Below are 56,741 nucleotides of genomic sequence, written 5' to 3'. Positions count from 1 at the left end.
GCGCACGGCGGAGGTTCCGAAACGGGCGTCCGCCTGGTGGGACCGCGCCGCGGCCCCCTCGCTCAGTTGAGCGAGGGGGCCGCGAAATGGGTGCTCGGGTGAGCGGAAAGACCGTCAGGCGGGCTGCGTCGCGGCCGTGATCCGCTCCGCGCGCAGCGCCTCGTACCACCGGTCGTCGGTCGGCGGCAGCGCGTTCACGTCGAGGGCCAGCTTCAGCAGCAGATCGGCGATCTGCGGGTTGCGGGCCATGACGGGGCCGTGCATGTACGTGCCGAAGACGGTCTCGTTGTACGCGCCCTCCGTGCCGTCGCCCGTGCCGTTGCCCCGGCCGAGGATGGTGCGGGCGAACGGGCGGGCCGACGGGCCGAGATGGGTGATCCCCTGGTGGTTCTCGAAGCCCGTCAGCTGCGGCAGGCCCAAGTGCGGGTCGATGTCCGCCAGTACGTCGCCGACGCAGCGCTCGCCCTCGCCGCGGGTGGAGACCACGTCGATCAGCCCGAGACCGGGCTCGCGCTCACCGAGGTCGTTGATGAACTCGTGGCCGAGGATCTGGTAGCCCGCGCACACCGAGAAGATGATGGCGCCGTTCGACGCCGCCCGGCTCAGACCGCCGTCGCGGCGCAGCCGCTCCGCTGCGAGGCGCTGCGGACGGTCCTCGCCGCCGCCGATCAGATAGATGTCACCGGACGTCGGCACCGGCTGGTCGCTACGCACGTCGATCCGCATCACATCGAGGCCGCGCTGCCGGGCACGGCGCTCGACGACGAGGGCGTTGCCCTGGTCGCCGTAGGTGCTGAGCAGATCCGGGTAGACCCACACCAGACGCAGGCTGCTGTCACTCATTCTCATCAGTCCTCTTCGTCCGTCCGCCGTCAGTTGCCGACGCGGCGGCGCACGTCCTGGAAGGCGGTGTAGTTGGCGATCAGCTCGATCCGGCCGGGCGGGGCGCTCTGCACCGCCTCGTCGACCGACTCGCACACCCGGAAGTCCAGCCCCGCGACCTCGAGCCGGACCGCGAGGTCCAGCCTGCGGTCGCCGATCACCATGATCGGGTGCCCGGCGAGCCGGGTGTAGTCGACGTCCCACAGCCAGGAGGTGTCCGTGCCGTCCGCGCCGCGGGCGTTCACGGAAAGGATCACCGGCGTCGGCGGGGGGTCGATCAGCGAGAACGTCTCCAGCCAGCCGGCCGGGTTCTTCGCCAGCAGCAGCCGCACGTCGCGGCCGAGGAACGAGACCACGTCGTACCGGCCGGCCACGGCCTGCACCTGGTACATGCGCTCCAGGGCGACCTGCGGCGGCACGCCGAAGCTGGCGGCCACGGCGGCGGAGGTCGCGGCGTTGGCCTTGTTGGCGCGGCCCGGCAGCTGGAGGTGGATCGGCCAGGCCGAACCGTGCGGGTCGATGACGTGGTCACCGCTGAGCACCCAGCTCGGGGCGGGGCGGCGGAAGCCGCACTCGGCGCAGAACCAGTCGTCGCCGGGGCGCTGCATCACACCGCCGCAGGACGGGCAGGACCAGGCGTCGTCCTTCCACTCCTGGCCGGCCGCCACCCACACCACGTTGGGCGAGGACGACGCGGCCCACACCACGAGCGGGTCGTCCGCGTTGGCGATGATCATCGCCTTCGAACCGGACAGGCCCTCACGCCACTTCTCGGCCAGCATCCGGGTCTCCGCCGCGCGGTCCAGCTGGTCGCGCGAGAGGTTCAGCAGCGCGATCGCCTTCGGCGTCACATCCCTCGCCACACCGGCGAGGTACTTCTCGTCGACCTCGATCACACCGAACCGGGCGTCAGAGCCGCCGGCCAGCGCCGAGGTGATGCCCGCGGGCATGTTCGCACCGAGCGCGTTCGACACGACCGGGCCGCTGGCGCGCAGCGCCTCCGCGATGAGCCGGGTCGTCGTGGTCTTGCCGTTGGTCGCAGAGACGAGGACCACGTCCAGGTGCTGCGCCAGCCTCTTCAGCAGATCGGGGTCGAGCTTGAGCGCCACCCGGCCGCCGATCACCGATCCGCTGCCTCGCCCGGCGGCGCGGGACACCGCTGCTGCGGCCTTGCCCGCCGTCACGGCCAGCTTGGCTCGCGGCGTCAGGGGCTCCGAGTTGCCTGACATCGTCCTTGATCCTCCTTGCGTCGGTCCGGACTCAGCCTATCCAGCTCCGGCGGGCCGCCCGTACCGCGGCACCGTCGGGAAACGTGGAGGTCACGGGCGAAGCCGAGCGCGGGGTACGGGGACCATACGGGGAACGTACGCTGGACGCCATGCGAAACCGGTTGATCCCAGGCAGTACTGGACGCGTCAGGCCCATGAGCCTGCTCGCGGACCCGGTCCTGCACGCGCCCTGCGAACCCGTCACAGACTTCGGTCCCGCTCTCGCGGAACTCGTCGAGGACCTGTTCGCGACGATGTACGCGGCGCAGGGTGTCGGTCTCGCCGCGAATCAGGTCGGTGTCGGGCTCCAGGTCTTCGTCTACGACTGCCCCGACGACGAGGACGTCCGCCACCTCGGACACCTCGTCAACCCCCGGCTGGTCGCCGCGGACGGGGTCACCGTCCGCGGACCCGAGGGCTGCCTGTCCCTGCCGGGCCTGGAGGCGGGCACGGAGCGCCACGACCGGGCGGTGGTCGAGGGCGTGACCCTCACCGGCGAGCCGGTCCGGGTGGAGGGCACGGGCTTCTTCGCGCGCTGCCTGCAGCACGAGTACGACCATCTGCAGGGCCTGGTCTACGCCGACCGGCTGCCCCGGTGGCGCCGCGCGAGGCTCGGGCGGGCGGCGCGGAAGGCGCCGTGGGGGACGGGGGAGCGGGTGGCGCGGCTGCTGTGACGTTGCCTTGGGGGGCGGGTGGGTGGCGCCTGCGGCGGGCTTGTTCCCCTACCCTCCCCCTGCGGCCTGGCGGCCGCGGGGGGACCCCCACCTTCACGCAACCGGGGCAAGCCCCGGACCCCGTACCGCGCTTCGCGCGGTGGCCTCAAACGCCGGCCGGGCTGGAAATGCCGCTGCGCGGCAACCCAGCCAGCCGGGCAAACCTGACCTCGCTGCGCGAAACAGGGACGCCGACGGAGGCAACTCAAGCCTCGCCGGCGTTTGAGGCGCGGGGTTCGGGGCGGAGCCCCGACATGACGGGCCGGCTCCCGGGCCCACCAGTGCTCAAGCCGCCAGACCCGGCACGGGACCGGTACGTTCCAGCCCGGCCCGGGCTAGAAGCCCGGGCCCCCCACGCGGTCCTTGACCGCGAAGAGGCGGCCGCACAGAAGGTCCGTCAAGGCTTCGACCAACTCCGCGCGTGAGCACGGGCGTTCGCCGAGCCACCAGTCGCCCGCCGCGTGCATCATGCCGACGATGCCGTGGCCCCAGACGCGGGCCACGAGGTCGCCGGAGGGGCCCAGATCGACGCGTTCGGCGATCACGTTGCCGAGTTCCTCGCCGAGGCGGCGCAGGAGCGGGGCCGAGTGGCGGCCCACGTCGAAGCCCGCCTCTGAGGAGTGGCTGTCCTCCGCCGGGTGCATCAGGAAGCGGTACACCTGAGGGCGTGCCTCGATCGCGGCGAGGTACGTGTCGAGCGTGCCCGCGACCCGCTCGCGGCGGTCGACGTCCGCGTCGACGGCCCCCTGAAGGGCCCTCAGCAGCGCGTCGGTGTGGCGCTTGGCCAGCGCACGGTAGAGCCCGCTCTTGTCGCCGAAGTGCCGGTAGAGGATGGGCTTGGTGATGCCGGCCTCGGCGGCGATGGCGTTCATGGAGGCGTGGGGGCCGTCCCGGAGCACTACCCGGTCGGCGGCTTCCAGGAGTTCCCGGCGCCGCTGGTGTGCCGACCGCTGCTGTTGTGTGGTCTCCATGTGCTTCTCCCCGCCCGGATGATTGCGTGACGCCTGCGCAACGTAACACTCTGCCCGTACGCACACTTGATCGGGCCATGGCCGGTTGACAGGTGCTACCAGTCGGTAACACACTTCCGTTACCGCAGGTAACATGCACGTCATCACCGCAGCGCTGGAGGGGACATGACCGAGTTCACGCTCGATCTCAACGACGACCAGAAGCAGGTCCGTGACTGGCTGAACGGATTCGCCAGGGACGTCATGCGCCCCGCCGCCGCCGAGTGGGACGAGCGTGAGGAGACCCCGTGGCCGGTGATCCAGGAAGCGGCCAAGCTCGGCATCTACTCCCTCGACTTCTACGCCCAGCAGTTCTTCGACCCCACCGGCCTCGGCATCCCGATGGCGATGGAGGAGCTGTTCTGGGGCGACGCCGGCATCGCGCTGTCGATCGTCGGCACCGGCCTCGCCGCCGTCGGCGTCCTCGCCAACGGCACCGAGGAGCAGATCGGCACCTGGATCCCGCAGATGTACGGCGATGCCAACGATGTCAAGGTCGCCGCCTTCTGCTCCTCCGAGCCGGACGCCGGCTCCGACGTCGCCTCCATGCGCACCCGCGCCGTCTACGACGAGGCCAAGGACGAATGGGTGCTGAACGGCACCAAGACCTGGGCGACCAACGGTGGCATCGCCAACGTCCATGTCGTCGTGGCGGTCGTCGACCCCGAGCTGGGCTCCAAGGGCCACGCCTCGTTCATCGTCCCCCCGGGCACCCCCGGCCTGTCCCAGGGCCAGAAGTTCAAGAAGCACGGCATCCGCGCCTCCCACACCGCCGAGGTCGTCCTCGAGGACGTCCGCGTCCCCGGCGGCTGTCTCCTCGGCGGAAAGGAGAAGCTGGACGAGCGCCTCGCCAGGGCCCGTGAAAAGGCCAGGGCCGGCGGCGGCATGGGGGTCCCCCCGGCCGAAGGCCGCGGGAGCGTGAAGAACGCCGCGATGGCCACGTTCGAGGCCTCCCGCCCGGCCGTCGGCGCCATGGCCGTCGGCACCGCCCGCGCCGCGTACGAGGTCGCGCTCGACTACGCCAAGACCCGCGAGCAGTTCGGCCGCCCGATCATCGACAACCAGGCCATCGCCTTCCAACTCGCCGACATGCGCACGCAGATCGACGCCGCGCGGCTCCTGGTGTGGCGCGCCTCCTGGATGGCGACCACCGGCAAGCAGTTCACCTCCGCCGAGGGCTCCATGTCCAAGCTGTTCGCCAGCGAGACCGCCAAGAACGTCACCGCCCAGGCCATCCAGATCCTCGGCGGCAACGGCTACACCCGCGAGTACCCGGTCGAGCGGATGCACCGCGACGCCGCCATCTACACCATCTTCGAGGGCACCAGCGAGATCCAGCGCCTGGTGATCGCCCGCACCCTGTCGGGCATGCCCATCCGCTGACCCCGCCCGACCACGACGAAGGCTCCGGCCCGCCACCGAGGCGGGCCGGAGCCTTCGTACGGCCCGCCTCAGCGGCGGGTCAGTTTCTCGATCAGCAGGGCCGGCAGCAGCAGGACGACGAACCCGACCTTGAACAGCACCGGAGTCACCACCACCGCCAGCACGATGCCGAGGACGAACGACTCGTACGGCATCTCGTAGCCGATCAGCGGCAGCGTGCCACCGGTGAATGCCTCGTACGCCGACCAGACCCCGAGCGCCAGCCCGAGCAGCCCGCCCACGACGCCCGCGCCGACGGGCCACGCGCCCTCGTTCTTGCGGAACCCTCCCACAACGCCCCCCGGAAAGTGGCGCCCGCATCGCTCCCCGCGACGCAGGCGGAAATGTCAGGCAGACAAGAGCGTCTCGATCGCCGACACGATCTCCGGGGAACCGGGCTCCGTGCCGGGGCGGAAGCGGGTGACCTCGCCCCGCGGGGAGATCAGGAACTTCTCGAAGTTCCACTGGATGTCGCCCGCTTCGCCCTCGGCGTCCGCGACCTTCGTCAGCTCCGCGTACAGCGGGTGCCGGGTCTCGCCGTTCACGTCCGACTTCTCCAGTAGCGGGAAGGACACCCCGTACGTCGCCGAACAGAACGTGGCGATCTCCTCCGCGCTGCCCGGCTCCTGGCCCCCGAACTGGTTGCAGGGCACGCCCAGCACCGTGAAGCCCCGGTCGCCGTACTCCTTCTGCAGCTGCTCCAGGCCCGCGTACTGCGGCGTCAGCCCGCACTTGGAGGCCACGTTGACCAACAGGACCGTACGGTCCCGGTAGTCGGCGAGGGACGTCGGCTCGCCGGACAGGGTGCGCAGCGGGATGTCGTACAGGGTCATCGGAGCTCCTCAGAAGGGACGCAGGGGGTCTTGTGGCACAACATCGCCGGGCACGTCGCCGACCGGTTACACCGGCCGGAACAGGCCCTCCTGCACCACGGACACCAGCAGCCGGCCCTCACGGTCGTAGATCCGGCCCCGGGCGAGGCCGCGGCCGCCGGTCGAGATGGGCGACTCCTGATCGTAGAGGAACCACTCGTCGGCCCGGAACGGACGGTGGAACCACATCGCGTGGTCCAGCGACGCCATGTCGAAGCCCCGCGGGCCCCACAGCGGCTCGACCGGGATGCGCACCGCATCGAGCAGGGTCATGTCGCTCGCGTAGGTCAGCGCACAGGTGTGCACCAGCGGGTCGTCGCCCAGCGGGCCCACCGCGCGCATCCAGACCGCGCTGCGCGGGTCCGCGTCCTTGATCTCGTCCGCCGTCCAGCGCAGCCGGTCGACGTAACGGATGTCGAACGGCTGCCGGCGGGCCATCCGCTCCAGCGCCTCCGGCAGCGCGCCGAGATGCTCGCGGATCTCCGTCGCCACGGTGGGCAGCGACTCGGGGTCCGGGAAGTCGAGCCGCGGCGGCAGCTGGTGCTCGATGCTGCCGGGCTCGGGACGGTGGAAGGACGCCGTCAGGTTGAAGATGGTCCGCCCCTCCTGCACGGCCGTGACCCGGCGGGTCGTGAACGAGCGGCCGTCGCGCACCCGTTCGACCTGGTACACGATCGGCACCCCGGGGCGGCCGGGCCGCAGGAAGTACGCGTGCAGGGAGTGCACGGGACGCTCGCCGTCGGTGGTCCGCCCCGCGGCGACCAGCGCCTGGCCGGCCACCTGGCCGCCGAAGACCCGCTGCAGCGACTCGTTCGGGCTGAGCCCCCGGAAGATGTTGACCTCGATCTGCTCCAGGTCGAGCAGATCGACCAGACGCTCCGCCGGATTCGTCATTCTCGGTCCTCTCGCTGTCAGAGTGTCAGAGCTGTCACAGCCGTCGGGGCTGTCAGAGCTGGCCCACGGACGTGACCCGGACGACCGCCCGGCCCTCCTCGTCGGAGGCCGCCAGATCGACCTCCGCGCTGATACCCCAGTCATGGTCGTCGTTCGGGTCGGCGAAGGTCTGGCGCACCCGCCACAGGCCGTGCGCCGGGTCCTCCTCGATGGACAGCAGCTTCGGCCCGCGGGCGTCGGGGCCGGTGCCCAGGTCGTCGTACTCGTCCCAGTACGCGTCCATCGCCTCGCCCCACGCGTCCTCGTCCCAGCCCGACTCGGCGTCCATCGCGCCCAGTTCGCCGACCTGGTCGAGCGCGGCCAGCTCCACCCGGCGGAACATCGCGTTGCGGACCAGCACCCGGAACGCGCGGGAGTTCGCCGTGACCGGCTTGACCTGGTCGGCCTTCTCCTGCGCCTCCTCCGCGGTCTCCACCTCCGGGTTGGCCAGCTGCTCCCACTCGTCCAGCAGACTGGAGTCGACCTGGCGCACCATCTCGCCCAGCCAGGCGATCAGGTCCTCAAGGTCCTCCGTCTTCACATCGTCCGGGATGGTGTGGTCGAGCGCCTTGTACGCGCTCGCCAGATAGCGCAGCACGATGCCCTCGGTGCGGGCCAGCTCGTACCACGACGTGAACTCCGTGAACGTCATGGCCCGTTCGTACATGTCACGGATCACGGACTTCGGCGAGACCGGGTGGTCACCGACCCACGGGTGCGACTTCTTGTACACGTTGTACGCGTGCCACAGCAGCTCCTCCAGCGGCTTCGGGTACGAGATGTCCTGGAGCCGCTCCATGCGCTCCTCGTACTCGACACCGTCCGCCTTCATCCGGCCGACCGCCTCGCCGCGCGCCTTGTTCTGCATGGCGGCGAGGATCTGGCGCGGATCGTCCAGCGTCGACTCGACGACCGAGACCATGTCCAGCGCGTACGACGGGGACTCAGGGTCCAGCAGGTCGAAGGCGGCGAGGGCGAACGTCGACAGCGGCTGGTTCAGCGCGAAGTCCTGCTGGAGGTCGACGGTGAGCCGGACCGTACGGCCCTCCGCGTCCGGCTCGTCCAGCTGCTCCACCACCCCGCCGTCCAGCAGCGAACGGTAGATCGCGATCGCCCGGCGGATGTGACGCAGCTGCGCCTTCCGCGGCTCGTGGTTGTCCTCGAGCAGATGGCGCATGGCCTTGAAGGCGTCGCCCGGCCGGGCGATCACCGACAGCAGCATGATGTTGGTGACCCGGAAGCGGGAGGTCAGCGGCTCCGGCTCGGACCCGATCAGCTTCTCGAAGGTGGTGTCCGACCAGCCGACGAAACCCTCCGGGGCCTTCTTCCTGACCACCTTGCGGCGCTTCTTCGGGTCGTCGCCGGCCTTCGCGAGCGCCTTCTCGTTCTCGATGACGTGCTCGGGCGCCTGCGCCACGACCAGGCCCGCCGTGTCGAAGCCGGCGCGGCCCGCGCGGCCGGCGATCTGGTGGAACTCGCGCGCCCGCAGGGTCCGCACCCGGGTGCCGTCGTACTTGGTGAGCGCCGTGAACAGCACCGTACGGATGGGGACGTTGACGCCGACGCCGAGGGTGTCCGTGCCGCAGATGACCTTCAGCAGACCCGCCTGCGCGAGCTTCTCCACCAGCCGGCGGTACTTGGGCAGCATGCCCGCGTGGTGCACGCCGATGCCGTGCCGCACATACCGGGACAGGTTCTTGCCGAACTTCGTGGTGAAGCGGAAGTTGCCGATCAGCTCGGCGATCCGGTCCTTCTCCTCGCGCGAGCACATGTTGATGCTCATCAGCGACTGCGCCCGCTCCACCGCCTGCGCCTGCGTGAAGTGCACGATATACACCGGAGCCTGCTTGGTCTCCAGCAGTTCGGTGATCGTCTCGGTGATCGGTGTCAGCCGGTACTCGTACGACAGCGGCACGGGACGGGTCGCCGAGCGGACCACGGACGTCGGGCGGCCGGTGCGGCGCGTCAGGTCCTTCTCGAACATCGACACGTCGCCGAGCGTCGCCGACATGAGGACGAACTGCGCCTGCGGCAGTTCCAGGATCGGGATCTGCCAAGCCCAGCCCCGGTCCGGCTCCGCGTAGAAGTGGAACTCGTCCATCACGACCTGGCCGACGTCGGCGTGCTTGCCGTCCCGCAGGGCGATCGAGGCCAGCACCTCGGCGGTGCAGCAGATCACGGGGGCGTCCGCGTTCACGGACGCGTCGCCCGTCAGCATGCCGACGTTCTCCGTGCCGAACAGCTTGCACAGGTCGAAGAACTTCTCCGAGACCAGCGCCTTGATCGGCGCGGTGTAGAAGGTGACCTGGTCATTGGCGAGAGCCGCGAAGTGCGCGGCGGCCGCGACCAGGCTCTTTCCGGAACCGGTCGGGGTGGACAGGATCACGTTCGCCCCCGAGACCACCTCGATCAGCGCCTCCTCCTGAGCCGGATAGAGCGTGATGCCCTGTCCCTGCGCCCATGAGGAGAAGGCGTCGAAGAGAGCATCGGGGTCGGCGGTCGGCGGGAGCTGATCGATAAGGGTCACACCCCCATCTTGCCTGTCCGTACCCCCGATCCGGGAACCGGGCGAGAGCCGCAAGATCACGACCGATACGCTGCCCTGTCAACTCGGGTTCGGAACAAGAGCAATGGGGCGGAACGCACATGATGGGACCGGCGCACTCGCTGTCCGGGGCGGCAGCCTGGCTGGGGGTGGGTGCGGCGACGGCTGCCGCCGGTCACCCGATGCCGTGGCCCGTCCTCGTCGTCGGAGCACTGATCTGCGCGGGCGCGGCGCTGGCGCCCGACCTCGACCACAAGGCGGCGACGATCTCGCGGGCCTTCGGGCCCGTGTCGCGGACGCTGTGCGAGATCGTGGACAAGCTGTCCTACGCGGTCTACAAGGCGACGAAGAAACAGGGCGACCCCCGCCGCACCGGCGGCCACCGCACCCTGACGCACACCTGGCTCTGGGCCGTCCTCATCGGGGCGGGCGCCTCCGCCCTGGCGCTCTTCGGCGGGCGGTGGGCGGTCCTCGCGATCCTCTTCGTCCACATGGTGCTCGCCGTCGAGGGCCTGCTGTGGCGGGCCGCTCGGGTCTCCAGCGACATCCTGGTCTGGCTGCTCGGCGCCACCAGCGCGTGGATCCTGGCGGGTGTCCTGGACAAGCCGGGCAACGGCGCGGACTGGCTCTTCGCCGCGCCCGGCCAGGAGTATCTGTGGCTCGGCCTGCCGATCGTCCTCGGCGCACTCGTCCACGACATCGGCGACGCCCTGACCGTCTCGGGCTGCCCGATCCTGTGGCCGATCCCGCTCGGCAAGAAGCGCTGGTACCCGATCGGCCCGCCGAAGCCGATGCGCTTCCGGGCCGGCAGCTGGGTGGAGCTGAAGGTCCTCATGCCGGCGTTCATGGTCCTGGGCGGGGTGGGGGGAGCGGCGGCGCTGAACTTCATCTGACGGTCGTGGGCGGGTCCGGGGGCGCTGCGCCCCGGACCCGCCCACGACAGCGTGACCGGGACCCGGCCCCGCCCGGGAGCCCCCGGCCACGTCCTAGCCGTGCCAGGAGCGCCAGAGCGCCGCGTACGCTCCCTCCGCCGTGACCAGCTCATCGTGGCTGCCGAGTTCGCTGATCCGGCCGTTCTCCACCACCGCGATCACGTCCGCGTCGTGCGCCGTGTGCAGGCGGTGGGCGATCGCCACGACCGTACGGCCGTCCAGCACCCGCGACAGCGAGCGCTCCAGATGGCGCGCCGCCCGCGGGTCCAGGAGCGAGGTCGCCTCGTCCAGGACGAGTGTGTGCGGGTCGGCGAGGACCAGGCGGGCCAGCGCGATCTGCTGGGCCTGGGCCGGGGAGAGCGCGGTGCCGCCGGAGCCGACCTCCGTGTCCAGGCCGTCGTCGAGCGCCCGCGCCCAGCCGTCCGCGTCGACCGCCCCGAGCGCCGCCCACAGCTCCGCGTCCCCGGCGGAGGCGCGCGCCAGCAGCAGGTTGTCGCGGAGCGAGCCGACGAACACGTGGTGCTCCTGGTTGACGAGCGCGACATGCTCCCGCACCCGTTCCGCCGGCATCCGGGACAGCTCCGCGGCGCCGAGCGTGACCCGGCCCGTGCGCGGGGCGTAGATGCCCGCGAGCAGCCTGCCGAGGGTGGACTTGCCGGCACCGGACGGGCCGACCAGGGCCAGCCGGGTGCCGGGCGGCACGTCCATCGAGACGCGGTGGAGCACGTCGACGCCCTCGCGGTACCCGAAGTGCACCTCGTCGGCGCGGACGTCGCGCCCGTCGGGCCGTACCCGCTCGTCGCCCGCCTCCGGTTCGATCTCGCGCACGCCCACCAGGCGCGCCAGGGACACCTGGGCCACCTGCAGCTCGTCGTACCAGCGCAGGATCAGGTTCACGGGGTCGACCATCATCTGGGAGATGAGCGCGCCGGTGGTGAGCTGGCCGATGCCGATCCAGCCCTGGAGCACGAACACGCCGCCGATCATCAGCACGGACGCCAGCACGGTCGCGTGGGTGAGGTTGATGACGGGGAAGAGGACCGAGCGCAGATAGAGCGTGTAGCGCTCCCACGACGTCCACTCCTTGATCCGCCGGTCGGAGAGCGCCACCCGGCGCGCCCCGAGCCGGTGGGACTCGACGGTGCGGCCCGCGTCGACCGTCTCCGCGAGCACCGCCGCCACGGCCGCGTAACCGGCGGCCTCCGAGCGGTACGCCGACGGAGCCCGCTTGAAGTACCAGCGGCAGCCGACGACCAGCAGCGGCACGGCGACCAGCACGGCGGGGGCGAGCGGCGGCGCGGTCACGGTGAGCCCGCCGAGGAGGAGCACGATCCAGAAGACGCCGATCGTCAGCTGGGGCACGGCCTCGCGCATCGCGTTGGCGAGGCGGTCGATGTCCGTGGTGATACGGGAGAGCAGATCGCCCGTGCCGGCCCGCTCCAGCACGCCCGGAGGCAGCCCCACGGAGCGGACCAGGAAGTCCTCGCGCAGATCCGCGAGCATCCGCTCGCCCAGCATCGCCCCGCGCAGCCGCACCAGCCGTACGAACAGCGCCTGGACGACGAGCGCCCCCGCGAACAGCGCGACGGTGCGCTCCAGATGGAGATCGCGGGCGCCGTCGGCCGCCTGCTCAACGAGGGAGCCGAGCAGCCACGGGCCGGCCATCGAGGCGACGACGGCGACCGTGTTCACCGCGACCAGGACCGTGAAGGCCCTGCGGTGCCGGCGCAGCAGCTCGCGCACATACGCCCGGACGGTCGCCGGCGAGCCCACGGGCAGGGTCGTCGCCGTGCGCAGGGCGGCCGGATCGTACTCCGGCGGCGCCAGGCCGATCATGCTGTCTCCTCGATGTCATCGGTGTCGGCCTTGGTGAAAGGGGCTTCCGGGGCTCCGCGTTGGGCCCCCACGAGCTGCTGTTCCGCCTCGGTCTCGCGGGTCACGACCGCGCGGTACCGGGGCTCGGTGTGCAGCAGCTCACGGTGCGTACCGACGGCCGCGGCCCTGCCCTCGTGGACCAGGACGACCCGCTCGGCGCGGTCGAGCAGCAGCGGCGACGACGTGAACACGACCGTCGTCCGGCCGGAGCGCAGCTTCCGTACGCCGTCGGCGATCTTCGCCTCGGTGTGCGAGTCGACGGCCGAGGTCGGCTCGTCGAGGACGAGTACCTCCGGGTCCGTGACCAGCGAGCGTACGAGCGCCAGCCGCTGGCGCTGGCCGCCGGAGAGCGAGCGGCCGCGCTCGGTGATCGGCGCGCTCATGGGGTCGTGGTCGAGCGACGCCTGCGCCAGGGCGTCGAGCACGTCGCCGCACTCCGCCGCCGCCAGCGCCCGGTCCGCCGCCACCTGGCCGGACGCCGGTACGTCGAGCAGTTCCGCCAGGGTGCCCGAGAGCAGCACCGGGTCCTTGTCCTGGATCAGCACCGCCGCACGGGCCTGTGCGAGCGGCACGCCGTCCAGCGCGACGCCGCCGAGGAGCACGGACGGGAGGCCGTCCGGGTCCGTCGGACGGCCGCCGAGCCGTTCCGCGAGCTGTCCCGCCGCGTCGGGGTCGCCGCAGACGACGGCGGTGAGCGATCCGGCGGGGGCGAGTAGACCGGTGGCCGGGTCGTACAGGTCGCCCGTCAGCGCCGAGTCCGCCACGGCGACGGCGTTCGCCTCCTGGGCGCTGCCCGAGCTGCGTTCGAGCGAGAGCACACGGGCCGCGCGGCGGGCCGACGGGCGGGAGAAGGAGTACGCCATCGCGATCTCCTCGAAGTGCCGCAGCGGATAGCTCAGCAGCATCACCGCGCTGTAGACGGTGACCAGTTCGCCGACCGCGATCCGGCCGTCCCGGACGAGTCCGAGGCCGTGCCAGACGACCGCGATCAGCAGCAGGCCCGGCAGCAGCACCTGCACCGCCGAGATGGCCGCCCACATCCGGGCGCTGCGCACGGCGGCCGTGCGCACCTCCTGGGAGGCGCGGCGGTAGCGCTTCAGGAAGAGCTCCTCGCCGCCGATGCCGCGCAGGACCCGCAGGCCGGCCACGGTGTCGGACGCCAGCTCGGTGGCGCGGCCCGCCTTCTCCCGCTGGACGTCGGCGAGTTCGGTCGCCCGGGGAAGCAGCGGCAGCACTCCGAGGGCCAGCATTGGTACGCCGACGGCGACGATGACGCCGAGGGCCGGCTGGTAGACCGCGAGACCGACGCAGACGACCACGACGGTCAGCGCGGCGGCGAGGAAACGGGAGACCGCCTCCACGAACCAGCCGATCTTCTCCACGTCACCGGTGGAAACCGCCACGACTTCACCGGCGGCGACCCGCCGCGTGAGCGCGGAGCCGAGTTCCGAGGTCTTGCGGATGAGCAGCTGCTGCACTCGCGCGGCGGCGGTGATCCAGTTGGTGACGGCCGTGCGGTGCAGCATGGTGTCGCCGAGAGCGATGCAGACCGCGGCGGCGGCGAGGATCCCGCCCGCCACGGCGAGCGAGCCGCCGGACCCGTCCACGACGGCCTGGACCGCAGTGCCGACCCCGTAGGGCAGTGCCATGACGGAGACGAAGTGGAGCATCCCCCAGGACAGCGAGCGGAGTTGGCCGTTCAGCTGACGGCGTCCGAGCCACAGCAGGAACTTCGGTCCGGACCGGACGTCCGGAAGACCGGGATCGGCATACGGAAGGTCGCGAATCTGCATGATGTCCCAGATCGTCGGAGAGTGGCACAGATCTGCCAGCCTCCCGCTCCGGCACCGGCAGCAGCAAACGATTTACGGGCCGCGCGGGGCCTCCTGCGGGCCTCCTGGCCGGATCCGGCGGCCGCCGAGTCCGCCTCCCGGCCCGGTACGTGGCCGCCGGACCCGCCTCCTGGCCGGCGACGCCGTCAGCAGTGCGGCCCCGGGCTGTCGACCAGCGTGGAGAGCAGTCCGGCGAACACCTCGCGCTGCTCGGGAGTGAGCGGGGCCAGCACGTCCTCCGCCGCCGCCCGGCGGGCGTCCCGCAGGGTGCGCAGCGTGGCGCGGCCGGTGTCGGTCAGCTCGATACGGGTCACCCTGCGGTTGGCCGGGTCCGCGACCCGGCGGACCCGGCCCCCCGCCTCCAGTCCGTCGACCAGACTCGTCACGGCCCGGGGGACCACCTCGAGACGCTCCGCCAGATCCGCCATCCGGGGCGGCCGGTCGTAGTGCGCGACCGTGCGCAGCAGTCGTGACTGGGCGGGCGTGATCGCTATGTCGGCCGATTCGAGCTGGCGCTTCTGGCTGCGGTGGAGCCGGCGGGTCAGCCGGAGCAACTGCTCGGCCAGCAGGCCGTCGGCGTCGGGGGTGCTCATGCGGGAACAATATCAGGACCTTGTTCATTGTGAATGCAGGTAACAATGGGCTAGGCTCCCGATGCTCGTACCGCCCTGCCCGAGGAGACCGTTGCGGCCCGAACACACCACCTGGACACCACCGGCCAAGGACCCCGACCAGCCGCCCGCCGAGGTGCGGCGGATCCTGCGGCTGTTCCGGCCCTACCGGGGCCGGCTCGCCGTCGTGGGCCTTCTCGTCGGCGCATCTTCGCTGGTCTCCGTCGCCTCGCCGTTCCTGCTGCGCGAGATCCTCGACACCGCGATCCCGCAGGGGCGGACCGGGCTGCTCAGCCTGCTCGCCCTCGGGATGATCGCCACGGCCGTGATGACCAGCGTCTTCGGTGTGCTCCAGACGTTCATCTCCACGACCGTGGGCCAGCGCGTCATGCACGACCTGCGCACCGGGGTCTACGCCCAGCTGCAGCGGATGTCGCTCGCCTTCTTCACCAGGACCCGCACCGGCGAGGTCCAGTCCCGCATCGCCAACGACATCGGAGGCATGCAGGCGACCGTGACCTCCACGGCCACCTCGCTGGTCTCCAACCTCACGGCGGTCGTCGCCACCGTCGTCGCGATGCTCGCGCTGGACTGGCGGCTCACCGTCGTCTCGCTCGCCCTGCTGCCGCTGTTCGTCTGGATCAGCCGCCGGGTCGGCCGCGAGCGGAAGAAGATCACCACACAGCGGCAGAAGCAGATGGCCGCCATGGCGGCCACCGTCACCGAGTCCCTGTCCGTCAGCGGCATCCTCCTCGGGCGCACGATGGGCCGGGCCGACTCCCTCACCGGGTCCTTCGCCGAGGAGTCGGAGCGCCTCGTCGACCTCGAGGTGCGCTCCAGCATGGCCGGCCGCTGGCGGATGTCGACGATAGGGATCGTCATGGCCGCCATGCCCGCCCTGATCTACTGGGCCGCGGGCTTCGCGATCCAGTCCGGCGGCCCCGCGATCTCCATCGGCACGCTCGTCGCCTTCGTCTCCCTCCAACAGGGCCTGTTCAGGCCCGCGGTGAGCCTGCTCTCCACCGGCGTGCAGATGCAGACCTCGCTCGCCCTCTTCCAGCGGATCTTCGAGTACCTCGATCTACCGGTCGACATCACCGAGCCGGCGCAGCCCGTGCCGCTCGACAAGATCCGGGGCGAAGTCCGTTTCGAGAAGGTCGAGTTCGCCTACGACCCGGCGCAGGAGCGGCCGACCCTCGACGGCATCGACCTCACCGTCCCCGCCGGCGGCTCGCTCGCGGTGGTCGGCCCCACCGGCTCCGGCAAGTCCACGCTCAGCTGCCTCGTCCCCCGGCTGTACGACGTGACCGGCGGCCGGGTCACCATCGACGGTGTCGACGTGCGGGAGCTGGACTTCGCGACTCTCGCGCGGGCCGTGGGGGTCGTCGCCCAGGAGACGTATCTCTTCCATGCCTCCGTCGCCGACAATCTGCGCTTCGCCAAGCCGGACGCCACGGCCGAGGAGATCGAGGCCGCCGCCCGTGCCGCGCAGATCCACGACCACATCGCCGCCCTGCCGGACGGGTACGACACCCTGGTCGGCGAGCGGGGCCACCGCTTCTCCGGTGGCGAGAAGCAGCGGCTCGCCATCGCCCGCACCATCCTGCGCGACCCGCCGGTCCTCATCCTCGACGAGGCGACCAGTGCCCTCGACACCCGTACGGAACACGCGGTGCAGCAGGCCATCGAGTCGCTCTCCCGCGGCCGCACCACCATCACCATCGCCCACCGGCTCTCCACGGTCAGGGACGCGGACCAGATCGTCGTGCTCGACGGCGGGCGCATGGTCGAGCGCGGCACCCACCAGCAGCTCCTCGACCAGGGCGGCCGCTATGCCGCCCTGGTGCACCGCGACGCCCAGCTCGCCCCCGCAGCCTCCTGAGCGGGGCGCGCCCGTGTCCGCAGGGACCGCCGCCGCACACGACGGCGCCGCCGCTCCCGTGGGACGGGGAACGGCGGCGCGCGGTGGAGACGAACGTCAGACGAGCCAGCCGACGAAGTGGACGATGCCGGCGAGCAGGTCGGTGAGGAAGTTCATGGTGGTGCGTTCTCCTTGATACGTGGTGCTCTGTGCTGGGACAGCGCAGTCGCGGTCCGCAGCCCGTCGCTTGCGCATCGTAAGCATCCTGGTTCCAGAGCGAGTTGGGGGACCGGAAGCGGTACGACCACACATTCGGGCGAACAGCCGCGCGAGCGTTCGTTTGTTCGCGTGGGCATTCGTCCGAGAGCGGACGGGTGCGAATGCCGTGTCGCCGCCGGTCGGCTCCCGGATCGGCGCACATGTCCCGGTTAGCGTGCCCGTATGACGAACGAGGCCCCGCCGCCCGGACGGTCCGGACGCGGCCCCCGCCTGACGCGCCGCGGGCGGCTCGTGCTGCTGACGAGCGCCCTGGCCCTGGCGGCGGCAGCCGCCGTCCTGGTCCCGCTGCTGACCCCCGAGCCGCGGAAGCAGGAGCCGCCGCCTCCGCCGCCCCCGAAGATGCTGGTCATTCCCGAGGGCTGGCGCGCCACGCAGGTCTACGCCGCCGTCGACAAGGCGCTCGGAGTCCCCGCCGGGACCACCGGGAAAGCGGCCGGCACGGCGAAGCTGAACCTCCCGGCCGACGCCAAGGGCAATCCGGAGGGCTACCTCTTCCCCGCCACGTATCCCGTCGTCGACGGGACGACCACCCCGGCGAGCCTGCTCAGCTTCATGGTCAACACCGCCAAGCAGCGCTTCGGCACCGAGCGCGTCACCGGCGGCGCCCGGCGCGTCGGACTGACCCCGCACGAGGCGGTGAACGTCGCCAGCATCGTGCAGGCCGAGGCCGACACCGCCGACGACATGGGCAAGGTCGCCCGCGTCATCCACAACCGGCTCGCCCAGGGCATGCCGCTGCAGATGGACTCGACCATCAACTACGCCCTCGGCCGCAGCTCCCTGGACACCACGACCGCCGACACCCGCCTGCAGAGCCCCTACAACACCTACGAGCGCCAAGGACTGCCGCCCACCCCGATCGACAACCCGGGGGAGGAGGCGATGCACGCCGCGGTCGCCCCGTCGGCAGGCGACTGGCTCTACTTCGTGACCGTGCGGCCCGGCGACACCCGCTTCACCGGCAGCTACGAGGAACACCAGCGGAACGTCGCGGAGTTCAACGCCGTACGCGCCGAGTCGCGGGCCGCGGGCGGCTGACGGGCCGCGCGCCGCCGCCCGTCAGACCAGCGCCGGTTCGCGCTCCAGCAGCCGGCGGATCTCCCGTACGGCGGCCCGCCCGGCCCGGTTGGCGCCGATCGTCGAGGCCGAGGGCCCGTAGCCGACGAGGTGCACCCGGGCGTCCCGTACGGCCCTGGTGCCCTCCACCCGGATGCCGCCGCCCGGCTCGCGCAGGCGCAGCGGAGCGAGATGGTCGATCACCGGCCGGAAGCCCGTCGCCCAGAGGATCACATCGGCGTCCACGCTCCGCCCGTCGTCCCAGGCGACCCCGGTCGGTGTGATCCGGTCGAACATCGGCAGCCGGTCCAGCACCCCGGACTCCCGGGCCCGCCGGACCGCGTCGGTCAGCGGCAGACCCGTCACGGACACGACGCTCCGCGGCGGCAGCCCGCGCCGTACGCGCTCCTCGACCAGCGCGACCGCCGCGCGGCCCGCGTCCTCGTCGAACGGCCCTTCGCGGAACACCGGGGGCCGCCGGGTCACCCACGTCGTTGCGGCCGCGACCTCGGCGATCTCCATCAAATGCTGCGTCCCGGACGCCCCGCCGCCGACGACGACCACGCGCCGGCCGGCGAACGCGGCCGGACCCGGGTAGTCCGCGGTGTGCAGCTGACGTCCGCGGAAGGTCTCCTGGCCCGGATAGCGCGGCCAGAACGGTCGGTCCCAGGTTCCCGTCGCGTTGATCAGGGCGCGGGCCGACCAGATCCCCTCCGAGGTCTCGACCGCCAGCCGTCCGCCGTCCCCCTCGCGGACGGCCGCGACCCGTACCGGCCGGTGCACGCGCAGACCGAAGCGCTCCTCGTAGGCGGCGAAGTAGGCGCCGATCACCTCGGAGGAGGGCCGCGTGTCGTCGGCCCCGGTCAGCTCCATGCCCGGCAGCGCGTGCATGCCGTGCACCTTGCCGTACGTCAGCGAGGGCCAGCGGTACTGCCAGGCGCCGCCGGGCGTGGGGGAGTGGTCCAGCACCACGAAGTCCCGGTCCGGCACCAGACCGGCACGCCGCAGGTGGTACGCGGCGGACAGCCCGGCCTGCCCCGCGCCGACGACCACCACGTCCACTTCCCGAGCCGCCCGTTCCCGAGCCACGAAGTCGTTCACGTTTCTACCAACAGGCGGGACGGCATGGATCTTCCCGTGGCGCCGCGGCTGCGGGTATCCGCGTACGGACGAGAGGATGGAGCCATGCCCGGAACCTTCACCACCACGACCCTGACCATCGGCACCGGATCACAGGAGACGGTCACCGACCTGACCGACGCCTGCGAGCGCTTCCTCGCGGAGAACGCGGACGGCGGGGACGGACTCCTCAACGTCTTCGTCCCCCACGCCACAGCCGGCATCGCGGTCATCGAGACCGGCGCCGGCAGCGACGACGACCTGCTGGCCGCGCTGCACACCCTGCTGCCGGCCGACGACCGCTGGCAGCACCGCCACGGCAGCCCGGGCCACGGCCGGGACCACGTCCTCCCGGCCCTCGTCCCGCCACACGCGACGCTCCCGGTGATCGGCGGGCGGCTGGAGCTGGGCACGTGGCAGTCGGTGTGCCTGGTGGACACCAACAAGGACAACGCGGAGCGGCGGGTCCGGTTGAGTTTTCTGAGCTGATCGATATCGCCCTGGGGCCGGCCGTCCCTTCGCCTCACGTTGCGGCGCCCTGACGCTGCCAGGCGCGAGGCGCCGGGCAGTCCTCAGCCTCGCCACAGGATCAGTCAGGCGGTGGGGCGAGGTCTCCGCGCAGCCGACGGGTACGCAGCACCAGCTCCAGTTCGAAGCGGCGGTCCGGATCGTCCAGGTCCTCGCCCCACATCTCACGGAGCTGTTTCAGCCGGTAGCGCACGGTCTGCGGATGGACTCCGAGCCGGGCGGCCACCTCCGGGGCGCCACCCCGCGTTTCCAGCCAGGCCAGCAGGGTCTCGGCGAGACGGTGGGCGTGCGCCGGGCCGACGGACCGGTCCAGCTGCGCCACCCGCCGCCGCGCCAGATCGTCGATCAACTCCCCCGCAGGCAGCAGTACCAGGGCTTCGACGTGCTCGCCGCAGTGCAGGAGCCGCCCTCGCGGCAGCAGGCCCTGCTCGATCATCCCGACGGCGGCCTCCGCCCAGCGCAGAGACGTGACGGCCTCCGCCAGGGGAACCGACGGGCCGATCGCGCCGGACCAACCGGCCACCGCCCGGTGCAGCAGGTCCGTGCGTCCGGGGGCGTCCGGGTCCGGCACGACCAGGCGCGGCTGCTCGCCCTCCATGTCGAGCAGCACCTCGTCGCCCACGGCAGGGGCGACAGTCTCCAGGGCAGGGCGAAGCAGCACGGCCACCGCCACCTTCTCGGGCAGCTGCCAGCCCACGTCGGCCGCGCGGTCGGCGAGGAAGACGGACGGATCCGTGCGGTGCTCGGTGAGCAGGAGATCGACGAGAAGTCGTTGCAGGCGCAGCCGTTCTCCGGCGTGGCGGGCGACGGCCTCGGCGTAGCCGCGTACCGACTGGGCCACCATGACGTCGAGGTACTCGAAGGCGGACTCGGCGAGTTCGTACATGGCCGAGGGCGGGATGTCGACCTGCTGGCCGATCTCCGCCATGCGTCGCCAGGAAAGGCGCACGCCCAGCCGGTAGATCCCCTGCAAGGAGTCCAGGCTGCGCCCGTGCGTGACCTCCCCGCGCCCGAAGTCCTGGAACATCTCGGGCAGGGCGCGCGGCCGGTCGGACCCCGTGGTCAGCTGCTCCACGAAGAGCTCCAGCGCGTGCCGGATCGCCACTAGGGCCTTCGGCTCTCCGGACTCGTCGGGGATGAACGCCAGACCCGGATATTCCCGTCGGATCGCGGCGAGGATGTCCTGTGCCAGTTCGGGGACCTGCTCCAGGGCGCGGTCGGCGAACCGCTGAATCCGCTCTCGTGGCACGTCGTGCCACGCTGACGACGCTCCCACAGCCTGCTCCTGGATGTACCGGTCCATATGCCGCTCGGTCAGCCAGCCTGCATTCTCCAACCTAGCCCGCCCCGGGGCGCGGCGTGCTGGACACCCCGTCGGCGGGTGGGTCGGGGAACGTGACGAGCGGCACATTCTGCTGCTCGGGTGTGGCGTCGAGAGCGGCGACGATTCCGAATGCGGCGCCTGCGGCCAGAACGGCGGAGGCGACGCAGGTCAGGAAGGCGGCGAGCAGTCTGGACATGAGGATGATCGGCCTCTCAGTCGATGAGGTCTGTCACCCAGCGCGCCGGCCCGGTCCGGCGCGGTCAGTATGCGAGTGCATTGACAGGTGGTCAAGCTCCGCCTAATTTCGCCGTCCACAGGCACTGTTACTCCCGGGTAAGCCATTTCTCGCCCCGGACGCTGAAATCCGTGCGTGCGAACCCTTCCCGCACGGCCCATGAACCACCCCCGCATATCGCGCCCGTATCGGAGTACCCGCATGCGCCGTTCCACATCACTTTTGTCCCTGATTCTGCTGGGTGCCGGAGTCTTTCTGCTGGTGCTCAGTCAACTGCTCGTCTGGTACGTGGAGCCGCGTGCCAAGCGCACGCCGACCGATGTGAACTCCACGACGGTCTTCACGGGCCAGGGCAGCTACTTCGACACCGAGTCCGTCTCCACGGTGGGTGACCAGACGATAACGATCACCCGCCGGGTGCTGGGGGACGTCGCCGGCGGCGAGCGCAGCGGAAACGCGATCTGGGACGTGTCGACACAGATCGACACGCCGAAGACGCTGCCGCTGGCCGACCCGCGGAAATCCCTGCAGTGGACCACCGAACGCTGGGTGACCGACCGCCGGACGAACCTGCCGGTGCGTTGTTGCGAGGAGAAGCCCGAGTTCGAGGGCGAGGCCTACCTGAAGTTCCCGTTCGACGTCGAGAAGCGCACCTACGCCTGGTGGGACAGCACCCTGGGTGCCACCGTGCCGCTGAAGTTCGACGGGGACGTCGAGATCGACGGGCACGAGGGCTACCGCTTCGTCGGCACCGTCGAGGCCACCGCGATCGGCACCCGTCAGGTGCCCGGCGCACTGGTGCGCAGTCCGGGGCCGGGTCAGGTGCTGGCCGAGGAGTGGTACTCCAACGCGGGGATCGAGCTGACCGTGGACCGGCGCACGGGCCGGATCATGAATGCGCTGATCGCGCCGACGAAGACGCTGCGGGCCCCGGGTTCGCAGAAGGATGCGGTCACCCTGCTGTCCAGCAAGCGGCTGGAGTTCACCGAGGCGACCCGGCGCGAGCAGGTGAAGCTTGCCTCCGAGGACAGCAGCCGGCTGAAGCTGCTCGGCGAGACCGCGCCGCTTGGGGGCGGGATCGCGGGCGGTCTGCTCGCCGCCGCCGGCGCTGTGCTGGTGATCCGCGGCCGTCGACAGCCGGAACACTCAGCAGAGTGATGAAAACGGGTTGTCGAATAGCCCGAACTTGTCACCGGCGAGCGTAGCCGGAACGAGTCGCTTGAACCAACACTGACGTTACCCCTGAGTAAGCCCAGTGTTCCCAGTTCGAGTCGGCTCCCACCCCCCACGAGTCCCCGGCCGCCGCGCCGGTGCTGACAGATCCACCCCACGCCCAGGTCCGGTACCGCAGTACCCGCAGTATCCGCACAACGAGCCAGCCCAGCGCTTCATCCCGGAAGCCCGGCAACCCCTCACCCGTCTGCCCCCGCAGCCGCCGAGTTGGAGCACACCTATGCCCCAGCGCGCCTCCGCTCTGACCCCCGGTCAGAAGGACTCCGTTTCCGTCCCCGCTCAAACCCGCACCGCCAGCCGAGTCACCGACTCGCTCGCCGCTGACCCGCACGCATCCACCCTGGCGCCCCTGCCGCGCCGGATCACCTTCCTCGCCCGCCGTGACCTGGGCAACCAGGCCTCCGGCGGCTCGGAACTGCTCATCGACCGGATAGCCGACGGCCTGACCGCCGGCGGCCACGAGGTCACGCTCCTGTGCGGCGGCCCGGCCGCCGAACGCCCCTACCGGGTGGTCTCCGCGGGAAGCGACGCAGGTCACTTCCTGCGCGCCAGAACGACCTTCGCCCGCGAGGTCGGCGACTGCGACCTGCTGGTCGAAGTATGTAACGGCATGCCGTACCTGGCGCCGCTGTGGCACCGCGGACCGACGTTGTGCCTGGTCAACCATGTACACACTGATCTCTGGCAGATGCGTTACCCGGGTCCGGCGGCCCGGCTCGGCCGCAGGCTGGAGCACTGGGCGCTGGCAACCACGCACCGCGACAACCTGATGGTGGCCGTCTCCGAGTCGACTGCCTCCGAGCTGCGCGACATCGGCGTGGCCGCGGACCGCATCCGGATCGTCAACAACGGCGTCGAGGACCCCGGCCCGCTGCTGCCCGAGGCGAAGGAACCGCTGTTCCTGGCCGTCGGTCGGCTGGTGGAGTACAAGCGCATCGACCTGCTCCTACGCCTGTGGGAGCGGGTCCGCCCCGTCACCGGCGGCAGGCTCGTCATCGTGGGCGACGGCCCCGAACGGGAGCGGCTGGAAGCCATGGCCGGCCCCGCTGTGACGTTCGCCGGCCGGGTGTCGGAGGCCGAGAAGCACCGGCTGATGTGCGAGGCGTGGCTCCTGCTGCACCCCTCCCTCGTCGAGGGGTGGGGGCTGGTCGTGACCGAGGCAGCCGCGCGGGCCACCCCCGCGATCGGTTTCGACATACCCGGCCTGTGCGACTCCATCGAGGACAAAGAGACCGGGGTGCTGGCCGGGGGCGAGAGTTCGTTCGCCGCCGCGTGGTGCGCCCTGTCCCTCAGTGCCGACCGGCGCGCGGCCATGGGACGTGCCGCCGCGCATCGCGCCCAGCGCTTCCGCTGGAGCGCGACGGTCCGTCAGTTCCAGGCGGTCGCCGCCGAGGCCGCGGCGCTCGCCGCCGCCCCGAGACGCGGCAGGTGAGCGGCCATGTCCGAGATCACCGAACGCGCGTTCAAGGATCCGTCGCTGAAGCGATCGGCTGCCCTCTTCCGGGCGTTCATGCGCGAACAGAGCGATCCCGAGCGGTGCTACACCCTGCTGGCCCGTGACTCGGTCGCACAAGTGGCACGCCACATCGACCTGCCCGGCAAGATCGTCGTCGACATCGGCGGCGGCAGCGGCCACTTCACCGAGGAGTTCCGCCGCTGTGGTGCGCAGAGCTACCTCTTCGAGCCCGACCTGCGGGAGCTGAGCGCCCGTGGCCGGGTCACCGAGGACGCGGTGCTCGCCGACGGCTATCTGCTGCCGCTCGCCGACGGTGCGGCTGACGTGTGCTTCTCGTCCAATGTGCTGGAGCACGTGGCGGACCCGCAGACGTTCATCAGCGAGATGGCGCGGGTCACCCGTCCCGGCGGACTGATCTACCTGTCGTTCACCAACTGGCTCTCCCCCTGGGGAGGTCACGAGAGTGCGCCGTGGCACTACCTCGGAGCCGATCGGGCCCGCGCACGCTACGAACGGCGCACCGGCCGCGAGGCCAAGCACACCGTCGGCGAGAACCTGTTCCCCGTCCACATCGGTCCCACCCTGCGGCACGTCCGCGGCCGCGACGACGTGCAGGTCGTCACGGCGCGGTCCCGTTACTGGCCATTCCTCGCGAGCATGATCACCCGGGTGCCGGGACTCCGCGAGATCGCCACTTGGAATCTGCTCCTGATTCTCAGGCGAAGCCCATGAGCAAGCGAAGCGAGGAACGGTCATGACCACTACGGTCCAGGCGCCCACCCGGGCGCCGCAGCCCGGCCCGACGCCGTCCGGGGCGTCCGAGGCCCCGCGCGGACGACGCCTGCTGTTCGGCTTCTGGGCCGTCGTGCTGGTGTCCTTCATCGCGGTTTCCCCGGGGAGGATGACGTTCGAGACCAAACTCGGCGTCGCCCTGGATCCGCAGCGCTTCCTCGGCGACCTCGGTTCGCTGTGGAACGGCAATGTGGGTCTCGGTGGTATAGCCAACCAGTACATCGGCTACGCCTTCCCGGCGCTCCCTTACTACGCGTTCATGGACTTCCTGCAGGTGCCGATATGGCTGGCCGAGCGGCTCTGGCTGTCGATCATTGTGGCCGTCGCCTTCTGGGGCGCGCTCAGGCTCGCCGAACGGCTGCGCGTGGGTACACCCGCGACCCGGCTGCTCGGGGCGGTGGTGTACGCGCTGTGGCCCACCTTCACGATCGTCATCGGATCGACCTCCGCCGCCGCGCTGCCCGGTGCCCTGTTGCCCTGGGTGCTGCTGCCGTTGACCTCCGCGGCGCTGAGCCCCCGGGTGGCTGCGGCACGTTCGGCCCTGCTGATCCCCTTCATGGGTGGGGTGAACGCCGCCTCGACGCTGGCCGCGCTGCTGCCCGTGGGTCTCTACCTGCTCAGCCGTCCGCCCGGCCGGCGCCGGCGCGCGCTGCTGGGCTGGTGGATACCGGGCGTCGTGCTGGCCACCGTGTGGTGGGTGGTGCCGCTGCTCCTGCTCGCCGTCCACGGCGAGAACTTCATGCCGTACGTCGAGCAGGCCGACACCACCACCGCCACCATGTCCGCGACCGAGCTGCTGCGCGGCGCCGGCAACTGGGTGGCCTATCTGAACTTCGGTGAGGCATGGCTGCCGGCCGGCTGGGCCGTCGCGACCTCCGTCCTCACCATCCTCGGTTCGGCGTTCGCCGCGGCGCTGGGACTGGCAGGCCTTGCCCGCCGGGACCTGCCGGAGCGCCGCTGGCTGCTGCTGACCGTCCTGGCCGTCGTCCTGATCACCCTCGCCGGGTACGGCGGCGCCTTCGGCGGTCCGTTCCACGGTGTCGTCCAGGACTGGTTGAACGGCGCGCTGAAGCCGTTCCGCAACATCTACAAGTTCCAGCCGGGACTGGCCCTCGCGCTCGCCCTCGGACTGGCCCACCTGACGGCCGTGCTGTCCGTGAGCAGAGGTTCACGCGCACTTCCCGCTCGCCGCTGGGCGCCCGCGGCCGTGGCGGTGCTGGTACTGCCCGGTCTGGCACTGCCCTACGTCAACGGCTCGATCCTGCAGCCGGGGGCGTTCACCAAACTGCCCACCCACTGGGAGAAGGCCGCCGGTTGGCTGGGGGACAACGCCCCGAACAGCCGGGCATTGGTGGTACCGGCGACGGCGCACGGCATCTACACCTGGGGTTCCCCCATCGACCAGCCGTTCGACGTGCTGGCCGAAACCCCCTGGGGGCAGCGCGACTTCGTCCCCTTCGGTACGCCCGGCGCACGTCGTATGACGGACGCAGTCGAGCAGGCGCTGCTGTCCGGCACCGAGGTTCCGGGCCTTCAGGCGTACCTGGCACGGGCCGGCATGCACGAGGTGGTCGTCCGCAACGACCTCGACCCCGACCAGATCGGATATGTCCCGCCGCAGACGGTGAAGCGGACCCTGGAGTTGTCCGGCTACCGCAAGGTCGCCGCGTTCGGCCCACTGGTGACCGGAGGGCGCATCGCCGCCGACACCCCGCTGCAGGTGCAGGGGCTCTACCCGCAACTCCAGGCCGTGGAGATCTATCAGCCGCAGGACCGCGACAGGCGGCCCGACAGGGTCGGTGTGTCGGCCGTGGCCGACACGGCCGTGGTCAGTGGCGGACCCGAGGCGCTGCTCCAGCTGTCCGCCGATCCCTCGATGACCGACCGGCCGGCCGTACTGGCCGGGGACGGACTTCCCAAGGGCGTCATCGCACCGGTGAAGGCGGTCGCGGACGGGCTGCGGCGAGCCGACACCCGGTTCGGCCTGGTCAACAACAACACCTCGTACACGTACACCGCGGACGAGCGCAATCACTCCGGCAGCCTGCAGAACCCGGGCGAGAAGCCCAAGCAGATCCTGCCGTCGGAGGGAACCGGTCATCAGACGACGGCGGTGCTGCGCGGCGCCGAGTCCGTGACGGCTTCCAGCAGTGGCAACTGGCTGTTCCACCTGCCGCAGTACGACCCGGCGAACGCCTTCGACGGCAACCCGGACACCGCGTGGGCCGAGGGCAGCCCGGGCAAGCCGGTCGGACAGTGGCTCAAGGTGGACTTCTCCCGGCCGACCGGCATCCCCGCCTCCATCCAGCTGACGCCCCTGGCGGGCGACGGCATGCGCGCGGCGCCCACGCGGGTGCGGATCGAGACCGACCGCGGTTCGGCCGAAAGCCCGCTGCAGACGAACGGCCTTCCGCAGACCGTCAAGGCGCCCTCCGGCGAGGCCTCCTGGATGAAGATCAGCATCGTTGCGGCCCAGCAGGCGCGGCCGGGCCTGTCCGGGGCCGGTTTCTCCGAGGTGTCGATCCCGGACGTGCAGGTGACGCGCATGCTGGTGCTGCCTGCCGACGCGGAGCGCACCGACGCGGCGGCGAGCGTGTACTCCCTGCACCGCGGAACCGACGCGGGCGGCTTGTCGCCGGTATCGGCCGAGGTGGGACTGCACCGGCGGTTCAGCACCCAGGAGACGGGCGAATACAAGGTGTCGGCCCGAGCCGTCGCCGTCCCCGGCGGCCCGCTGGACGAACTGCTCGACCGTTCGGCTCCCGGATCGAAGAACCGGCTGACGGCCTCCGTGGACTCCACCAGCCGCAACGGCATGTCACTCAGCGCCCGCAACCTGGTCGACGGCGATCTGACGACCGCCTGGATCGCGGGTGACCGGCCGGTCGTCCATCTGAGCTGGCCCAAGAAGGAGAAGATCGACGAGATCATCCTCGCGCCGGCGGGCGGGGTGTCCACCCGGCCGGAGCAGGTGCTGATCAGCTCCCCGCACGGCGCCGCGACGGCTGACGTGGACGAGAACGGGCGGGTCCGCTTCCCGGAGATCGAGACGAACCGGCTCGACATCGTCATCAGCAGGGTCGCCCCGCTCACCGTTCACAATCCGGTGGCGGACGCGCAGTTGCAGGTGCCGGTCGGGCTGAGTGAGGTCCATGTTCCCGCACTGGCCGATCTGCGGGTGCCGCGTCCGAAGCCGTCCGCGCGCTTCTCGTTGCCGTGCGGCGAGGGCCCGGACCTCGCGGTGGGCGGTGTCCTGCACAAGACGAAGGCCTCCGGATTCGTCCGGGACCTCACCGAGCGGCGTCCCGTCACCGTCGCACTCTGCGCAGGGGAGGAGAAGGACGGCACCCTGGAACTCCCGCCCGGCGATCACGCGGTGGAGGCGGGTGACGCGGGCCCGCTGGCGATCACCGACGTCACCCTGACCCGAGGCACCGTGCAGGAGATGGCGGGAGCGGCGGGGCGCGAGGCCACCGTCACCAAGTGGACCGACGACAGCCGGACCGTCTCGGTGTCGGCCGGCTCCGGCGAGGCCGCGTACCTGCAGACCTACGAGAACGCCAACGACGGCTGGAAGGCCACCCTGGACGGCACGGAGCTGGAGTCGGTGCGTCTCGACGGCTGGCAGCAGGCCTGGCTGATCCCGGCCGGGGCGTCCGGCACGGTGAACCTGGAGTTCGAGCCCTCCGGGCCGTACCGGGCGGCCTTGATCGGCGGCGCGATCGCGCTCCTCGCGCTCGTCGCCCTGGCCTTCGTGGGCCGCAGGCGCAACGCCGGTGGAACCGACGAGCAGCTGCCCGAGCCGGCAGCCCCGGGGATGGTGCTCGGGACGCTGGCGCTGACCGCGGTCGTCGCGGTGGCGGCGGGGCCGCTGGCCCTGGTGGTGCCCGTACTCGCCGTGGCGGCGCGGTTCCGGCCGGCTGTCCTGGTGCCGACCGCGGCGGCGGCGATGGCCGGAGCCGGCATCGTCGCGGCCGTCGGCGCCGGGGAGCCGGTCGCCGGCGGGCACGGCGCGTTCAGCGGCTTCGCGCAGGTACTGGCGCTGGTGGCCCTGTCTGCCGCCCTGGTGACGGCGGTAAGCCCGGCGTCCGAGGCCGCCGGGCGTGAAGACGACGACGGCCTTGACGCGCCGGAAGCCGGACCGGTGGTCACGGCCCGGCAGGGAAACACCGACGACGGGGACCGGCCCGAGCCGCCCCGTCGGGAGCCGGTCGGCGGTGGCCCCTCGTGATCTCGCCGTGGACCACCGCCGGGCGGGGGACCGCAACCCCTCCCGGCGGGGTCCGGATTCCCTTTCCGACCATCGACGAGGTGTCGCGGCACTGCCTCAGTGACGACGAACCGGAGACCGTACACATCGAGGTCCACCTGCCCGGACGGCTGGACCCGGCACGGCTGCGGACCGCGTTCCGGCGGGCGTTGCTGACCCATCCGAGGGTGCTGATGCGTGAAGTGCCCGGCCGCCGGCACCGGAGGTTCTTCGCGTGGGAGCTGACCGGCGAACCGGACGGCGACCCGGTGAGCTTCGCGGGGCGGGGCCCCGGCGCGTTGGCGCAGGCCCGGGCCCGGGCCCTGACGGAATGCCCGTCGCTCACCCTGTCGCCGCCGATGCGCCTGGAAGTCGTCGAGGTCCACGGGGAAACGGCCACCGGTGAGCCGTCGGTGGGCGGTGGGCCTTCGCAGAAGACCTGGACCGTGCTGCTGCTGACGGTGCATCACACGGCGCTCGACGCCCCCTCGGGGCTGAGGGTGCTCGCCACGACCGCTGAACAGTACGCCGGCGTGGCCGCTGTCCCGGTCCCCGGGCCGGTTCGGCCGGGCCGCTCGGGTCGGGCCCCGAGCGCGAGCGGCGGCACCGGCCGTGCGGTAGGCGCGCGGCCCGTACGGGTCGCGCCGGACTCCCGCCCCGCGCCGGTGCGCGCCGGTGCCGTGGGCAACGGCATGCTGCAAGCGGAACTTCCTGTTCCGCGACTTGTGGCGCGGACCGGAGGCCCCCCTCACTGGACCGTCAACGACCAACTGCTGGTCGCCGCGTCAATGATGGTGGGCCGGTGGAACGTCTCGCAGGGGCGGCCGGCCGGTCCGGTGCGGATCACCATGCCCGTCGACGACCGTCCGCGCGGCAGGGAGATGCCGATGGGGAACGGAACCCGGCTCGTCGAAGTGGCCATGACCTCCGAGGACCCGCGCGACACGGGCCTGCTGCTCGGTGAGCGGCCGGATCTGGCAGCCGTGGTCCGGTTGCTGCGCACCACCGCTGGGCGAACCCGCGAGCTCAAGGCCTCCCACGGTGCGCCACTGGGGCCCGGGGCGAGCCTGTTGACCGCACTGCCACTGCCGGTCGGGTTCCGGGGCGCGCTCACCCGGGGCGCGCGGCGGGCGGCGGCGCCCTGGACGTCGACGGCGCTGGTCACCAACATCGGACGCGTGCCGTACGCCCTCGACTTCGGCGACGCCGGCCGGGCGACAGCCGTGTGGTTCTCCGCACCGGCGCGGATGCCGCGCGGGCTGAGCGTTGCGGCGGCTTCCACCGGCGGGCGACTGCATGTGACGCTGCGCTGGTCGCGGGCGCTGCTGCGTGACGCGTCGGGCGCGCACCTGGCCCATTTGTTCGCTCAGTCCTTCTCGACGACGTCAGACGCCACCCTGGCCCGGTCGAACGCTGAGGATTTCAGGCCGGAAGCCGACGCTCCGGAAGGCGACGCCACCGCTCCGGACGCCACCGCGCCGGACGCGGGTGCGCCCGGCGTTCGGAGGGAGCCGTGCCGACCCGGCGGGCTGTACGGCCGCGACGCACCGCATTCGGACCCGACACCGGGTGGAGCCCGCTCCGCCGGGGAGAACCACAAGAGGCCATCATGACCCCCTCACCCACCGGCTCCGCCGCCTTGACATCGCCCGAGGTGCCCGCGTCTTCGCCGACGACGCCCGTCCCCGGGCTGCGCAATTTCTACGAGAACCCCACCGTTCCCGTCGCCTCCGGGGAAGCCCGGACACTGCGCCAGGCCCGGATGCTGGCCGATGCGCTCGGGCCCGTGGGGCCCGGCCGCCCGGCCGCGACCGTGCTCGACGTGGGCTGCGGGGACGGCTCGGCGGGCGCGACCGCCGCCCGCGTACTGGACGGGCACCGCATCGTGGGGATGGACTGGTCGCAGGACGCGCTGCGCCGGGCGGCGCCGCGCCTGAGCCAGGTCGTCCGCGGCGACCTGACCGGCAGTGGACTGCCCTTCGCCTCCGGCAGCGCCGACGCCGTGCTGTTCAGCGAGGTCGTCGAGCACCTCGTCGACCCCGACAGTGCCCTCGACGAACTGCACCGGGTGCTGCGCCCCGGGGGGCATCTGATGCTCTCCACGCCGAACCTCGCCGCCTGGTACAACCGCGGGCTGCTGCTCGCCGGAGTCCAGCCGGTGTTCTCAGAGGTGAGTCTGCGCCGCATCCACGGCAGACCGGGCAGCGAAGTGGCGGGCCATCTGCGGCTGTACACGGCGCGGGCGCTGCGCGAGTTCGTGGCGGCGTCAGGGTTCCGGGTGGTGACGGTCGCCGGTGCGCCGTTCCACGGAGTGCCGCGCCCGCTCCGCCCGCTGGACCGCCTGGCCTGTGGGCTGCCGTCCCTCGCCTCCATCCTCCTCGTACACGCGAGGAAGGTGTAGCCCGTGGTGTGGGGTGTGGCCGCCGCGCTGGTGGCGAACGTCCTGTACAGCACCGGCTTCGTCCTGGAGAAGCGGGCGCTGGCCGGCATGCCGCCGCTGAGCGCCGCACAGCCGGGCCGAGTCCTGCTCCTGCTGGCCGGCAGACCCTTGTGGATCTGCGGGGCCATGGCGCTGGCCCTGGGGTTCGCCGCCCAGTTGGCCGTCTACCGCACACTGCCGATCGCCGCTGCCCAGGGCTTGTTCCTGTCCGGTCTGGTCCTCCTGCTGGTGCTCTCGTCGGTAGTGCTCGGTGAGCGCCCCTCCGGGCGTGAGCGGCGTGCGGTGGCCGTCATCGGTCTGGCGCTGGTGATGGTGGTGGCCTCGCTGTACGAGACCAGCGAGGAGATCAGCCGCAGCGCGCCCGCGGGCATCCTGCTGGGACTGTGCGTGCCGGCACTCGCGGCCGGGCTGCTGCTGTACGGGGCAGCGGAACGGCGCGCCCGCCGGCGCCACCGGCAGCCGACCACCGGAGTGGCCTACGCGGTGGCGGTCGGTCTGCTTTATGGGGTCAGCTCGCTCGCCATCAAGGGCATCTCCGGGTATCTGGACACCTCGGACCTCCTGGGCTCTGTCCCCGCCCTGTTCGCCTCCCCCTACCCGTACCTTCTGCTGTTCACAGGGGTCAGCGGGCTGGTGCTGTCGCAGACCGCCCTGCAGCGTTGCCGGGCCTCACTGATCGTCCCGGTGTGCTCGACGGTGACCTGCGTGTTCACCATCGTGAGCGGCACGATCGCGTTCGACGAGCCGCTGCCCGACGACCCGTTGCGGCTGTTACTGCGTCTCGGCGGCACCGTGCTGGCCCTGACGGTCCTGCTCACCCTGCCGCGACACGACGCGGACACCAACACCTCCGAAGGAACCCGGCCATGAACCCTGACAACCCGCTGCTGAAGATCCTCGCCTGCCCGCTCGACAAGGGTCCGCTGATCCTCGACGAGATCAGGGGCGCTCTCTACAATCCGCGCCTGCGCCGCCGCTACCCGATCGTCGACGGCATCCCGCAGCTGCTCCCCTCCTCCGGCGAGCCCGCCGTCGAGCAGGAACACGACGCACTGCCCGACTCTGGGCGTTCGTGACCTCCACTCCGCCTTGACCTGCGTCTTTACGGGAATCCCACCCTCTCCATGCCTTTCCGCCGACGCACCATGTGGGGTACCCGGTTCGGCGTAGTGCGGCGTTGCCCCAACGGGGGTTGGCGGACACGAACAAGGACCCGACGGCGCGGCCGCCGGGGGCGGGCGGGCGCGCTTCACCGGGCTGAGGACCGGCCTCGGTGTTCCGGGCCTGGAGAGCCTGTTGGCGGAGGTAGGCAGGCTGGAGCGGGTGTGGCGGCTGGAGTTGCCCGCGGGCCTGTTCGCGGGCGTGTCGGAGAAGCTGGTGGATGCCTGGCGGGCGCGGGCGTCGAAGGAGTACCCGGCGAACCTCCAGGCTCAGGCGCGCTGCGTCCAGTTTTGGTCCAGGCGGTCGGCCAGGCCGGCGGCGTTGAAGGCGGCTTCCAACTCGTCGCGGCCTTCGGTGAAGTGGGCCCAGCTGTCGTGGTGGACCGGGACGACACGGCGGGCGTCAAGAATCCGAGTGGCCTCGGCCGCCTGCGCACTGTCCAGCACGAGCGGGTTGCCGTCGAAGAGCATGGGGAAACGGGGCGCGCCGGCGAACAGGATGGCGGTGTCCACCGGGGCGAAGCGATCGGCGATCTCCCTGACCGCGTCGAGGGAGGCGTTGTCGCCGCTGACGTAGACCGTCGGCAGGCCCTCGCCGTTCAGGACGAAGCCGACGACCTGGCCGGCGAACGGCTCGACTTCCTCGCGTGGGCCGGGGCCGTGGATGGCGGGGACACCGGTGACGGTGATGGCGCCGCCGCCCGGGCGCTCCAGCTCGACCGACTCCCAGTCGGCCAGGCCCTTGGCCTTCTCCCCGAGGCGTTCGCCGCCGCCGGGAGTGGTCAGCGTGAGGGGGACGTCGGTGAGCAGGGCCCGGCCGGAGGTGTCGAGGTTGTCGGCGTGCTCGTCGTGAGAGAGCAGGACCACGTCGACGGGGCCGACGTCGGAGGGCGTGGCGGTGGACGGCTCGGTCTTGACCAGGGTCGCGCCGGGCGAGGGGTAGTCGCCGGGGCCGTCGAAGGTCGGGTCGGTCAGGAAGCGCAGGCCACCGTACTCGAACAGGGCGGTCGGGCCGCCGAACGTGCGGACCGGGAACTGATCGGCGTTGAGCTGGGACATCACATCTCGTTTCTCACGAAAAAACTCTGCGTTTAACGTGAGGTCAAGGTAGGTGGGTATCACGGAAAAACGCAAGCGCTACCATGAGAGGCATGGGTGACACCCTGGCCATCGACCTTGCGCAGACCGCTCTGCCCCCGGCTCCGGGTGCTGACCGGTACCGCTCCCTGGACTTCGCCGACACCGCCGTGACCCTGCCTGCCGGCCAGAGCTACGACCTGCTTGCCGCCCCGGAATCCGCCATGCGCTGGCTCGCCACCCACGACCTGACCACCCCGGGCGTACAGCTGTACGAGGTGTGCGCGCAGCGGATGCGCACGCTGCGCGCCCACGTACGCACCCTGTTCGCCGCCCGCATCGACGCCGCCACCCCGCCCGAGCAATCCCTGCACGCGGTGAACGAGGCACTCACGGCCGTACCCACCGCACCCCTCCTCACCTGGGACGGGGTCCAGGGGCTGCGCCGCATCCAGGCACACCCCACCGACCGGGCCGTCAACCACGCACTCGCGACTCTTGCCGCTGACGCCGCCGACCTGCTCACCGGTCCCGACGCCGGCATCCTCGCCGCCTGCGGCTCCGCCCCCTGCGACCGGTTCCTTCTGCGTACCCACGGGCGGCGCCACTGGTGCTCCACCCGCTGCGGCGACCGCGCCCGCGCCGCCCGTGCCTACGCCCGGCGCAGCGGCTCCTCGGGCTGACACGCCGCCCAGATCGCCGCCCGTCGCGCCACTGCGGGGAAGCGCGCCACTCCAGACGACGTGATGACCGTGGCGTTCCAGGAGCTCGCGCTACTCATCGATGCCGAGCAGGCCCGCGGCGCTCTCCGCGATTCGGGCTGACCCGTGGACAGTCCGGCCAGCCCCGGCCAGCCAAGTCGGTCCGAGCCCGACGGGGACGACCGGACGCAGGCAGTGTGTGCGCCAAGCGGTCGCCGGTCCCCGGCGGGGCCGCCATGCTGATCCCTGCCGCGTTCGTCGAGTCCGGTCAGGCAGCCGGCTGGAGGAGGAGATCACGGATGTCGTGCGGGAGTTGGTCCAGGGCCGCCTCCAGTTGTCCGGGCGAGACGTGGTCGCGTACGACGGCGGTGACCGCGGGAACGAGCCGGGGTACTTCTTCGGCTGCGACCTTCGCTTCCTGGGCGAAGCGGTTCACATAGGCTTCGCGGCCGTACTTGACCGGTACGGTGCTGGGGTCCCAGCCGTCGTAATAGGCGCCCCGCAGCAGGTCAGGGAGCTGTGCGGCAAAGTGGGCGGCCACGTCCACGGTGAGCCGGTCGCGCAGCGTGTGCAGCCAGGTGCGAAGTACCCGGTGGGCGAAGTGGCGGTCCTCGGTGCCCAGGGCTTCGGACACCGCTTTCAGCCAGATGTTGGCGGTATGGATGGCGTGCTCGAAGTCGAGCGGATGAGTGGGAGGCATCGGTTTGCCCCTTCCAGTCTCTTTGTGGTGCCGGCACGAGGTCGTGCACGCGATGGCTTCTCTTGCCTGTTCCGGGTGACCAGGTTGGGGCGCACGGAACCTACCGGCAGCGCCGCAGTAGGGCATCACGGGCTGAGGGACACCGGCGAGTCCGCGCGCTTCGTCATGACGCTTCGCGCTCCGGTTCATGACACGCGGAAGCCCGCCGGGAAGGGCGACTTGCCGGGACCAGGTTGGGTCAACGGCGGGGTTTTCGACTGGTCCTTCCCTTGCGCAGGAAGCGCCGCAGCCGGGTCTGGGGCCAGGTGTTGATCACGTCGTCCTTGGTGAGCCAGCCGCGCTGTGCCGTGCCCACGCCGTAGCGCATGTTGGCCAGGTGGAGAGTGGCGTGGGCGTCGCTGTCGACGGCGAACCTCACGCCGTGCCTCTTGGCCCGCAGGATGTCCTCGTCACGCAGATCCAGCCGATCGGGGTGAGCGTTGATCTCCAGGGCGGTGCCGGTGCGCGCACACGCGGCGAAGATCTCGTCGAGGTCGGCATCGATGGGCGGCCGCTTGCCGATGATCCGGGTGGTGGGGTGGCCGATGATGTTGACGTACGGGTTCTCGCAGGCCTGGACCATCCGCCGGGTCAGCGCCTCGCGGCTCTGGTTGAAGTGCGAGTGCACCGAGGCCACGCACAGGTCGAAGCCGGCCAGGAACTCCTCGGGCCAGTCCACGCCACCGTCCGGATCGATGTTCAACTCCACGCCGTGCAGCAGCCGCATGCCGTCCCGCTTGCCGCGTTTCGCGTACTTCCCGTCGAGTTCCCGGACGCGTGCGCGCTGGGCCAGGATGCGTTCGTCGGTCATCTGCTGCATGTACAGGTTCGGCCCGTGGTCGGTGATCGCGTAGTAGGCGTACCCGCGCTCGGCGGCCGCGGCGACCATCTCCTCCAGCGGGGCGAGCCCGTCAGTGAGGTCGGTGTGCGTGTGCAGGTCGCCGCGGATGTCCGTCTCCTGGACCAGGCCGGGCAGCTCGTCGTGCAACCCGGCTTCGATCTCCCCGCGGTCCTCGCGCAGGGTGGGCGGGATCCAGGGCAGGCCAAGGCGTGCGTACACGTCCTCCTCCGTCTTCGAGACGATCTTCTTGCCGCTCTCCGCGTCGAAGAGCCCGTACTCGGAGAGCTTGAGCTTCTGGTGGACGGCCAACTCCCGGGTGCGGATGTTGTGCGCCTTGGACCCGGTGAAGTATTGGAGGGCTGCGCCCCAGGAGTCCGGCGGTACCACCCGCAGGTCCACGGACAGGCCCTTGGTGGTACGGATGGACGTCTTCTTCTCGCCGCGCGCGGTGATCTCCGAGACGTACGGCAGCTCGGTGAACGCCCGCATCACGGGCGCCGACCTGCCGGCCGCGGCGAGCACGTCGATGTCGCCGATCGTCTCGCGGAAGCGGCGCAGCGACCCGGCGTAGGTGCAGCGACGGCAGCCGGTCACCCGGGACAGCTCGGTGACGATGTCTTCGGCGAGGTCCATGGCGACATCGAGCAGGACCCGCTCTCCGGCGGACTGAAGCAGTTCGATGCCATGGAGGATGTTCTCCTCCGTCTTCGGCCCGAAGCCCTTCAGGTCGCGCAGCCGTTCCTCGTGGATGGCGTCGGCCAGTTCCTCGACGGAGGAGATGCCCAGTTCCTCATACAGGACGCAGGCCTTCTTCGGGCCGAGCGTGGGGATGGCGGTCAACCGCCGGACGCCGGCGGGGATCTTCGCCCGCAGCTCCTCGACGGCGGACACGCTGCCACTGTGGAAGTGCTCGAGGATCTTCTCGGCGATGGACTTGCCGACGTTGGGGATCTCCTGGAGACCCTTGACGTCGAGGGTGGACACGTCGGCGTGGTAGCCGCCGATCGCGCGGGCGGCCTTCTCGTAGACGCGTGACTTGTACGCCTCTCCGCCGGTGATCGAGATCAGGTCCGCGTACTCCTGAAACAGCGCCGCGACCTCGTCGTTGGACCGAGCCATGACTCCCGAGTAGGCAGACAATGCCCGTTCATGCGTGCCGGCGGCTGTCTCCCGGCCGGCCGATCGCGACGGCGGACACCAGGCGGCGGGCGACCGTGGCCCACTGCGAGTCGGTGAGGTCCGGCCGACGCGGGTCGGAGCGGACCGAACACACTCAGGCCGGCCGGGCGGGCGCGCGAGCCCCGAGGCGCTCGACGGGGGCGTCGAGAGCATGGGCCGAGTAGGGCAGCGGGCCCAGGCTCGGCGAGCAGCTCGACAGGGGCGGCTCCGTGAGCATCCCCCGCGATCTGCCGGGCACTGGTGTGGACGATCCGGCCGGTGTCGCTACGCGGCGGTCAACGGAGGGATCTGCTCCGCGAGACCTGCGTCGCTGCCGTCTCCGCCAGGACCATCCCCGAGGCCCAGCCGCCGGCTGTCCCGACATCGTCCAGGGATACTCCCGTCACTGCGGCGACAGCGCGCTGCGCGAGATCGTCGTACGCACGGTCGGCGATCTCCGTGGAGATTCCTTGGCCATCGGGGAGAAACCCGGCCGCGGTGAGTCCAGCCGAGACGGGCGGGCTCATCTCGCCCCATCGGATCCCGCTGTCGAGCGCCATGCCGCCCCACCTGTCGTCGAGGTCCGCGTACAGCAACTCGAGACGGTTGGGATTCTTGAAGACGGTCATCGCGGGATACCCGGCGCTGCACAGGTCGAGGAGAACGGACCGTTCGGCTCCCACGAGTCCCGTACAGCCGCTGGTCTCGATGATGACGCTCCAGCCGGGGTGCACGCGGCCGGCGACGAGAAGAACACCGTCTTCAGCAAGGCCTTCGTCTCCTTCCTCGTGGGAGCACATCGAGCGGGTTCTCCACGGGGTGGACGGAGACGGTTTCCACAGCCTGCAGTGCCTCGAGCGGGGGCAGGGTGGTGAACGTGAAGGACCAGCCACCGAAGTAGCCGTCGAGGGTCTGCATCAGGTCCACGAGGCCTCCGGCGAGAACGGGAGCGGCGCTCCTCGATGTTCGAGGAGCGCCGCTCATCGTACTTTCCGGCCGGATCGTGGACATCGCGCGCCCGATCGTTCGCCGCGGCGACTCCACGGTTGTCGACTTCGCCGTAGACCTCGACGACTGACGTGCGGCACACGAACCACTGCCGCGGCGCAGGGGGTTGACGGTACGGTGGCCGCCCCTGCCGAGCCGGTATGACCTGGAGGTCTGTATGGCTGACCAACCCGTCAAGGCGCACTTCACCGAAGATGTCACCCTTCCTGACGGCCGGAGGGTGCGCGTCAGCGCCTACCCCGACGGAAGCATCCGGTTCCGTGTGGACGGCCTGCCCTATGTCCTGACCGAGGCGTACCTCAGCGGTAACCCCGAGAAGGACCACGCGATCATGAAGATCTCGCCCGGTAGGCAGGGCAGCGGAGCCTCCAAGAACTACGTGGAGTGGCTGGCGGAGAAGAACGCGGGCCAGACGTACGAAAGCGCCCCCTCACGGCCGGAGTCATGAGGGGGCGCTGTGCTGTATTCCGCGACGGATCGGCCCCGAGCCCCGCCCGGCGCCAGAGTCGGCGCCCGCCGGTCGGCGACGGACCGCTCCCCGGGCGTCGGGGCAGCAGCCGGGGGAGGGGCGCCGGGCGGGGTGGAGGTGTCACGGGGGCGTGGACGCCGAAAGTGTTTTGAATGCGTTCGGAGAGCGATCTATAGTCATGCAACTTCGCTGGCCTCCTGCGCGAGTTGAAGGCGGCGAACCGCCCCCGCGCAGGGCCTGGCACCCAAAACAGGGGGACCCAACCGAATGAACGCATACTCCGGCCGGCGCGTCAGATCCGCCGCCGCGGCGACGGGGGTGGCAGTCGTGCTGCTTGCCGCCACCCCAGGCGCCGCCACGGCGGCCGGGGGGAACCTTCCGCCGCTGCAACCGGGCATCGACACCCTCACCGTCGACTTCACCAAGCCCTGCTCCGACGAGCCCGTCTACGTCCCCCGGGAGCCCGAACTCCGGGCCTTCGTCGAGGACACGGCGGAGGACAACGAGGAGTGGGAGAGCAATGGGGCCCGTGCCGAGTTCGAGGCCTGGTGGACCGACGCCGACGGAGCCGAGCAACGCCGGACCTACACCTCCGCCTTTGTGGGTCTGCCCACCAACCACCTGTGGCGAACCCCCTCCGACCTTCCGGCCGACACGGTCGTCTCCTGGCATGTCCGGGCCGTCGACGCGGAGGGCGCGACCTCCGCCTGGAGTGACGAAAACCCCGGCTTCTCCTGCCGGTTCGTCATCGACCGGGTCAGCCCCGAGCCGGCGACGGTCGTCTCGGAGCAGTACCCGGACGACAGCAGCGGCTGGCACGACGGCGTCGGCGTCTACGGCAGCTTCACGTTCGACTCCCCGTCCGAGGACGTCGTCGAGTACGTCTACTCCTTCCTCGGCTCCGCCCCGAAGCGGGTCCGGCCCGAGGAACCGGGCGGACCGGTCACCATCCGGTGGATGCCGGAGGACGCCAAGCCCTACGCCCTGGAGGTCCACGCAGTCGACCGGGCCGGGCGGGCCAGCTCCAGGACGACTCATGAGATACGCGTCGCCGTCGGCCGTACCCCCGTCGCCCACTGGACACTCGCCGATCCGGCCGGCGCCGACAGTGCCGCCGCCGAGGCCGGCCGAGTGGCCCGCGCCGAGGACGGCGTCGTCTTCGGTGGCCCCGCTCCCTCCCGCACCGGCCTCACCTCCGCCGTCACCCTCGACGGCCGGGGCAACAGCTACCTGACCCCGGACGCCCCGGCGACGGACACCGCCGGTACGTTCGCGCTGTCCGCCTGGGTCCGCCCCGCCGCGACCGGCTCCCCGATGACGGTGGCCAGCCAGGACGCGGCCGACGGCACCTCCGCCTTCACCCTGGGCCTGCGCCCGGCCGAGGGCGGCCCGGCCACCTGGGCCTTCCGCTACGGCGCCACGACCCTTACCGGCGGCCGAGCCTCCGTCGGCGGCTGGGTCCACCTGACCGGCCTGTACGACACCGAGGACAACACCCTGCGCCTCTACGTCAACGGCAAGGAGGTCGCCTCCCGGACCGGCGTCGCCCCGGTGGCCGCCCCCGGCGCCTTCCAGATCGGCCGCGCCCGCGGCAATGCCGGTGCCCGCTGGCAGGGTGGGATCGGCGACGTCCGCGTCTGGGACCGGGTCGTGTCCCGTGAGGAGATCGAGCGACTGGGTTCCCGCCCGGCCGACCTGGTCGCCGCCTGGGACATCGAGCGGACCGACGGCGGTGTGATCCCCGACTGGTACGAGGACAGGCCGCTCACGCTGCACGGCGGCGCCGGCTTCTACACCCCCGACTACTGGTCCTGCATCGAAGACCCCGAGTGCGTCGACTTCCCGGCCGGTGCCCTCGACGGCAACGACCACCTGGCCCTGGACGGCACGGACGACTACGCCGCTACCGACGGCCCCGTCGTGGACACCGCCGACAGCTTCAGCGTCGGTCTGCGGGTCCGCTTCGCCGACATCACCCCCGGCCGGCCGATGACGGTCCTGTCCCAGGGCGACGCCGACAGCGACGCCTTCAAGGTCCGCTACGACCCGGCCGCGTCCGAGTGGCAGCTGATCCTCACCGACGGCAGTGGACCGGGCGCCGCACAGACCGTTGTCGCCGGGCCGGGCGCTCTGACGGCCAACACCGACGAAGTGGTCGTCGTGTACGACGACTCCGAGGGCCACATCACCCTGTACGTCGAGGGCGAGCCCGTGGCCACTGGCGAGTTCAACGCCTCGTGGAGCGCCTCCGGCCCGTTGCAGATCGGCCGTGGCCACACCGCCGACGGCGGCTGGGGTGAGTACTTCCACGGCGGGGCGGACACCGTCCGTGTCTTCAGCGGAGCCCTCACGCCCACCCAGGTGCGGTCGTTCGCCTACCTCAACTGAGGTCTGCAGGAACCTCCTCCAGCCGTTCGAGAATCGCGAACGGTTGGAGGAGGTTCCTGCGTGGGGTCCCCGCGCCCTGAACCGTCCCATCAAGGTCGCGGGTTTCAGCCGCGAGTTCGGTGGACCCCGGCCGTCAGCGCGGCAGCCGCAGGCGGGCGCCCCTCGCCGCTCCCACGAGTTCGCGGACCGTGGTCAGCTTGACCCGTGATCTGTCGTCGTCCCGGCCACGGGCCAGCTCGGGACGCTCGATGGCCGCGAGGCCGCGAGCGTCGACGACCTGGCGGTTGCGGCTCCGTACGAGGCGGCGGAACGCCTTTGCGGGCTGCGTCGGCGACGGCAGTGAGCCGGCGACGGCGTCGGCGAGGAGCGTGCCGACCGTCTCCGCGGCGCAGGTGCGGTTGGCGCCGATGCCGCCCGACGGCCCGCGCTTGATCCAGCCCACGACGTACGTCCCCGGCCGGCTGCTCACGCGGCCTCCCTCGTGCGGGACCGTGCCGGTGGCCTCGTCGAAGGGCAGACCGGCGACGGGCACCCCGCGGTAGCCGACGGCCCGCAGCAGCAGGCCCGCTGCGATCTCCCGTTCCACAGAGGAGCCGCTGGCGCGCACCGCGCGCACAGCGCCCTCGCCCGCGCCCTCGCCGAGCGCCGCCACGGGCGCGGAGTGGAAGCGGAACACGATCCGCCGGCCCGGTGCGGGCGGCTGCGACCAGTCGACCGTGCGGCGGGTGACGTCCCGCAGGTCGCCGGCCTTGTCCTTCGGCCCGGCGGCGTCGATGCTCGCGCCGATGCGCGGATCGTGGTCGTCCACGACGAGTTCGACCCCGGGCAGATGCTTGAGCGCGAGCAGTTCCGACCGGGTGCAGGCCGCGTCCTCGGGGCCTCGGCGTCCGAGCAGCACCACCTCGCGCACCGAGCCGGCGCGCAGCGCGGCGAGGGCGTGGTCGGCGATGTCGGTCCTGGCCAGCGACTCCGGGTCGCAGACCAGGATCCGGGCGACGTCGAGCGCCACGTTGCCGTTGCCGACGACGACCACCCGCTCCGCGGACAGATCGACCGCGTCCGGCGCGACCTCCGGGTGGCCGTTGTACCAGGCGACGAACGTGGTGGCGGAGAGGCTGCCGGGCAGGTCCTCGCCCGGGATGCCGACGCGGCGGTCGGTGGAGGCTCCGACGGCGTATATCACCGCGTCGTGGTGCGCGGCGAGCTCCTCCGCGCTGATGTCCTTGCCCACCTCGACGCCCAGGTGCATCCGCACCCGCGGGTGGGTGTGGAACCGTGCGAACGTGTCGCCGACCTTCTTGGTGCCGGGGTGGTCCGGGGCCACCCCGTACCGTACGAGACCGCCGGCCACCGGCAGCCGGTCGACGAGCGTCACCTCGGCGTTGGTGTGCAGCAGCAGGTCCTCCGCGGCGTACATGCCCGCCGGCCCTGTGCCCACCACCGCGACCCGGATCGGCGCGAAGTCGGACGGCAGGGAGCGGTCGAAGGAGGGCTCGCCCCACACGTGGAAGTTCGGGCTGTCACCGGCCGGCTCCGGCGCCTCGTCCTCGAAGTACGCGGCGTTGATCGCGGCGTACTCCCGCTGCGCGCCGGACAGCGCGTCCACGGGGTGGATCGCGTCGACCGGGCAGGCGTCCGCGCAGGCCCCGCAGTCGATGCAGGACCGGGGGTCGATGTAGAGCATCTCCGTGCTGCCGAAGGCGCGTTCCTCCGGGGTGGGGTGGATGCAGTTGACCGGGCAGACGGCGACGCAGGTGGCGTCGCTGCAGCAGGTCTGGGTGATGGCGTAGGTCATGTCGTCAGCTCGGCTCGGTTCGTCTCGGGTCGGCTCTGGTCCGGTCAGATGAGGTGCGCGCGCTTGTAGAAGAACAGCGCGGGCCTGGTGAGCAGGCCGGCGGAGGCCAGGAACTCCATCAGGCCCGAACAGCTCGACCGCATCATCGACTTGTGGTGCTCGTTGGCCTTCGCCTCGCGCAGCGCGCGCTCCTCGTCGAGGCCGGCGTTCTCGTAGACCTTCGGGTTCACCATGCTGGTGACGATGAAGTAGGACGCGATGGCGACGACGAAGGCGTTGATGTGGCGGCGTACGCGGCCGGCGCGCGCGAGGTGCCTGCGCGTCTCGTCGCGGGCGAACTTCATGTGCCGGGACTCCTCGACGACATGGATGTTGTTGATGGTGCGGACGAACGGCACGACCCGCTCGTCCCGCATCCAGTCGCGCTGCATGACGTCCAGCACCTCCTCGGCGACGAGGATCGCGGCGTACGCCGCCTCGCCGAACGCCACCGTCTTGAAGGCGCGGCCGAGTTCGACGGCGACGCGGTGCGGCCGGTAGGGCGGTGCGCCGAGCTTCTGGGCGCCGCGGGCGAACATGATCGAGTGTCGGCACTCCTCGGCGATCTCGGTGAGCGCCCACTGGAACCGGTCGTCGGTCGGGTCCTTGGCGTAGAGGTCGCGCAGGACCATCTGCTGCAGGATCATCTCGAACCAGATGCCGGTGCTGGCCACCGACGCCGCCTCCTGGCGCGTCAGTTCCTTGCGCTGGGTGTCGGTCATCTCCTGCCAGTAGGCGGTGCCGTAGAGCGTGCTCCACTCCGGGCTCGCGCCGTGGAAGTCCTTGTCCAGGGGCGTCTCCCAGTCCACCTCGGTGGCGGGGTCGTACGCCAGCATCGCGGCCGAGTCGAGCAACCGCCGGGCGACGTCGTACTGCGGGGTCCGGTCCTGCGTCTTCGGTCGAACGGTGCTGCTGGCCATGTGAGCGACTCCTCGGAACGCTGTCGGGCAGGGGCGCGGCACCTTGTTAGATGTGGCGTCTAACAAGCTGTTGGACGGACCGTATAGCAAGGGGCCGGGATCGGCCTACCCCCCAGTAGGAAATCGGTGCGCGAGGTCCGGGCAGCGCGGAGCGGCCGGTCCCGTTCACGGGTGCCCGGCGGCGGTTCAGGGTGTGAGGAGATTGGTCGGAGCAAAGGTCGGCGTGATGAGGGAAGGCGTGGATACAGGCCGGAAGTACGGCACTTCAGCCGTCTGAGTCACCGATCGATTCGCGATCGCAAGGCTGCGGGAGGGGAGCCCGGCGGGCTCAGTAGTTCTGCCACTCGCTACGTGTGTACTCCAGCACCACCGGGTCCATCAGCGTGCTCGCCCTGACGTCCAGCGGGCGGCGGTCCACCGGGAAGACGGTGGCGGCGTCGAGGACGGCGTCGTCCAGGAACCGCAGCGGCGGCGCCTCCCCGGGCAGCCGCAGGTCCGGCGCGGGGCCGCTCTTCCCGGGCACGGCCAGGACGAAGCCCCAGTTGCCGAAACTGGGCACGTCCACCTGGTACTCGGTGGTGCGGTAGCCGGCCTCGCCGATCGTGGTGGCGATGGACCAGTACGACTTGGGGGCGAAGAAGGGGGAGCCGGCCTGCACCACGACCTGGCTCTCCGGCTTCAGGGCGTGGCTGAGCAGGTGGTAGAACTCGACGGAGTAGAGCTTCGCCAGCGCCGCGTTGTCGGGGTCGGGAAAGTCGATGATCACCGTGTCGAAGCGCTGCCCGGCGTCCCGGAGCCAGTTGAAGGCGTCGGCGTTGACGGCGGTGACCCGGGGATCGGCCAGGGCGTCGCGGTTCAGTTCGCGCAGCGGATCGAAGTCGCGGGCGAGCCTCGTCATCGCCGGATCGAGGTCGACGAGCGTGACCTCCTCGACGTCGTCGTAACGCAGCACCTCCCGCAGGCCGAGCGCGTCGCCACCGCCCATGATCAGCACCGAGGAACGTTTCCCCGACAGGGCGGGGTGGACCAGTGCCTCGTGGTAGCGGTACTCGTCGACGGAGGAGAACTGCAGATCGCCGTTGAGGAACAGCCGCATGTCGGGCTCACCGGTGAAGGCCGTGGACCGGGTGACCACGATGTCCTGGTACGGGGTCGTCTCCGCGTGGACGATCGGGTCGCGGTACAGCTGCTGGCGCGCCGTCACCTCGATGTCGTCGGCCAGCGCGTACACGGTGCCGAGCACGGCGAGGACGCCGGCCATGCCGGCCAGCAGCGACACCCGTACGACGCGGCGGGTCTCCTTGCGGAAGATCCACAGCACGACGACGACCCCGGCGACCGCGTTGACCGCCCCCACCACCAGCGCGCCCTTGAGCTGCCCGAAGGCGGGAAGCAGCAGCAGCGGGAAGCACAGCCCGCCGACCAGCGCCCCGATGTAGTCGACGGCGAACATGTCCGCGACGGCGCTGCCCGCCTCCTGCCGCCGGATGCGCTGCAGCAGCGTCATCAGCAGCGGGATCTCCGCCCCGATGAGCAGGCCGACGGCGAAGGTGACCACCACCATCGACGGCATATAGATCCGCAGCCAGGCGAACGACACGTACAGCACCAGCACCGACAGGCCGCCGACGAGCGCGAGCACCCCCTCCACCAGGGCGAACGAGCCGACCGCGCGCCGCTGCAGCGGCTTGGCCGCGAGCGAGCCGATCCCCATGGCGAAGACCATCACGGAGATGACCACGGAGGTCTGCATCACCGAGTTGCCGATGAGATAGCTGCCCAGCGCCGTCAGCGCCAGCTCGTACACCAGCCCGCAGGCCGCGCAGAGGAACACCGAGAACAGCAGCAGGAACCGCGCCCCCCGCGAATGGCCGGCGGGCGCGGCTTCCGCGGCGGGAGAGGGGGTGGCGGTGCGGTCCGCGGTGGTGGTGCTCATCGGGGGGTCAGGAGACCGCGGCGCCGACCATGAAGGCCGTACCGATGTACATGGCGGCCTGGACCCAGGCGGCGGGGTGCGGGCGGTCGCCGTTGTCGTCCAGCACGGCGTGGCCGAGGCGGCCGGGCGTCAGCAGACCGACCACGATGGCGATGAACGTCATCACGACGACGCCGGCCAAGCCGTACAACAGGGTGCTGAACAGGCCGAGGCCGAGGCCCTGTTCCGATTCGCTGGCCCGGATCGACTGGTCGATGACGAGGCCGATGGCGATCGTCTGGCCGGCGAGGAGGACCGCGGCGCCGCGGTTGCGCTCCGTCCACACCACATGGACGAGCTTGCCGGGCGTCACCAGGTCGAGCGCGATGAAGCCGACCGCCATCACGAAGAAACCGACCAGACCGTACAGCAGGGCGATGCCTGCCGACTCGAAGATCTCTGCCACGGGGGTGCCTTTCGGGGACGTCGTCGAGGAGTTCGGGTGGAGGGAGGACCGGGGTCGGTCATTTGCCGGAGCCGGGGCCGCCGCCGCGGAACGAGTCGTTGTCCGGGTCCGGCCAGACCGACCGGATGTGCGTCTTCCAGCGGTGGTAGCCGCTGCGGTAGGTGTCGATCTCGATCCGGCTGCCGCTCTTGAGCGGGGTGATCGCCACGATGTCGTTCCGGTAGCGCAGGAAGACCTTGCCGTCGTCGTCGATACGTCCGCCGGCCGCGGTGTGGCCGTCGATCTCCTTGGCCACCTTGGACGTCGCGTCGCTGCTGTCGACATAGCCGACGCCGTTGCCGCTGTACTGCTGGCGGATCCAGTTGGTCGGCACGGCGTTGGCGTCCTCCGGGTCGTCGCCGCATGCGGTGAGCGCGACGAGGGCGAACAGCGTCACGCAGATGATTCGGGCGGTCTTCATCGGGCCTCCAGCCGGGTGTGCGTCGCCACGATCTGGCGGCTCTGCGGGTAGGTGTGCCAGGTGCGCCAGCCCAGTCCGGTGCCGTGGCGTTCGACGGTGAGCGCGGTGACGGCCTCCACGGAGCCCGGGAAGACCCCGTACAGCGCGGTCTCGGGGGACGCGTCGGCCCGGCCGCGGATCAGCGCCACCTCTTCGGCGAACCGTGCCGTGGTGAAGTGCTCGACGCGGGCGCTGAAGTGGTACGACCAGCCGTCGAACTCCTGCGCCGCCGAGTCCGGCAGCCCTCCCTCGACGCCGGGCAGACAGGCCACGGTCTCGCGTACCGGACCCGCGAAGACCTGGTGGGAGGCGCCCAGGAGCCGGAGTTGGACGTCCAGACCGCCGACGGTCAGATCACGTACGGCGAGTGCCTCGCGGGCGGGCCGACCCAGGGTGAAGGAGAGCTGGTCGGCGTCCGTGTCCAGATAGGGGGTGGCCAGTTCTATGCCGCTCATGTGCCGAGTCCCGCGCGGACGCCGGGCGTTGCCCGGGCGGGGGTCTCCACCGGCGCGGCGGCCCGGGTGACGGCGGCGGCCCTGACGGCGGGCCGGGCACCGAGGACGGCGAGCACGGGCTTCAACGGTGATCCCCACGACTATGGAACTGGCAGCGAGCGCGCTGAGTATGGCACAGCCCCGGCGCCGCCCCCGCGGGGGGAGTCCGGCTCCTCGGCGGCCGGGCGGAACAGGTCTGCCGTCAGCTAATTTCCCCGGGCGCCTCCCGCCGTCGGTGGTTGGCTGACGGCATGGACATCCTGGTTCTGGGCGGAACGGCATGGGTCGGCAGGCAGTTGTCGCGGCAGGCGGTGGAGCGCGGCCACCGGGTGACGTGTCTCGCCCGCGGCCAAAGCGGACAAGTCGCCCGCGGGGCGACGCTGGTGGCCGCAGACCGGTGCGACCCCGCGGCGTACGAGCCGGTGCAGGGCCGCGACTGGGACGCGGTGGTCGAGGTGTCGTGGCAGCCGGGCTTCGTCCGCGGGGCGCTGGCGGCCCTGGGCGGCCGGACGAGGCACTGGACCTACGTCTCGTCCGTCAGCGCCTACGCCTCCCACGCCACCGCGGACGCCGACGAGTCCGCGCCGCTGCTCGCTCCGACGGAGCGCGAAGAGGCCGACCGGTCGGTGTACGGCGAGGCGAAGACCGCCTGCGAGCAGGCGTCGACGGCCGCCGTGGGCGCCCGCCTCCTGACCGCCCGCGCCGGCCTCATCGGCGGCCCGGGCGACCACAGCGGACGCTCCGGCTACTGGGTGGCCCGTGCCGCCCGTGGACCACGGGAACCGATGCTGGCGCCCGACGCACCGGACCTGCCGACCCAGGCGGTCGACGTGCGGGACCTCGCCGCCTGGCTGCTCGACGCCGCCGAGAAGGGGACGACCGGCACGTACGACGCCGTCGGCCCGGTCGTTCCGCTCGGCCGATGGATCGAGCTGTCCCGCGAGATCGGCGGGCACACCGGTCCCGTGGTCACCGCCGACCCGGCCTGGCTGCTCGCCAACGGCGTGGCCGAGTACATGGGCGCCGAGTCGCTGCCCATGTGGCTGGCCGACCCGGCCTTGCGGGGCTGGTCGGCCCGGAACGGGTCGGCTGCGCGCGCGGCCGGGCTCCGCCACCGGCCGGCCGCGCGCACGCTGGCCGACACGCTGGCCTGGGAACGCGAGCAGGGACTGGACCGGCCGCGCCGCGCCGGTCTCAGCGCGCGGCGCGAGCGGGAGCTGCTCGCCCTCCTCGGCTGAGTCTCCGTTCGCGGGCGCCGGAAGCGGCCCGGGTCGGAAGCCGCCCCGGGCCGGAGGGCCTTGCCTGCCGGAAGCGGCGCCGGGAGCGCTGACCGCGGGGGCCGTACCGGGCCGGCGGCCCTTGCCTGCCGGAGGCGGCTCACGGTCGGGGGCGTCGCGTCCGAGGGCCGCTCCCGGGACCGGCCGTCACCCCGTGCCCGTGACCCATTCGTACGCGGCCTGCGCCGTGAACTCGCGCTGCCCGCCCGCGAACAGCAGGTCCGCCGCCAGGAACGCGGCGGCGTCGGCGGTGTCCTCGACGTACGGCACGGCGATGCACCGCATTCCCGCCGCCTGTGCGGCCGCCGCTCCCGGCGGCGCGTCCTCCAGGACCACGCAGTCGTGGGGCGCGGCGTCCAGACGGCGGGCCGCCTCCAGGAAGACGTCCGGCTCCGGCTTGCCGCGGCCGACCTCCTCCGCGGAGACGGTCACCGCGATGTGGTCGGCCAGACCCGTGCCGGCGAGCACCGCCTCGATGGCCGCCCGGGACGAGCCGGACGCCACCGCCATCGGGACGCCCGCCGCCGACAGGCGCTCCACGAACTCGCGCATCTGCGGGAACACCACGGTCGACGTGTCCGCCAGCTCCAGGTACGCGCGGTTCTTGGCGGCCAGCAGCTCGTCGACCGGGGCGTCGATGGCGTACCGGGCGCGCAGCACCTCCAGCGTCTCGCGGGTCCCGATGCCGATGAACCGCTTGTGCTCGTCCCAGTCGAAGCCGAGCACCCCGTGCGTGGCCAGGACACGGCGCCCCGCTTCGAAGTAGTTCGGCTCGCTGTCCACGAGTGTGCCGTCGAGATCGAAGATGACCGAAGGGGTGCGCGGGGTGCTCATGCCCTCCAGGATGCCAAGCGCCTCTTCAGCGCCGGCCGCCGGCCGACCGGCCCACCGACTCGACCAGGGGCAGCAGCCGGTACGGCACCCGCTCGCGCAGGGCCATCTCGGTACGGGTGCGGACCACGCCGGGCAGGTTGATCAGCCGCTGGATCACGTCCTCGAGATGCCCGTTGTCCCGTGCGGCGACCCGGGTCAGCAGATCCCCGCCGCCCGTGATCGAGAAGGCCTCGATGATCTCCGGCACGGCCGCCAGCGCGTCGCCCACCTCGTCCAGATGCCCCTGCGTCACCTCGATGTGCACAAACGCCAGCACCGGGTGGCCCAGCGCGGCGGGGGAGAGGAAGGGACCGGTCGCGGTGATCACGCCGTCGCGTTCGAGCCGGTCGATCCTGGCCTGCAGAGTGCCGCGCGCGATGCCGAGGATGCGCGCGTACTCACGGACGCTGGTGCGCGGCTGCTCGATCAGCAGACGCAGGATGCGGGTGTCGAGCTCGTCCACCGCCATGGTCCATCGGGCCCTTTCGCGGCGCGTTTCACGGAGTCCCACCGTACCAATGGCCCAGCTCGGCGGGCCCGGGGCCGGCCGGTGACCCGTCGCCTCACCAGTCGGTGCCGGCGGACAGCAGCAGCTCGGCCGACGGCTGCCCGTCGGTCAGTGGCTGCTCCGTCCAGATCACCTTGCCGGTCGGTGTGTACCGGGTGCCCCACCGCGCCGCGAGCTGGGCGACGAGGAACAGTCCGCGGCCGCCCTCGTCGGTGGTGGCGGCCCGCCGCAGGTGCGGCGAGGTGCTGCTGCCGTCGGACACCTCGCAGATCAGGGTCCGCTCGTAGAGCAGCCGTACCCGGATCGGCTCGGTGCCGTAGCGGATCGCGTTGGTGATCAACTCGCTCAGCACCAGCTCGGTGGTGAAGCCCGTCTCCTCCAGCCCCCACGCGTCGAGCTGGCGGCTGCACGCGCTGCGCACCGGCGCGACGGCGGCCGGATCGCGCGGAACGTCCCAGGTGGCGATCCGGTCCTCTTCGAGCAGCCGGGTACGGGCCACCAGCAGCGCGATGTCGTCCCGGCGGGACTCGGGCACCATGGCGTCGAACACCGCCTCGCAGGTCTCCTCCGCCGTCCGGTCGACATGGTCGGCCAGGACCGTGCGCAGCTGCTCCAGACCGGCGTCCAGATCGCGGTCCCGATGCTCGACGAGACCGTCGGTGTAGAGCACGAGGCGGCTGCCCTCCGGCAACCGGACCTCCGCCGACTCGAACGGGAAGCCGCCCAGGCCCAGGGGAGGGGAGACCGGCACCTCCAGGAACTCCACGCTTCCGTCGGGACGCACCAGGGCCGGCGGCAGATGACCGGCCGTCGCGAAGGTGCACAGGCCGGAGACCGGGTCGTAGATCGCGTACAGACAGGTGGCGCCGGTGATCCCCTCGCCCTCGCCGCCGGAGTCCTCGAGATCGATGCGGCCCACCAGCTCGTCGAGCCGGGTGAGGAGCTCGTCCGGCGGCAGGTCGAGGGTGGAGAAGTTGTGGACCGCGGTCCGCAGCCGGCCCATCGTCGCGGCGGCGTGCAGTCCGTGGCCGACGACGTCCCCGACGACGAGGGCCACCCGCGCGCCGGGCAGCGGGATGACGTCGAACCAGTCGCCGCCCACCCTGGCCTGCGCGGGCAGATACCGGTAGGCGATGTCCACGGCCCCCTGCACGGGCAGGACGTGCGGCAGCAGACTGCGCTGGAGGGTCTCCGCCATGGTGTGCTCGCGGGTGAAGCGGCGGGCGTTGTCGATGGCGACGGCGGCGCGCGCCGCCAGCTCCTCCGCGAAGGACAGATCCTCCTCCCCGAAGCGTTCCTCCCGCTCGGAGCGCCAGTAGTTGACCATGCCCAGCACCACCCCGCGGGCCTGCAGCGGAGCCGTGATCAGCGAGTGGACGCCGTAGGCGAGGGCCTGGTCCGCCCCCGCGGGGTCCTGGGCCCGCCAGCTGTCGGCGACCGTCAGATCCGCTTCGAGCACCGCGTGCCCGCCGGCCAGGGCCTCGGCCATCGGGGTGGCCGGAGCGAGGAAGCTGATCACGTCGCCCACCGGCTGGAAGGGGTGGTCCGCGCGGATGCCGGTCAGCGCGGCGCGGCGCATCTCCGTCGGCGCCGTGCCGGACGGTTCGTCACCGTGCAGCACCGGATTCAGCAGCTCCACCGTGACGAAGTCCGCGAACCGCGGGACCGCCACCCCCGACAGCTCCTCCGCGGTGCGCACCACGTCCAGCGTCGTGCCGATCCGTGTCCCGGCGTCGTAGAGGATCTTCAGCCGCCGCCGGGCGGTCTCCGCGGTGCCGGACACGGCGCGCAGCTCGGTGGTGTCCCGCAGCGTCGCCACGGTGCCGAAGTGGCCGCCGTACGGTGCCGTGGGCCGGGTGCTCACGGCGAGCAGCAGGTCACCGGCGAGGTGGACCTCGTCGGTCACGGACCGCTCGGAGACCAGCAGGGCCGCGACGCCCGGGTCGAGCCCCAGATCGGCGACATGGCGGCCGTCCGCGTCCGGCGGCAGTTCGAGAAGGCGACGGGCCTCGTCGTTGACCAGCGTCAGCCGCCCGTCACCGCCGACGATCAGGACCCCCTCGCGCACGGCGTGCAGGACCGCGTCGTGGTGCTCGTACATCCTGGTCATCTCGGTGGGGCCGATGCCGCGCGTCTGGCGGCGCAGCCGGCGGCTCACCAGGGCGGCGCTGACGGTGGCCAGCGCGAGTGCCGCCGCGGCGGAGGCCAGCAGCATCGGCAGCTGGCGGTCCACGGCGTCGCCGACGTTCTCGATCTCGACACCGGCCTGCACCAGGCCGATGACCCTGCCCCCGGGGCCGGTGACGGGCACGAGCGCCCGGGCGGCGTCGTTGGGTGCACCCTCGAAGATCTCGGTGAACGCCTCCCCGCGCGCCGCCCGCTCGACGCCCGAGCTCCGCTGTCCGATCAGGCTCGGGTCGCTGTCCGCGTACCGGGTCCCGTCCGGCGCCATCACGGTGATGAAGTCGACCCCCGCCGCCCGCCCGGTCTCCGCCATCAGCGGCTGGAGAGCCGCTCCCGGATCCGGTGACTGGAGCGCGGCCGCGGTGCCGGGGGCACGGGCGAAGGCGGCGGCGGTCGCGAGCGACTTCTTCTGGGCGCTCTGCTCACTGTCGTGCCGCGCCTGCAGTACGAGCAGGACCACCGCGGCGGCGATCAGCAGGACGGCGACCGCGATCTGCAGCAGGAGCACCTGCCCGGCGACGCTGCGCGCCCCCAGCAGTGATTCCCGCCTGCCCCGCAGCGGGCGCCGCGACGGGTCGGGCCTGTGCCCGTTCATAGCGCTCCACTTCCCGGATCTGGGCGCCGGCGCCGGGTGGCTGCGTCGGCGAGGGGCCGCTTGTTGCACATCAGAGCCGGGTGACCGGCCCGTTATGCCTCTTTTCTAGCACTTGATCCGCTTTCGGGGTCGGTCGCCGAGGGTGTGCGTACGGTCGGGTCCGGGGCGCTCACGACGGACGGGGGTCCGTTTCACCCTCTGTCGGCTCACCCTCCGTCGGCCCGCATCCCGAGGAACCAGTCGCGCGCCGCGTCCGCCGCCGCTTCCAGGGTTCCCGGCTCCTCGAAGAGATGAGTCGCCCCCGGGATCACGAGCACCCGGTGCTCGGCGGTCAGCTCGGCGGCCGCCTCCTCGTTCATCCCCAGCACCTGCCGGTCCTCGCCGCCGACGATCAGCAGGACCGGGGCCCGTACGGCGGGGAGCGCGGCGCCCGCCAGGTCCGGCCGGCCGCCTCTGGACACCACCGCGCGGACCCGGTCCGCCCGCTCCGCGGCCGCCACCAGCGCGGCGGCGGCGCCGGTGCTGGCGCCGAAGAGGCCCAGGGGGAGGCCGGCCGTGTCGGCGCGCTCGCCGAGCCGGTCGATGGCCGCCGTCACCCGCCGGCCGAGCAGCGGGATGTCGAAGCGGAGCTCGGCGGTGACCCGGTCCACGCGCTCCTCGTCCTCGCCGAGGAGGTCCATGAGCAGCGTCGCCAGCCCGGAACGCTGCAGCACCCCGGCCACCTCCCGGTTGCGCGGGCTGTGCCGCGAGCTGCCGCTGCCGTGGGCGAAGCACACGATGCCGCGGGTGGCGTCGGGCAGGACCAGGTCTCCGGTGAGGGTGATGCCGTCGGCGTCGAGGGAGACCGTCTGCGTTGCCGTTGCCATGGGATCGCACCTCCCGTGCGCGCTCCGGTGCGGCGGGCTCCACGTGGCCGCCGCCCTCCGGAACACGGCGGGTACCCAGGGGCGGCGGGTGCACCACCCCGCGGGCCGGACGGCCGGGGTGCGGGCCGTCGAGCGGCCGGTGGCCGCGGCGGGTGGGCCAATGGCCGGTTTCCTGGCTGGGTGTGATGCGCATGGGCGTGCCAATGGCCCAGTCGATCGCTCGCGAGTTGAGCCAACGGGCGGGAAGATGGTGTCATGGTGTGGTCGATGGCGCTGCGGGATTCCGCGGCGCCTTTTTCATGCCGGTCGCATGCCTGGTCGTGTGCCGGGCCGCGTGCCGGATCCACGCCGGATTCACACCGAACGAAGTGGGGGCGGTAAGCAGTGCTGAAGAGGATGTTCGTCGCCGCGGACCCGGGACGGCTGCGCCTGCGCAGCGCCGTCCGGGCCGTGCTCGGCATCGGACTGGCGGTCGCCGTGTGCGCTCTCGCCGGCCTCGACCTGCCCGCGGTCGTCACCGGCGGCCTCGCGGCGCTGCTCGCCCTCTTCACCGTCACCGACCGGACCGTCCGCGGCCAGGGGGTCACCACCGTCCTGCTGCCCGCCGTCGGCCTCCCGGTGCTCGCCCTCGCCGCGGGGCTGCACGACCATCCCGTACCGCGCGACCTGGCGTTCCTCGCCGTCGCCGGGGCCGGGGTGTACGCCCGGCGATGGGGCCCGCGCGGGCATGCGCTCGGCACCTTCGGGTTCATGACCTTCTTCGTGGCGCAGTTCCTGCACACCGGCCCCCGGCAGCTGCCCGAGGTGTACGCCGCCGTGATCCTGGCCGTCCTGGCCTCCTCCGCGGTCCGCTTCGGCCTCTGGTGCTACGAGCGGCGGCTGCCGCCGCCGGCCGTCCCCGCGCTGCCGGGCGGCACCGGGCTGGACCGCGTCACCACACGGCAGTCCGTCCAGGTCGTGGCCGCCGGCGCGCTCGCGCTCGTCGCCGGCCAGGTCCTCTCCGGCGAACGCTGGTACTGGGCCGTCGGCGCCGCCTGGTGGGTCTTCGTCAACACCTCCTCGCGCGGCGAGACCCTGGTCCGCGGCTTCCGCCGGGTCCTCGGCACGCTGATCGGGATCGGCGCCGGGGCCCTGGTCGCCGTCCCGCTGCACGGCGCGACGGCGCCGACGGCGGCCCTCGTCGCCGTGTGCGTCTTCGGCATCTTCTACACCGCTGCCGTCTCGTACAGCTGGATGATGTTCGCCGTGACGGTCCTCGTCAGCCTGCTGTACGGCCTGCTCGGCTTCCTTGAGCCGGCTCTGCTGGTGCTCCGGCTGGCGGAGACGGCCGTCGGCGCCCTGGGCGCGACGCTCGCCGTGCTGTTCGTCCTGCCCGTCACCACCCACGCCACCACTCACGCCTGGATCGAGCAGGCCGTGCGCTGTGTGCACCGCTGCACCGCCGAGGCCGCCGCACGCCTGGCAGGCTCCCCGGACGCCGACCCGGCCCCGTACGTCACCGAGCTCGAGAGCCTTCTCGGCAGGGTCCGGCAGTCGCTCGGGCCGCTGACGCACCCCCTCTCGCCGCTGCGCGCACGCAAGGCGCGAGCCCGTCATGTCATCGCGCTCCTCGACGACTGCGCCCGTGAGGTCCGTGGCCTGGCCGCCGTCGCGGCGGACCCCCAGGCCTCCCACGACGCCCGCCTCGCGGCGGCATGCGGACGGGTGGAGGCCGCGGTCCACGCCCTGGTGGCGCCGCCGTCGGCGCCGGTCGCCGTGGAGATCGTCCCGGTGCCCCAGCACCACCACCCGGGCGCCGAGGCCGCGCTCAGGCATCTGCACGACCTGGAGCGGGCGCTCGCCGAGCTGGCCACTCCCGTGCGTACGTCCCCTCGCGCGCCTCTTGTGCCGGCCTGAGCCCTGGATTGGTCTGAACCAACTGCTAACGTGCCGTCGGCAGGCGTGAGCGCGATCCCGGACGGACGCTCCGGAGATCCGGCGAGGGGACGGACACAGTGGCGGTCGGAGCGTTCGGAGCCGGCAGGTCGGCCGGGGCGGGCGGGGACGCGGGGCGGGCCTACGTCGGTTCGTACACCTCGGCGGGCGGGCGGGGGATCGTGGCCGCGGCCGTCGACCCGGAGACCGGAGCGCTGACCGAAACGGGCGTGAGCGACGCCGTGGCCGACCCGTCCTACCTCGCCGCCGTGACGACCGGCGCCGGGACCGTCCTGCACGCCGTCTCCGAGACCCCGGACGGCGCGGTGGTCTCCTTCGACGCCACCGGCGCGGCCCCGCGCCCCATCGGGCGGCGCGTACCGGTGGGCGGCGGCCACCCGACGCACCTCGCGCTCTCGCAGGGCCACGTGCTGACCGCCAACTACGGCTCCGGCAGCGTCAGCGTCCTGCCTGTCGGCACCGACGGCACCCCCGGCCCGCTCACGGGCGTCCTGCCGCACGAGGGCGCGGGCCCGGACCCCGAACGGCAGGGCGGGCCGCACGTCCACCAGGTGCTGCCGGACCCGACCGGCCGCTGGATCCTGAGCGTCGACCTCGGCGCCGACTCCGTACGGATCTGCGCGCTCGACACCGCCGCGGGCACGCTCGTTCCGCACCGCGAGACGTCCTTGCGCCCCGGCACGGGGCCGCGCCACCTCGCCTTCCACCCGGACGGGCGACACGTGTACGTGCTGGCCGAGCTGGAGCCCGTCGTCACCGTGTGCCGGTGGGACGTGTCGGCGGGCCTCCTCGAACCGGTCGGCGAGACCGCCGTGGTCCCGGACGGCACGGCCGGCCCCGCTTACCCGTCGGCACCGGTCGTCGCGCCCGACGGCCGCCACCTGTGGGCGGCGGTACGCGGCCACGACAGCATCGCCGTCCTCACGCTCGACCCGACGGGCGAACGGGCGACGCTCGTCACCACGGTCCCGTGCGGCGGTCACTGGCCCCGGGACCTGGCCCTCGACCCGACGGGCCGCCGGCTGTACGCGGCGAACGAGCGCTCGGGCGACGTGACATGGTTCTCGATCGACCCCACCACCGGCACCCCACACCTGTCCGGCACGCTCGCCGTCCCGGCGGCGTCCTGCGTGGTCTTCGCCTGACGCGCTTGCGACGGCGGGGGCGTCAGGCGTGCTCATGGCGTCGGCGACCGCGTACGGGCGGCCGGTCCCGGTGCTGCGCGGCCCTCGGCCTCGTAGCCCGCGCGGCGCCCGCGGGCACGCGAGGGGCCCGTGGCGGGGGGGGGGCCCCCCCCCCCCCGGCCCCCCCCCCCCCCCCCCCACGCCGGGGGCCCCCCCCCCCCCGCACCGGGGGGGGGGCGCCCG

General features: G+C 71.9%; 50 protein-coding genes. 20 read left to right on the top strand and 30 right to left on the bottom strand.

Annotated features, from left to right (window positions below):
* Window positions 1-114 precede the first annotated feature (114 nt).
* Both ACWD01_RS24110 and ACWD01_RS24105 read right to left on the bottom strand, forming a co-directional pair.
* Window positions 115-843 carry a type 1 glutamine amidotransferase gene (locus tag ACWD01_RS24110; protein ID WP_451164865.1) on the bottom strand — a complete coding sequence of 243 codons (729 nt, stop codon included), beginning with the start codon at window positions 841-843 and terminating at the stop codon, window positions 115-117.
* Between the two features lie 29 nt (window positions 844-872).
* Complete coding sequence (locus ACWD01_RS24105; protein ID WP_356898844.1) at window positions 873-2,111, bottom strand: MurT ligase domain-containing protein; 1,239 nt, start codon at window positions 2,109-2,111, stop codon at window positions 873-875.
* Between the two features lie 149 nt (window positions 2,112-2,260).
* On the opposite strand from ACWD01_RS24105, the gene def reads away from it, so the two are divergent.
* Window positions 2,261-2,824 (top strand): peptide deformylase, encoded by a 564-nt coding sequence (gene def, locus ACWD01_RS24100; RefSeq protein WP_451164864.1) that lies wholly within the window; start codon window positions 2,261-2,263, stop codon window positions 2,822-2,824.
* A 374-nt stretch (window positions 2,825-3,198) separates the two neighbouring features.
* Here the strand turns inward: def and ACWD01_RS24095 are convergent, their stop codons facing one another.
* The gene (locus ACWD01_RS24095) at window positions 3,199-3,834 is read right to left on the bottom strand and encodes a TetR family transcriptional regulator (RefSeq protein WP_451164863.1); all 636 of its coding nucleotides are present in this window, start codon (window positions 3,832-3,834) and stop codon (window positions 3,199-3,201) included.
* Between the two features lie 165 nt (window positions 3,835-3,999).
* Here ACWD01_RS24095 and ACWD01_RS24090 point away from each other — a divergent pair, with 165 nt between their 5' ends.
* Window positions 4,000-5,256: an acyl-CoA dehydrogenase family protein gene (locus ACWD01_RS24090; protein WP_451164862.1), complete on the top strand. Its 1,257-nt coding sequence runs from the start codon at window positions 4,000-4,002 to the stop codon at window positions 5,254-5,256.
* Window positions 5,257-5,324: 68 nt separating this feature from the next.
* Here ACWD01_RS24090 and ACWD01_RS24085 read toward each other — a convergent pair whose 3' ends face one another.
* From ACWD01_RS24085 to ACWD01_RS24070, 4 genes are all read right to left on the bottom strand, one after another.
* Window positions 5,325-5,588: a hypothetical protein gene (locus tag ACWD01_RS24085; protein WP_451164861.1), complete on the bottom strand. Its 264-nt coding sequence runs from the start codon at window positions 5,586-5,588 to the stop codon at window positions 5,325-5,327.
* Between the two features lie 54 nt (window positions 5,589-5,642).
* A complete protein-coding gene (locus ACWD01_RS24080; protein WP_451164860.1) occupies window positions 5,643-6,128 on the bottom strand; it encodes a glutathione peroxidase in 486 nt (161 codons plus the stop codon).
* Between the two features lie 66 nt (window positions 6,129-6,194).
* A complete protein-coding gene (locus ACWD01_RS24075; RefSeq protein ID WP_451164859.1) occupies window positions 6,195-7,061 on the bottom strand; it encodes an acyl-CoA thioesterase in 867 nt (288 codons plus the stop codon).
* A 52-nt stretch (window positions 7,062-7,113) separates the two neighbouring features.
* Entirely contained in the window at window positions 7,114-9,627 is a 2,514-nt protein-coding gene (locus ACWD01_RS24070) for a DEAD/DEAH box helicase (RefSeq protein WP_451164858.1), read from the bottom strand.
* Between the two features lie 119 nt (window positions 9,628-9,746).
* Here ACWD01_RS24070 and ACWD01_RS24065 point away from each other — a divergent pair, with 119 nt between their 5' ends.
* A complete protein-coding gene (locus tag ACWD01_RS24065; RefSeq protein WP_451164857.1) occupies window positions 9,747-10,538 on the top strand; it encodes a metal-dependent hydrolase in 792 nt (263 codons plus the stop codon).
* Window positions 10,539-10,631: 93 nt separating this feature from the next.
* Here ACWD01_RS24065 and ACWD01_RS24060 read toward each other — a convergent pair whose 3' ends face one another.
* From ACWD01_RS24060 to ACWD01_RS24050, 3 genes are all read right to left on the bottom strand, one after another.
* On the bottom strand, window positions 10,632-12,413 hold the full coding sequence (locus ACWD01_RS24060; RefSeq protein WP_451164856.1) for an ABC transporter ATP-binding protein: 1,782 nt from the start codon (window positions 12,411-12,413) through the stop codon (window positions 10,632-10,634).
* The gene (locus tag ACWD01_RS24055) at window positions 12,410-14,245 is read right to left on the bottom strand and encodes an ABC transporter transmembrane domain-containing protein (RefSeq protein ID WP_451164855.1); all 1,836 of its coding nucleotides are present in this window, start codon (window positions 14,243-14,245) and stop codon (window positions 12,410-12,412) included. The genes ACWD01_RS24060 and ACWD01_RS24055 overlap by 4 nt, the downstream gene beginning before the upstream one ends.
* A gap of 185 nt (window positions 14,246-14,430) precedes the next feature.
* A complete protein-coding gene (locus ACWD01_RS24050) occupies window positions 14,431-14,877 on the bottom strand; it encodes a MarR family winged helix-turn-helix transcriptional regulator (RefSeq protein ID WP_356898832.1) in 447 nt (148 codons plus the stop codon).
* Between the two features lie 91 nt (window positions 14,878-14,968).
* Here ACWD01_RS24050 and ACWD01_RS24045 point away from each other — a divergent pair, with 91 nt between their 5' ends.
* Complete coding sequence (locus tag ACWD01_RS24045) at window positions 14,969-16,777, top strand: ABC transporter ATP-binding protein (protein ID WP_451164854.1); 1,809 nt, start codon at window positions 14,969-14,971, stop codon at window positions 16,775-16,777.
* Window positions 16,778-16,873: 96 nt separating this feature from the next.
* Here the strand turns inward: ACWD01_RS24045 and ACWD01_RS24040 are convergent, their stop codons facing one another.
* Window positions 16,874-17,011 (bottom strand): hypothetical protein, encoded by a 138-nt coding sequence (locus tag ACWD01_RS24040; RefSeq protein ID WP_451164853.1) that lies wholly within the window; start codon window positions 17,009-17,011, stop codon window positions 16,874-16,876.
* A gap of 186 nt (window positions 17,012-17,197) precedes the next feature.
* On the opposite strand from ACWD01_RS24040, the gene mltG reads away from it, so the two are divergent.
* Complete coding sequence (gene mltG / locus ACWD01_RS24035; RefSeq protein ID WP_451164852.1) at window positions 17,198-18,073, top strand: endolytic transglycosylase MltG; 876 nt, start codon at window positions 17,198-17,200, stop codon at window positions 18,071-18,073.
* A 21-nt stretch (window positions 18,074-18,094) separates the two neighbouring features.
* Here the strand turns inward: mltG and ACWD01_RS24030 are convergent, their stop codons facing one another.
* On the bottom strand, window positions 18,095-19,192 hold the full coding sequence (locus ACWD01_RS24030; protein WP_451164851.1) for an NAD(P)-binding domain-containing protein: 1,098 nt from the start codon (window positions 19,190-19,192) through the stop codon (window positions 18,095-18,097).
* Window positions 19,193-19,276: 84 nt separating this feature from the next.
* On the opposite strand from ACWD01_RS24030, the gene ACWD01_RS24025 reads away from it, so the two are divergent.
* Window positions 19,277-19,699, top strand: coding sequence for a YjbQ family protein (locus tag ACWD01_RS24025; RefSeq protein ID WP_451164850.1), 423 nt, complete (start codon window positions 19,277-19,279; stop codon window positions 19,697-19,699).
* A gap of 100 nt (window positions 19,700-19,799) precedes the next feature.
* Here ACWD01_RS24025 and ACWD01_RS24020 read toward each other — a convergent pair whose 3' ends face one another.
* Window positions 19,800-21,041 (bottom strand): PucR family transcriptional regulator, encoded by a 1,242-nt coding sequence (locus ACWD01_RS24020; RefSeq protein WP_451164849.1) that lies wholly within the window; start codon window positions 21,039-21,041, stop codon window positions 19,800-19,802.
* Between the two features lie 34 nt (window positions 21,042-21,075).
* Entirely contained in the window at window positions 21,076-21,258 is a 183-nt protein-coding gene (locus tag ACWD01_RS24015) for a hypothetical protein (protein WP_451164848.1), read from the bottom strand.
* A gap of 240 nt (window positions 21,259-21,498) precedes the next feature.
* On the opposite strand from ACWD01_RS24015, the gene ACWD01_RS24010 reads away from it, so the two are divergent.
* The 8 genes from ACWD01_RS24010 (at window position 21,499) to ACWD01_RS23975 (ending at window position 32,543) form a co-directional block, all read left to right on the top strand.
* Window positions 21,499-22,455 carry a DUF3068 domain-containing protein gene (locus tag ACWD01_RS24010; RefSeq protein WP_451164847.1) on the top strand — a complete coding sequence of 319 codons (957 nt, stop codon included), beginning with the start codon at window positions 21,499-21,501 and terminating at the stop codon, window positions 22,453-22,455.
* A gap of 295 nt (window positions 22,456-22,750) precedes the next feature.
* On the top strand, window positions 22,751-23,962 hold the full coding sequence (locus ACWD01_RS24005) for a glycosyltransferase family 4 protein (RefSeq protein WP_451164846.1): 1,212 nt from the start codon (window positions 22,751-22,753) through the stop codon (window positions 23,960-23,962).
* Between the two features lie 6 nt (window positions 23,963-23,968).
* The gene (locus tag ACWD01_RS24000; RefSeq protein WP_451164845.1) at window positions 23,969-24,718 is read left to right on the top strand and encodes a class I SAM-dependent methyltransferase; all 750 of its coding nucleotides are present in this window, start codon (window positions 23,969-23,971) and stop codon (window positions 24,716-24,718) included.
* 22 nt (window positions 24,719-24,740) lie between these two features.
* Window positions 24,741-29,009, top strand: coding sequence for an alpha-(1->3)-arabinofuranosyltransferase domain-containing protein (locus ACWD01_RS23995; RefSeq protein WP_451164844.1), 4,269 nt, complete (start codon window positions 24,741-24,743; stop codon window positions 29,007-29,009).
* Between the two features lie 80 nt (window positions 29,010-29,089).
* The gene (locus ACWD01_RS23990) at window positions 29,090-30,640 is read left to right on the top strand and encodes a condensation protein (protein ID WP_451164843.1); all 1,551 of its coding nucleotides are present in this window, start codon (window positions 29,090-29,092) and stop codon (window positions 30,638-30,640) included.
* Window positions 30,637-31,428 (top strand): class I SAM-dependent methyltransferase, encoded by a 792-nt coding sequence (locus tag ACWD01_RS23985; protein WP_451164842.1) that lies wholly within the window; start codon window positions 30,637-30,639, stop codon window positions 31,426-31,428. The genes ACWD01_RS23990 and ACWD01_RS23985 overlap by 4 nt, the downstream gene beginning before the upstream one ends.
* A gap of 3 nt (window positions 31,429-31,431) precedes the next feature.
* Window positions 31,432-32,337 carry a DMT family transporter gene (locus tag ACWD01_RS23980; protein WP_451164841.1) on the top strand — a complete coding sequence of 302 codons (906 nt, stop codon included), beginning with the start codon at window positions 31,432-31,434 and terminating at the stop codon, window positions 32,335-32,337.
* The gene (locus tag ACWD01_RS23975; protein WP_451164840.1) at window positions 32,334-32,543 is read left to right on the top strand and encodes a Trm112 family protein; all 210 of its coding nucleotides are present in this window, start codon (window positions 32,334-32,336) and stop codon (window positions 32,541-32,543) included. Before ACWD01_RS23980 ends, ACWD01_RS23975 begins: the two co-directional genes overlap by 4 nt.
* 354 nt (window positions 32,544-32,897) lie before the next feature.
* On the opposite strand, the gene ACWD01_RS23970 is transcribed toward ACWD01_RS23975, so the two are convergent.
* Window positions 32,898-33,686, bottom strand: a complete 789-nt coding sequence (locus ACWD01_RS23970; protein ID WP_451164839.1) for an MBL fold metallo-hydrolase — start codon at window positions 33,684-33,686, stop codon at window positions 32,898-32,900.
* Between the two features lie 92 nt (window positions 33,687-33,778).
* Between ACWD01_RS23970 and ACWD01_RS23965 the strand changes: the two genes are divergently transcribed.
* On the top strand, window positions 33,779-34,387 hold the full coding sequence (locus ACWD01_RS23965) for an ABATE domain-containing protein (RefSeq protein WP_451164838.1): 609 nt from the start codon (window positions 33,779-33,781) through the stop codon (window positions 34,385-34,387).
* A gap of 286 nt (window positions 34,388-34,673) precedes the next feature.
* Here the strand turns inward: ACWD01_RS23965 and ACWD01_RS23960 are convergent, their stop codons facing one another.
* The 4 genes from ACWD01_RS23960 to ACWD01_RS23945 form a co-directional block, all read right to left on the bottom strand.
* A complete protein-coding gene (locus ACWD01_RS23960; protein ID WP_451164837.1) occupies window positions 34,674-35,105 on the bottom strand; it encodes a DUF2267 domain-containing protein in 432 nt (143 codons plus the stop codon).
* 238 nt (window positions 35,106-35,343) lie between these two features.
* Entirely contained in the window at window positions 35,344-37,104 is a 1,761-nt protein-coding gene (gene polX / locus ACWD01_RS23955) for a DNA polymerase/3'-5' exonuclease PolX (RefSeq protein ID WP_451164836.1), read from the bottom strand.
* A 335-nt stretch (window positions 37,105-37,439) separates the two neighbouring features.
* Entirely contained in the window at window positions 37,440-37,943 is a 504-nt protein-coding gene (locus tag ACWD01_RS23950; RefSeq protein WP_451164835.1) for a hypothetical protein, read from the bottom strand.
* Window positions 37,906-38,070 (bottom strand): hypothetical protein, encoded by a 165-nt coding sequence (locus tag ACWD01_RS23945; RefSeq protein WP_451164834.1) that lies wholly within the window; start codon window positions 38,068-38,070, stop codon window positions 37,906-37,908. The genes ACWD01_RS23950 and ACWD01_RS23945 overlap by 38 nt, the downstream gene beginning before the upstream one ends.
* Before the next feature lie 238 nt (window positions 38,071-38,308).
* Between ACWD01_RS23945 and ACWD01_RS23940 the strand changes: the two genes are divergently transcribed.
* Window positions 38,309-38,599, top strand: a complete 291-nt coding sequence (locus ACWD01_RS23940) for a hypothetical protein (protein ID WP_451164833.1) — start codon at window positions 38,309-38,311, stop codon at window positions 38,597-38,599.
* 288 nt (window positions 38,600-38,887) lie between these two features.
* Complete coding sequence (locus ACWD01_RS23935; RefSeq protein WP_451164832.1) at window positions 38,888-41,008, top strand: LamG domain-containing protein; 2,121 nt, start codon at window positions 38,888-38,890, stop codon at window positions 41,006-41,008.
* A 133-nt stretch (window positions 41,009-41,141) separates the two neighbouring features.
* Here ACWD01_RS23935 and ACWD01_RS23930 read toward each other — a convergent pair whose 3' ends face one another.
* The 7 genes from ACWD01_RS23930 to ACWD01_RS23900 all read right to left on the bottom strand — a co-directional run bounded on the left by ACWD01_RS23930 (window position 41,142) and on the right by ACWD01_RS23900 (window position 47,222).
* Complete coding sequence (locus ACWD01_RS23930; protein WP_451164831.1) at window positions 41,142-42,803, bottom strand: FAD-dependent oxidoreductase; 1,662 nt, start codon at window positions 42,801-42,803, stop codon at window positions 41,142-41,144.
* A gap of 44 nt (window positions 42,804-42,847) precedes the next feature.
* On the bottom strand, window positions 42,848-43,762 hold the full coding sequence (locus ACWD01_RS23925; RefSeq protein ID WP_451164830.1) for an AurF N-oxygenase family protein: 915 nt from the start codon (window positions 43,760-43,762) through the stop codon (window positions 42,848-42,850).
* A 328-nt stretch (window positions 43,763-44,090) separates the two neighbouring features.
* Window positions 44,091-45,698 (bottom strand): polyamine aminopropyltransferase, encoded by a 1,608-nt coding sequence (locus ACWD01_RS23920; RefSeq protein WP_451164829.1) that lies wholly within the window; start codon window positions 45,696-45,698, stop codon window positions 44,091-44,093.
* Between the two features lie 7 nt (window positions 45,699-45,705).
* Complete coding sequence (locus ACWD01_RS23915) at window positions 45,706-46,143, bottom strand: DUF350 domain-containing protein (protein ID WP_451164828.1); 438 nt, start codon at window positions 46,141-46,143, stop codon at window positions 45,706-45,708.
* Between the two features lie 58 nt (window positions 46,144-46,201).
* On the bottom strand, window positions 46,202-46,603 hold the full coding sequence (locus tag ACWD01_RS23910) for a DUF4247 domain-containing protein (RefSeq protein ID WP_451164827.1): 402 nt from the start codon (window positions 46,601-46,603) through the stop codon (window positions 46,202-46,204).
* On the bottom strand, window positions 46,600-47,097 hold the full coding sequence (locus ACWD01_RS23905) for a DUF2617 family protein (RefSeq protein ID WP_451164826.1): 498 nt from the start codon (window positions 47,095-47,097) through the stop codon (window positions 46,600-46,602). Before ACWD01_RS23905 ends, ACWD01_RS23910 begins: the two co-directional genes overlap by 4 nt.
* Window positions 47,094-47,222: a hypothetical protein gene (locus ACWD01_RS23900; protein WP_451164825.1), complete on the bottom strand. Its 129-nt coding sequence runs from the start codon at window positions 47,220-47,222 to the stop codon at window positions 47,094-47,096. Before ACWD01_RS23900 ends, ACWD01_RS23905 begins: the two co-directional genes overlap by 4 nt.
* A 165-nt stretch (window positions 47,223-47,387) precedes the next feature.
* On the opposite strand from ACWD01_RS23900, the gene ACWD01_RS23895 reads away from it, so the two are divergent.
* The gene (locus tag ACWD01_RS23895; protein WP_451164824.1) at window positions 47,388-48,374 is read left to right on the top strand and encodes an NAD-dependent epimerase/dehydratase family protein; all 987 of its coding nucleotides are present in this window, start codon (window positions 47,388-47,390) and stop codon (window positions 48,372-48,374) included.
* A gap of 186 nt (window positions 48,375-48,560) precedes the next feature.
* Here ACWD01_RS23895 and ACWD01_RS23890 read toward each other — a convergent pair whose 3' ends face one another.
* The 4 genes from ACWD01_RS23890 to ACWD01_RS23875 all read right to left on the bottom strand — a co-directional run bounded on the left by ACWD01_RS23890 (window position 48,561) and on the right by ACWD01_RS23875 (window position 53,439).
* Window positions 48,561-49,247, bottom strand: a complete 687-nt coding sequence (locus tag ACWD01_RS23890; protein WP_451164823.1) for an HAD family hydrolase — start codon at window positions 49,245-49,247, stop codon at window positions 48,561-48,563.
* 25 nt (window positions 49,248-49,272) lie between these two features.
* Window positions 49,273-49,755, bottom strand: coding sequence for an Lrp/AsnC family transcriptional regulator (locus ACWD01_RS23885; RefSeq protein WP_356898803.1), 483 nt, complete (start codon window positions 49,753-49,755; stop codon window positions 49,273-49,275).
* Window positions 49,756-49,849: 94 nt separating this feature from the next.
* On the bottom strand, window positions 49,850-52,573 hold the full coding sequence (locus ACWD01_RS23880) for a SpoIIE family protein phosphatase (RefSeq protein WP_451164822.1): 2,724 nt from the start codon (window positions 52,571-52,573) through the stop codon (window positions 49,850-49,852).
* 206 nt (window positions 52,574-52,779) lie between these two features.
* Window positions 52,780-53,439, bottom strand: a complete 660-nt coding sequence (locus tag ACWD01_RS23875) for a dienelactone hydrolase family protein (RefSeq protein WP_451164821.1) — start codon at window positions 53,437-53,439, stop codon at window positions 52,780-52,782.
* Between the two features lie 384 nt (window positions 53,440-53,823).
* Between ACWD01_RS23875 and ACWD01_RS23870 the strand changes: the two genes are divergently transcribed.
* Entirely contained in the window at window positions 53,824-55,335 is a 1,512-nt protein-coding gene (locus tag ACWD01_RS23870; RefSeq protein WP_451164820.1) for an FUSC family protein, read from the top strand.
* Between the two features lie 98 nt (window positions 55,336-55,433).
* Entirely contained in the window at window positions 55,434-56,519 is a 1,086-nt protein-coding gene (locus ACWD01_RS23865) for a lactonase family protein (protein ID WP_451164819.1), read from the top strand.
* The last annotated feature ends 222 nt before the right edge of the window (window positions 56,520-56,741 follow it).

The organism is Streptomyces sp. NPDC002835 (assembly GCF_053591995.1).
This window is presented reverse-complemented; position numbering and strand designations above follow the sequence as displayed.

Coding starts and splice junctions, on each gene's coding strand:
- ACWD01_RS24110 (WP_451164865.1), bottom strand. CDS start 843: ATGAGTGACAGCAGCCTGCGTCTGGTGTGGGTCTACCCGGATCTGCTC.
- ACWD01_RS24105 (WP_356898844.1), bottom strand. CDS start 2,111: ATGTCAGGCAACTCGGAGCCCCTGACGCCGCGAGCCAAGCTGGCCGTG.
- def (WP_451164864.1), top strand. CDS start 2,261: ATGCGAAACCGGTTGATCCCAGGCAGTACTGGACGCGTCAGGCCCATG.
- ACWD01_RS24095 (WP_451164863.1), bottom strand. CDS start 3,834: ATGGAGACCACACAACAGCAGCGGTCGGCACACCAGCGGCGCCGGGAA.
- ACWD01_RS24090 (WP_451164862.1), top strand. CDS start 4,000: ATGACCGAGTTCACGCTCGATCTCAACGACGACCAGAAGCAGGTCCGT.
- ACWD01_RS24080 (WP_451164860.1), bottom strand. CDS start 6,128: ATGACCCTGTACGACATCCCGCTGCGCACCCTGTCCGGCGAGCCGACG.
- ACWD01_RS24075 (WP_451164859.1), bottom strand. CDS start 7,061: ATGACGAATCCGGCGGAGCGTCTGGTCGATCTGCTCGACCTGGAGCAG.
- ACWD01_RS24065 (WP_451164857.1), top strand. CDS start 9,747: ATGATGGGACCGGCGCACTCGCTGTCCGGGGCGGCAGCCTGGCTGGGG.
- ACWD01_RS24060 (WP_451164856.1), bottom strand. CDS start 12,413: ATGATCGGCCTGGCGCCGCCGGAGTACGATCCGGCCGCCCTGCGCACG.
- ACWD01_RS24055 (WP_451164855.1), bottom strand. CDS start 14,245: ATGCAGATTCGCGACCTTCCGTATGCCGATCCCGGTCTTCCGGACGTC.
- ACWD01_RS24050 (WP_356898832.1), bottom strand. CDS start 14,877: ATGAGCACCCCCGACGCCGACGGCCTGCTGGCCGAGCAGTTGCTCCGG.
- ACWD01_RS24040 (WP_451164853.1), bottom strand. CDS start 17,011: ATGCGCAAGCGACGGGCTGCGGACCGCGACTGCGCTGTCCCAGCACAG.
- mltG (WP_451164852.1), top strand. CDS start 17,198: ATGACGAACGAGGCCCCGCCGCCCGGACGGTCCGGACGCGGCCCCCGC.
- ACWD01_RS24025 (WP_451164850.1), top strand. CDS start 19,277: ATGCCCGGAACCTTCACCACCACGACCCTGACCATCGGCACCGGATCA.
- ACWD01_RS24020 (WP_451164849.1), bottom strand. CDS start 21,041: ATGGACCGGTACATCCAGGAGCAGGCTGTGGGAGCGTCGTCAGCGTGG.
- ACWD01_RS24015 (WP_451164848.1), bottom strand. CDS start 21,258: ATGTCCAGACTGCTCGCCGCCTTCCTGACCTGCGTCGCCTCCGCCGTT.
- ACWD01_RS24010 (WP_451164847.1), top strand. CDS start 21,499: ATGCGCCGTTCCACATCACTTTTGTCCCTGATTCTGCTGGGTGCCGGA.
- ACWD01_RS24005 (WP_451164846.1), top strand. CDS start 22,751: ATGCCCCAGCGCGCCTCCGCTCTGACCCCCGGTCAGAAGGACTCCGTT.
- ACWD01_RS24000 (WP_451164845.1), top strand. CDS start 23,969: ATGTCCGAGATCACCGAACGCGCGTTCAAGGATCCGTCGCTGAAGCGA.
- ACWD01_RS23995 (WP_451164844.1), top strand. CDS start 24,741: ATGACCACTACGGTCCAGGCGCCCACCCGGGCGCCGCAGCCCGGCCCG.
- ACWD01_RS23985 (WP_451164842.1), top strand. CDS start 30,637: ATGACCCCCTCACCCACCGGCTCCGCCGCCTTGACATCGCCCGAGGTG.
- ACWD01_RS23975 (WP_451164840.1), top strand. CDS start 32,334: ATGAACCCTGACAACCCGCTGCTGAAGATCCTCGCCTGCCCGCTCGAC.
- ACWD01_RS23970 (WP_451164839.1), bottom strand. CDS start 33,686: ATGTCCCAGCTCAACGCCGATCAGTTCCCGGTCCGCACGTTCGGCGGC.
- ACWD01_RS23965 (WP_451164838.1), top strand. CDS start 33,779: ATGGGTGACACCCTGGCCATCGACCTTGCGCAGACCGCTCTGCCCCCG.
- ACWD01_RS23960 (WP_451164837.1), bottom strand. CDS start 35,105: ATGCCTCCCACTCATCCGCTCGACTTCGAGCACGCCATCCATACCGCC.
- polX (WP_451164836.1), bottom strand. CDS start 37,104: ATGGCTCGGTCCAACGACGAGGTCGCGGCGCTGTTTCAGGAGTACGCG.
- ACWD01_RS23950 (WP_451164835.1), bottom strand. CDS start 37,943: ATGTGCTCCCACGAGGAAGGAGACGAAGGCCTTGCTGAAGACGGTGTT.
- ACWD01_RS23940 (WP_451164833.1), top strand. CDS start 38,309: ATGGCTGACCAACCCGTCAAGGCGCACTTCACCGAAGATGTCACCCTT.
- ACWD01_RS23935 (WP_451164832.1), top strand. CDS start 38,888: ATGAACGCATACTCCGGCCGGCGCGTCAGATCCGCCGCCGCGGCGACG.
- ACWD01_RS23930 (WP_451164831.1), bottom strand. CDS start 42,803: ATGACCTACGCCATCACCCAGACCTGCTGCAGCGACGCCACCTGCGTC.
- ACWD01_RS23925 (WP_451164830.1), bottom strand. CDS start 43,762: ATGGCCAGCAGCACCGTTCGACCGAAGACGCAGGACCGGACCCCGCAG.
- ACWD01_RS23920 (WP_451164829.1), bottom strand. CDS start 45,698: ATGAGCACCACCACCGCGGACCGCACCGCCACCCCCTCTCCCGCCGCG.
- ACWD01_RS23910 (WP_451164827.1), bottom strand. CDS start 46,603: ATGAAGACCGCCCGAATCATCTGCGTGACGCTGTTCGCCCTCGTCGCG.
- ACWD01_RS23905 (WP_451164826.1), bottom strand. CDS start 47,097: ATGAGCGGCATAGAACTGGCCACCCCCTATCTGGACACGGACGCCGAC.
- ACWD01_RS23895 (WP_451164824.1), top strand. CDS start 47,388: ATGGACATCCTGGTTCTGGGCGGAACGGCATGGGTCGGCAGGCAGTTG.
- ACWD01_RS23890 (WP_451164823.1), bottom strand. CDS start 49,247: ATGAGCACCCCGCGCACCCCTTCGGTCATCTTCGATCTCGACGGCACA.
- ACWD01_RS23885 (WP_356898803.1), bottom strand. CDS start 49,755: ATGGCGGTGGACGAGCTCGACACCCGCATCCTGCGTCTGCTGATCGAG.
- ACWD01_RS23880 (WP_451164822.1), bottom strand. CDS start 52,573: ATGAACGGGCACAGGCCCGACCCGTCGCGGCGCCCGCTGCGGGGCAGG.
- ACWD01_RS23875 (WP_451164821.1), bottom strand. CDS start 53,439: ATGGCAACGGCAACGCAGACGGTCTCCCTCGACGCCGACGGCATCACC.